Raw genomic sequence first — 46079 nt, 5'->3', positions numbered from 1 at the left:
GATGTTGTTGTAGGTGCCGGGCTTGAACATCAGCGCGTAGCGGTCGCTGCCGAACTGCGCGGACTCCTGCTTCTTGAAGATCTCGTCGACCTTGGCCTGGATGTCCGGGGTCGAGGGGTCGAAGACCAGGACGTTCGGTCCGAGGTCACCGCCGCCCGGCAGTTCCTCGACCCCTTCGCCGAACGCCGACTGGGCCGTGGGGAAGGCCATCAACAGCGAGACGGCGAGCGCGGCGAAACCGAGCGCCTTGGACCGGCGGTGCCTGCGGGGTGTGGTGGGGGGTGGGGCGGCGATCGTGGGGAGTGCGGAGTTCGTGGGGGGAACTTGCATGAATGACGTCTCCTGAGTCGTGGTGCGGGTGCACGACGGAACCCTCCGAGAGGCGAGAGAGCGCTCTCTCGTGTCGCCGATGTAACCGTTGTTGCCCTGTGCACGTCAAGGGGTGGGTGGGGTGTTCCGAGTTCCGGGCAAGTCGAGGGCGGGAGGAGGTGGTTGTAGTTCGTGGAGCGAACCAATATGGTTCGTGGAGCGAACTAATAAATCCGCACAGGGGAGCTGGGGCATATGAGCCGTACCGTGGTGGTCATCGGTGGAGGTTATGGGGGAGCCGCAGTGGCAAAGGCGCTCGACGAGGAGACCGATGTCGTCCTCGTGGAGCCCAAGGACGCGTTCGTCCATGCGGCAGGGTCCCTGCGTGCCCTGGTGAAGCCGGACTGGGCGGGCAACATCTTCTTCCCGTACGACAAACTGCTCAGGCGCGGCAGGGTCGTGAAGGACCGGGCCGCCTCGGTGGACCCGCGCGGGGTCACCCTGGAGTCGGGTGAGCGGATCGCGGCCGACTATCTCGTCCTCGCGACCGGCTCCGGATATCCCTACCCGGCCAAGATGGACACCGACGTCTCGGCCGACGCGTTGGAGCGGCTGCGCGCCACGCACGCCGAACTGTCGCGCGGGGAGCGGGTGCTGATCGTCGGGGCGGGGCCTGTCGGCCTGGAGCTGTCCGGTGAGATCAAGGCCGTGTGGCCCGACAAGCGGGTGACGCTCATCGACCCGGCGGAAGAGCTGCTCCCGGGCTTCGACGCGGCCCTGCGCGAGGACCTGGAGGGCCAGCTCGCCGGCCTCGGCGTCGAGGTGCTGCTCGGCACCTCGCTGGACGGGGAGCCGCCGACCGCGCCGGGCGAGACGAAGGCGTTCACCGTCCCCACCACCGCGGGTGACGTGCTGGCCGCCGACATCTGGTTCCGCTGCCACGGGGTCAGCGTCACCGGTGGTTACCTCGCCGGGGAGCTCGCCGCGCTGAGCGACGAGCGGGGGCGGGTCCGGGTCACGGAGACGCTCGCTCTTCCCGGCCACGACCATGTCTACGCCCTCGGCGACCTCACCGATCTCGACGAGGCCAAGATGGCGGGCTACGCCATGAAGCATGCCGGGGTCGTGGCCGAGAACATCCTCGCCCAGGTCCGGGGCGGGCAGCCGGAGGCCGTGTACCGCCCGTCGCCCGTCCCCTCCGTGCTCCTGCCGCTCGGGCCGCACGGCGGTGTGGGGCAGATGCCCTCACCCGAGGAGGGCGTGAGCCTCCTGCCGGCGGAGACGGTGGCCGCGTACAAGGGCGCGGACCTGTTCACGGGGCGCTTCGTCGAGCTGTTCGGTACGGCCTGATCCGAACGAACGGCCCATCGCCGACCGTGGACCGGATCGGCCGGCACCGGCGGCCCGATCCGGTCCCGCACCGCATCAAGGGCTGACGGGACAGCCCTCAGTCCTGCTCCATGAAGACCACCGGCACCTTGTTGTCCAGCACCACCCGGGCGAGCATCTCCGCGAGCGCTTCCTGCTCGGGGGCGCTCAGGGAGGCGGGCAGCGCCTCCACCCGGCGGCAGGTCGCGGCGTAGAACTCCTCCACCAGCTCGCCGCCCTTCTCCGTGAGCGCGATCCTGACGGCGCGCCCGTCCAGAGGGTCCGGCTCCCTGCGGACCAGGCCGTGCTGGGCGGTGCGGTCCACGAGTCCCGTGAGGCTCGACTTGGCGAGCCCCAGCACCGAACCGAGCTCACCCATTCCGTACGGCTGGGCCATCAGGACACAGAGCAGCTGGCCCTGCTGAGGGGTCAGTCCGAATGCCCGGCTCGATTCCGCGTAGGCGGCATTCACCAGGAATGACGCGCGCACCAACGCGGTCGCGATGCTCATGCGCGCTTCCTGATTCCCCATGCCGACAGAATACGGCAGATGGTCCCGGGTGCCTGATTCGCACAGCGAATTACCCTGCGGCTCAGTTCAGCAGGGCCCGGGCCGCCTGGGCACGGTGGCGGATCGCCTCCGCCGCCGTCGGTTCGATGCCCTCGACGATGTCGGCGTACTCGTCCATCTCCGCCGCCCCGCGCAGGAACTCCCCGCGCTGCACGAGGAGCTGGGCCCGCTCGTAGCGGAGCCTGGCCGGGTGAGAGGGCAGCAGCAGGGAGAGTTCGAGCGCCCACAGCGCCACATCCGTGCGCTCGGGGCGCGCGGCAGCCCAGGCGCGGATGTTGTTCAGGATCCGCAGCACCGTCTCCAGCGGCCTGGCGGGCACCAGCATCGACGGCTCCAGCGGCCCCCCGGTGGCGCCCGCCACCATCAGCTCCGCATCCTCACCGCTCAGCGGGGCCCCGCCGGCGAAGGGATCGGCGAGGACCCGCTCGGCGGGGTCGCCGAAACCGACCACGTAGTGCCCGGGGAGCGCCACCCCGTAGACGGGTGCGCCGGCCCGTCGCGCGACCTCGGTCCAGACCACGGACAAGAGGATGGGCAACCCCCTGCGGCGCCGCAGCACCTGCTGGAGCACCGAGGAGTCCAGCCGCTGGTAGTCCTGGGACGACCCCGCGAAACCGCAGCGCTCCCCGAGCAGTTCGGCGAGAGCGGACGCCCAGACGCGGGGGCCGCGCACACCGTACGGGAGGAGTCCGGCGAGCCGGTCGAGCTCGATCTGCGCGGCGTCGATGCCGTACGGATCGGGGTCCCCGGCCGTCGCGGGCAGCGCCTCCGCGCCCAGCAGCAGACAGAGCAGCGCGACGTCCGGCCGTTCGGCGCGCGCCTCTTCGGCGAACCGCCGCCGGAGTTCTGCCGTGCCGGATTCCTCGGTGCTCATGTGTGACGCGTACCCCTGCCGCTGTGTCCGCCCGTGTGGAACGGGACTGCTGTGTACGCCACAGGGGACGGAAGCGCTGTCCGCCGGTGTGGAACGGAACCGCCGACCGCCCGTGTGGCGCGGAACTGCCGTGTCCCGCCTACGCGGAACGGAAGTGGTGGTAGCTGTGGTGGACGGCGAAGCCCATGCGGTCGTACAGCGCGCGGGCACCTTCGTTGTCCGTCTCGACCTGGAGCCACGCGGCCGACGCGCCCTCGTCCAGCGCCCTGCGGGCCAGCGCCGCCATGACGGTCGTCGCGAGGCCGCGGCGGCGGTACTCGGGGCCCACCTCGACGGCCATGAACCCGGCCCAGCGACCGTCCACCACACAGCGTCCGATCGCGGCAGGCGCTCCCGCCGGGTCCTCGCCGGGCACGGAGGCGAACCACACCGAAGGGCCGCTCCCGAGCACCTTCAGGACATGGGGCCCCGGGGTCTCGAAGCGCTGGTAGCGGGAGAGCCACGCGGTGTCCACGTCCCGGGACAGGGACACCGCGGAGACGTCCGCGTCCAGGTCACCGACGGGCGCCAGCGCCGCGATCCGCACCTCGGCCGTCACCTCGCGCCGCCACCCGTGCTCCTCCAGCGCCGCGCAGAGCAGCTCCTGGGTGCCCTCGGCACCCGTGGCGGCCTGGATGTAGGCGGGCAGGCCCCGTTCGCCGTACCACTGCCCGACGCGCGCGAACGCCTCGCCGAGCGGAAGTCCCGGATCGCCGAGCGGCAGCGCCGAGTTGGCGCGCCGGGTGAATCCGCCGGCCGCGCGCAGCGTCCAGTCGCCCAGCGGTTCGCTCTCGACGGGCTGCCAGGCGCGGGCGACGACCGGGGCGATCTCCCCGAAGGTGGCGGCGGGTCCGCGGCGGCGCGCCGGGGCCGGAGGCACGACCTTGCCCGCCACCAGCGAGGTTTCCGCGATGCGGACGCTCTCGCCGCTCTTCGTGGTGATGGACAGCACTCCGCCGTCCCACGATGTGAGAACCCCGACGGTGTCGGTGAACTTCGCGCCCGTGCCGGAGGCGTCGACGGCGCGCCGCACGGAGACGCGTTTGCCCACGTCAGCAGCTGTCATGCGAACCTCGAGCTGTCCGCCGATGGTGAATTCCACAGCTCTGTACGCCCCTCCTGTTCGGATCGTGCCCCGGAACGGAGATACTAGGTGGCGGGCATCGACGACGCCGCGCTCCCGCGCGAGAGCCAACGCCCTACCGAGGAGGAACGACAGCGTGACCTACGTCATCGCGCAGCCTTGTGTCGACGTGAAGGACAAGGCCTGCATCGAAGAGTGCCCCGTCGACTGCATCTACGAGGGCTCACGGTCCTTGTACATCCATCCGGACGAATGCGTCGACTGCGGAGCCTGTGAGCCGGTCTGCCCGGTCGAGGCCATCTTCTACGAGGACGACACCCCGGAGGAGTGGAAGGACTACTACAAGGCGAACGTCGAGTTCTTCGACGACCTCGGCTCGCCGGGTGGCGCGTCCAAGCTGGGTCTCATCGAGCGCGACCACGCGTTCATCGCCGCGCTGCCGCCGCAGAACCAGTAACAGCGGCCGCACGAGCGCCGCCCGGTCCCGTACGACTCGTCACCGTGCGGGACCGAGGTGTTTTCCGGCAGCCACGCCCCCGTACGAGAAAGCAGAGTCCCGTGTCCGCAGCAGTTCCCGTCTCCTCCCGTCTCCCGGTCTTCCCCTGGGACAAGCTCGCGCCCTACAGGTCGACGGCCGTCGCCCACCCGGACGGTCTCGTCGACCTGTCCGTCGGCACGCCCGTGGACCCGGTGCCCGCGCTGATCCAGCGGGCGCTGGTCGACGCCGCGGACAGCCCCGGCTATCCGACGGTGTGGGGCACCGAGGCGCTGCGTGACGCCCTCACCGGCTGGGTGGAGCGCAGGCTCGGCGCGGTGGGCGTGCGGCACGAGAACGTGCTGCCGGTCGTCGGCTCCAAGGAGCTCGTCGCCTGGCTGCCGACCCAGCTCGGTCTCGGCGCCGGCGACAAGGTGGCCTACCCCCGGCTCGCCTACCCGACGTACGAGGTCGGCGCGCGGCTCTGCGGCGCCGAGCCCGTCGTCTACGACGACCCGACGGAGCTGGACCCCGAGGGCCTGAAGCTGCTCTGGCTCAACTCGCCCTCCAACCCGACGGGCCGGGTGCTGCCGAAGGACGAGCTGACCCGGATCGTCGCCTGGGCGCGCGAGCACGGGGTGCTGGTCTTCAGCGACGAGTGCTACCTGGAGCTCGGCTGGGAGGCCGAGCCCGTCTCCGTGCTCCAGGAGGACGTCTGCGGCGGCTCGTACGAGGGCATCGTGGCCGTCCACTCGCTCTCCAAGCGGTCCAACCTGGCCGGTTACCGCGCGGCCTTCGTCGCCGGCGACGCGGCTGTCCTCGGCGAGCTGCTCCAGATCCGCAAGCACGGCGGGATGATGACCCCCGCCCCGGTCCAGGCGGCCACGGTCGCGGCGCTGGGCGACGACACGCATGTGGCCGAGCAGCGTGAGCGCTACGCACGGCGGCGCACGGTGCTCCGGGCGGCACTGGAGGCCCACGGCTTCCGGATCGAGCACAGCGAGGCGAGCCTCTACCTCTGGGCCACGCGGGACGAGCCGTGCTGGGAGACCGTGGCGCATCTCGCGGAGCTCGGCATCCTGGTGGCGCCCGGCGACTTCTACGGGCCCGCGGGGGACCGCTTCGTGCGGGTGGCGCTGACGGCCACGGACGAGCGCGTGGACGCGGCGGTCAAGCGGCTCTCGTAGCGGGCGTACGCCCAGGGACGCACCGAGGGGCCTCGGGAGTGCGCACTCCCGAGGCCCCTTCGCGTCCGTACGGCGTGTGTGCCGTGTGCGTGCCGGCGGATCAGCCGATCGGCAGGCCCTTGGTGGGCAGGGTGTCGGACGTCAGCTCGCCCTCGGCCACGCCGCCGGCCGTCTGCAGGGTCTTGCCGGCGGCGGGCAGGGTCGTGCCGACCACCTTGCCGCCGGTCTCGTTCGCTACCTCGGAGCCCTGCTTCGCGGTGGAGTCCACCGTGCTGCTGAGGCCGGCGCCGTCGAGCGAGGTGAGGCCGCCGAGCGCGGGGGTCTGCGGGAGCCCCGCGGCACCCGCGGCACCGGCCGCGCCGACCACGGGGGCCGCACCCGCGGCGATCAGCAGCGCTGCACGGGCGATCCGACGGGTCAGGGGGAGGGACATGATGCTCCTTCGGCGGGACGTCAACAGTTGCGAGGCGATGTGGAATCCGCCTGTCCGGTGATCGGACGCACTGAACAACCGCTTCGGGGGCGGGGAAGGTTGCGGGGCAGCGAGGTAAAGAGTGAGTAATGCGTCAGATAATCCGCAATGGAGGAACCCGGTCGAACGGTGCATTCCGCATGTGGCTGATGTACCGTCACTTCCCTGTGCGGGTACGGGAATTGGTCCTGCCGGCGGGGGTGCCGCAGCAAGGGTGCCGACCCGACGGCGGTGGAGGCCGAACACCCCGCACGGGGGACAGGCCGTACTACTGAGCGAGCCGCATTCGGACGGCGTCGGCGGCCGATTTCCCGCGTTCCGTCCGCCAGCCCGTGTCGCTGGTCCAGATCCGGCCGTCGTACGAGACCTCCTCGATCCGCAGCGTGCCGGCGCGGGCGACGGCCCAGTGGGCGAACTCCCAGCCGCGCCCAGACGTCGCCTCGTCCTCGCTGCGCACGGGCACCGAGACCGTGCTCGCGGAGGCGGCGCCCGCCGACTTCGCCGAGGGCAGGACGCCCTTGCCGAAGGCGCGCACCAGATCGGCCCGCACCTCGGCGGCGTCGCCCGGGGCCGCCGCCTCCGCGCCCTTCCCCGTCGACAGCGAGCAGGTCAGCGAGGCGGGCGCGCGCCCGGTCAGAGCGGCGGAGAGCAGCGTGGCGTCCGGCTCGTGCTTGGCGTACGCCTGCGGGAAACCGCTCTTCTGCACCCGCTGGGCCGCGACGGTCAGCGGCAGCCGGGAGTAGCCCGGTACCTCGGCGAGATGTTCGTAGAACTCCCCGGACGAATAGACGGGGTCCATGATCTGCTCGGTCGTTCCCCAGCCCTGCGAGGGGCGCTGCTGGAAGAGTCCGAGCGAGTCCCGGTCGCCGTGGTCGATGTTCCGCAGGGCGGATTCCTGCATGGCGGTCGCCAGGGCGATCGTCACCGCCCGCTCCGGAAGCCCGCGCGTCATGCCCACGGCGGAGATCGTCGCGGCGTTGGCCGCCTGCTCGGGACTCAGCTCGTACGTACGCCCCTCGCCCCCGTCGGAGGAGCCCACGGTGCAGCGGGGAGCCCCCTTGTAGCCGGAGAGGTACTGCACGGCCAGATAGCCGGCGAGGGCCACGAGCACGGCGAAGGCGGCCACGACACGGAGGAAGCGGCTGCGGCGGGTGGTGGAGGCGGTCCGGGGCACGGGGCCCACCGTACTGGAGGGTAGGACGGGGCCCGCGACCGAAGTCCCTTAGGCTCGTGACCATGGATGGACACTCGCTCGACCTCGCCCTGGACGGCCCGGCGCTCACCGCCCGGCTGGTCGACTTCCCGTCGGTCAGCGGGCAGGAGAAGGACCTCGCCGACGCCATCGAGGCGGCCTTGCGCCCGCTCCCGCACCTGACCGTCGACCGCCACGGGAACAACGTCGTGGCGAGGACACGGCTGGGCCGGGCCGAGCGGATCGTGCTGGCCGGGCACATCGACACCGTGCCGATCGCGGACAACGTGCCGTCCAGGCTCGACGAGAACGGCGTGCTGTGGGGGTGCGGGACCTCCGACATGAAGTCGGGCGTCGCCGTCCAGCTGCGGATCGCGGCGACGGTCCCCGAGCCCAACAGGGACCTCACCTTCATCTTCTACGACAACGAAGAGGTCGCCGCGCACCTCAACGGCCTCGGGCACGTGGCCGACGCCCACCCCGAGTGGCTCGAAGGGGACTTCGCCGTCCTCCTGGAGCCCTCCGACGCACAGGTCGAGGGCGGCTGCCAGGGCACGATCCGGGTGCACCTGCGGCTGGAGGGGGAGCGGGCGCACTCCGCGCGCAGCTGGATGGGCTCCAACGCGATCCACGCCGCCGCGCCCGTGCTGGCCAGGCTCGCCGCGTACGAACCGCGCCGCCCGGTGATCGACGGCCTGGAGTACCGCGAGGGGCTCAACGCCGTTGGCATCGAGGGCGGCGTCGCCACCAACGTCATCCCGGACTCCTGCACCGTGGTCGTCAACTACCGGTACGCCCCGGACCTCAGCGCCGAGGCGGCCGAGGCCCACGTCCGGGAGGTCTTCGCGGACTGCGGAGTCGTCGAGTTCACCATCGACGACCACTCCGGCGCCGCGATGCCCGGACTCTCGCACCCCGCGGCCAAGGCGTTCATGGACGCGGTCGGCGGGACGGCCCAGCCGAAGTTCGGCTGGACCGACGTGTCCCGGTTCGGCGCACTGGGGGTGCCCGCGGTGAACTACGGCCCCGGGGACGCGCTGTTCGCGCACAAGCGGGACGAGCACGTGGCCGTCGACCGGATCACCCACTGCGAGGAGCGCCTCCGCTCCTGGCTCACGAGCTGACTCACGGCATTCCCCTGCGCGTAACCTCCACCGATCTAGGCTGAAGCGACACACGCACATCGCAGGTCGGCGGAGGGAGCAGGTCATGGGCAACCCGGAGGACGCACGGATCCCCGAGGGCGCGCAGATTCCCGAGGGTGCGGTGATGCCGGAGGAACAGCGACTGGGTCCGGTACTGCGCCGCAGGGACCAGGTCCAGCCCGGCACGACCGATCAGAGGCTGCTGGACTCCGAGGGCGACTCCGAGTGGGTCCACACCGACCCCTGGCGGGTCATGCGGATCCAGTCGGAGTTCGTCGAGGGCTTCGGCGCGCTGGCCGAACTGCCCAGCGCCATCAGCGTCTTCGGCTCCGCCCGCACCCCGGCGGGCGGACCGGACTACGAGGCGGGCGTGCAGATCGGCAAGGCGCTCGTCGAGGCGGGATTCGCCGTCATCACGGGCGGCGGCCCAGGGGCCATGGAGGCGGCGAACAAAGGGGCACGGGAGGCCAAGGGTGTCTCCGTGGGGCTCGGCATCGAGCTGCCCTTCGAGTCCGGCCTGAATCCACATGTCGACATCGGCGTCAACTTCCGCTACTTCTTCGTCCGCAAGACGATGTTCGTGAAGTACGCGCAGGGGTTCGTCGTCCTGCCGGGCGGCCTGGGCACCCTGGACGAGCTCTTCGAGGCGCTGACCCTGGTGCAGACGGGAAAGGTGACGCGCTTCCCCATCGTCCTGTTCGGCACGGCGTACTGGGGCGGGCTCGTCGACTGGCTGCGGGACACCGTGGTCGCGGGGGGCAAGGCGTCCGAGCGCGACCTGATGCTGTTCCACGTCACGGACGACGTGGACGAGGCGGTCCGGCTGGTGACCAAGGAGGTCGGCCGCTAGGGCCTCCTCCCGTCCGGTTCGAGGCCGCGGGCGGGTCCCTGCCGGGCTACGCCCGTCCCCGGGCGCCGGGGAGGACCAGGCCGGGCCCGTCCGTCCCGGGACCGGGGACGGGCTGGCGGCCGCGCCCGTCCTCGGGCAGGGACGCCTCAGGCCAGCCCTCGCCGGGCGACCGCCGGGGCCCGGTGGCCCGCGATGGAGGCCACCATGTCCAGGACCTGACGCGTCTCGGCGACCTCGTGCACCCGGTACACCCGGGCCCCCAGCCACGCCGACACGGCCGTCGTCGCGAGCGTGCCGAGCACGCGTTCCTTGACCGGCTTGTCGAGCGTCTCGCCGACGAAGTCCTTGTTCGAGAGGGAGACCAGCACCGGCCAGCCCGTCGCCGCCATCTCGTCCAGGCGACGCGTCGCCTCCAGCGAGTGGCGGGTGTTCTTCCCGAAGTCGTGACCCGGATCGATCATGATCCCGTCCGGCCTGACCCCCAGCTCCACGGCCCGCTCCGCGAGTCCCAGGGTGACCCGCAGGATGTCCGCCATCACATCGTCGTACGCGATCCGGTGCGGCCGGGTCCGGGGCTCGGCGCCGCCCGCGTGGGTGCAGACGAGCCCCGCTCCGTGGCGCGCTGCCACCTCGGCGAGCTTCGGGTCGACACCGCCCCAGGCGTCGTTCAGCACGTCCGCGCCGGCCTCGCAGACCGCGTCGCCCACATCGTGCCGCCAGGTGTCCACGCTGATCACCACGTCCGGGTGGCGGCGGCGTACCTCGGCGACGAAACCGACCGTGCGGCGCGCCTCCTCCTCGGCGGTGACCTCCTCGCCGGGGCCGGCCTTCACCCCGCCGATGTCGATGATCGCGGCGCCGTCGGCGACGGCCTGCTCGACCCGGGAGAGCGCCGGCTCGTCGCGGAACGTCGCGCCCTGGTCGTAGAAGGAGTCGGGAGTCCGGTTCACGATCGCCATGATCACCGGTTCGTCCGGCCCGAATTCCCGCCGCCCCAGCCTGAGCGCCCCGCTTCGCATCCCTGGTTCCTCCTGTAGATCGCCTGCGCCTGCGACCCTAACTGTCGGTGCCGCATGGCACGATCTGACCCGGACAGGTATTCCGCTTCCGGGGAGATGGACGTGTTCTGGTTCTTGCTGCTCACGATGGCCGTGGTGGTGGCCGCGGTCACGCTGGCGGTGGTCGGTGGGGGCGGAAGCGCGGTGTTGCAGGACGTCGAGCCCGAGCGGCTCACCGACCCGCTGCCCGCGAACCGCCCGCTCGGCCGCGCCGACATCGAAGCGATGAGGCTGCCCATGGCCGTGCGCGGATACCGCATGGCGGATGTGGACGAGGCCCTCGACCGGCTGGCCGCCGAGCTCGCCGAGCGGGACGCCCACATCGCCGAGCTGGAGTCGGCGCTCGCCGGTGCCCAGGCGACGGCGGTGACGGGGCCCGACCTCTTCAAGCGCCCCGGCGAGCCGCTCACCGGTGAGAACGGGCCGCAGGACGAGGAGGGCCAGAGGTGAGCGGGGCCGAGCCGGCGGCGGACGGCCGTCTGCGCTGCCCCTGGGGCCTGTCCACCGAGGACTATCTCGCCTATCACGACACCGAGTGGGGCCGGCCCGTCCACGGCGACGACCACCTCTTCGAACGGCTCTGCCTGGAGGCGTTCCAGTCCGGGCTGTCGTGGCTGACGATCCTGCGCCGCCGCGAGGGCTTCCGCAGCGCGTTCGCCGGCTTCAAGATCTCCGCGGTGGCGGAGTTCACCGACGCCGACAAGGAGCGGCTCCTCGCCGACGCCGGGATCATCCGCAACCGCGCGAAGATCGACGCCACGCTCGCCAACGCCAAGGTCCTGGCCGGCTGGGGAGAGGGCGAGCTGGACGCGCTGATCTGGTCGTACGCCCCGGACCCGGCGACCCGGCCCGCCCCCCGCACGCTGGGTGACGTCCCGGCCGTCACCCCGGAGTCCACCGCGCTGGCCAAGGAGCTGAAGAAGCGGTCCATCCGCTTCGTCGGCCCCACCACCGCCTACGCCCTGATGCAGGCCTGCGGCCTGGTCGACGATCACCTGGCCGACTGCGTGGCCCGGGGCGGCGGCAGCTGAGGGCGGTCGCGTAGGGCGGTCCCACAGGGCCACGCGGGGTGCCTGCTCGCCGTGGCCCGGGGGTGGCGGCGGCCAGGGGCCGGGCCGGTGGCCCTACTTGCCGAGATACTTCGGCGGCTGCTTGGCGAGGAAGGCCTCGACCGCGATCGTGTGGTCCTGCGACGCGCCCGCCCTGGTCTGGAGTTCGTCCTCCTTCTCCAGCGCCTCGGCGAGGCTGTGCGACGCGCCGTACGCCACGGACGCCTTCAGCGCCGCGTAGGCCACCGTGGGGCCGTCCGCCAGCGCCCGGGCCACCGCCAGGGCCTCCTTCGCCAGGTCCGCCGCGGGCACCACCTTGTTCGCGATGCCCAGCTCGTACGCCTCCTGGGCGGAGATCGAGCGGGGGAAGAGCAGCAGGTCCGTGGCGCGGCTCGTGCCGATCAGCCGGGGCAGGGTCCAGGAGACGCCGGAGTCGGCGGTCAGCGCCACACCGGCGAACGAGGTGTTGAAGGCGGCGGTGTCGGCGACCACGCGGTAGTCCGCGGCGAGCGCGAAACCGAAGCCGGCTCCGGCCGCGACCCCGTTGACGCCCGCGACCACCGGCTTCTCCATCCCGGTGAGCGCGCGGACGATGGGGTTGTAGTGCTCCCGCACCGTGCTCAGCGCGTTGCCGCCGCCCGGCCCGCTCGCCTCGGCGAGCTTGGAGACGTGCTCCTTGAGGTCCTGGCCGACGCAGAAGGCGCGCCCGGTGGCGGTGAGCAGAACCGCCCGCACCGCGGGATCGTCCGCGACCGCCAGGAGCGCGTCGCGGAGCGCGACCTTGGCGGCGGTGTTCATGGCGTTCATCGCGTCGGGGCGATTGATCGTGATCGTCGCGAGCCCGTCGCTCACTTCGGTGAGCACGGTGTCGGCCGGGTCGGCCATCGCTGGGTCTCCTTTGGGCTCCGGCATTGTGCCTGTCCAGGCCAGCATGGCGGACTTCCGGCGGGCCGGACATGTGACCTGCGTCTAACGATTGGCTCTCGGCTGGGGGCCGGGGGCGGCGCAGTATCGCAGCCGGATCGCCGAATTGGGTGGTTTTGAGAAAGCGCGTTGCGCAAGCGATGCCGACCGATGTTGGTCATCGGGGTCTCCGATGCGGGATAATGCGTAGGAAGCATTGTGTTCGACGCCGGTGAGGCAGCGCCTGTCATGGAGCCGCCGGCTGCGATGAGCTGGTTTCAGGAAGGGGAACGAGCATGGCGGCCATGAAGCCGCGGACGGGCGACGGCCCGCTCGAGGTGACAAAGGAGGGGCGGGGCATCGTCATGCGCGTTCCGCTCGAAGGCGGCGGTCGGCTTGTCGTCGAGCTGACTCCGGACGAGGCCGACGCACTCGGCGACGCACTCAAGCAGGTCGTCGGCTGAGGCGCGGGCGCCCACACTTCACCACTGCCCCGGCACGGAACCCGTGCCGGGGCAGTGGTGCGTCGGAGGCCGGGGACGGCCGCACCGCGCCCAGGACGGCCGGGCCGGACCGCGGGGGACGCGGTCAGCCGCGCCGCACCGCGCACAGCAGTCCGTCGCCCACCGGCAGCAGGGTCGCCATGAGCTCCTGGCTCTCGCGCACCGCCCGCAGCAGCTCGCGCAGGCGCAGCACCTCGGCCGGCTGCGCGGCGGAGTCGATCGTGCGGCCGTCGGCGAAGACGCCCTCGAAGCAGACCAGGCCGCCGGGTCGTAGCAGGCGCAACGATTCAGCGAGGCAGTCCAGGCTCTCCAGTCGGTCGCCGTCGCAGAAGACGAGGTCGTAACCGCCGTCCGCGAGCCGGGGCAGCACGTCGAGGGCGCGCCCCGGGATGAAGCGGGCCCGGTTCGTGGCGAAGCCCGCCGCGCGGAATGCCTCACGGGCGAACTGCTGGCGCTCGGGTTCCGGGTCGACGGTGGTCAGTACGCCGTCCGGGCGCATGCCCTGGAGCAGATAGATGCCGGACACGCCGGTTCCGGTGCCGATCTCGGCCACCGCCTTGGCGTCCGCCGTGGCGGCGAGCAGGCGCAGAGCCGCGCCGGTGCCCGAGGACACCGGGCGGAGCCCTGACTCCTCGGCCCGGTCCCGCGCCCAGAGCAGAGCTTCTTCCTCGGCGACAAAGGCGTCGGCGAATGCCCAGCTCGTCTGCCGGTTGGCGGTAATGACCCTCTCCTGTCCCCGTAGTTCGCGCAACGGTGACTGTATCCGCTGGACCCGGGAACCCGCAGATGGGACCGGGCGTTAGGAGAGGGCAGAGGGGAACACCTGGACCGGGCCGTGGGGCCGGGCCCGGAATGTGCCTCTTGCCCCCGGCGGGACCGGGGCACCAGCAGGGAAAAGGCTTATCCGGAGCTAACGGGCGAGGTGGCTATGGTAGGGGCTCCACTGGACACCACCAGAGCCGATAGGGGAGGTGCGGCTGCGCCTGTGGATCGGGGAGGAGCGCTGCGGCGCTTTCTCAGGTCGGCGGGTGAGCCGAAATCCGTGACCAACATTGCTGACCGTTCTTCCAACGTTTCCGCACCGACCGCGACCTTCGCCTCAGATGCGGATTCTCAGGCGTGGACCCCGCCCTCATGGGAAGAGATCGTCAGCACGCACAGCGCCCGGGTGTACCGCCTGGCCTACCGGCTGACGGGTAACCAGCACGACGCCGAGGACCTCACCCAGGAAGTCTTCGTCCGCGTCTTCCGGTCGCTGTCGACCTACACGCCCGGCACCTTCGAGGGCTGGCTGCACAGGATCACGACGAATCTCTTCCTGGACATGGTCCGCCGCAAGCAGCGGATCCGTTTCGACTCGCTCGGCGACGACGCGGCCGAGCGACTGCCGAGCCGTGAGCCGTCTCCGCAGCAGGTCTTCAACGACACGCACTTCGACGCGGACGTCCAGCAGGCGCTGGACACCCTCGCACCCGAATTCCGTGCCGCCGTCGTGCTCTGCGACATCGAGGGCCTCTCCTACGAGGAGATCGCCGCGACGCTCGGCGTCAAGCTGGGCACGGTGCGCAGCCGCATCCACCGCGGTCGCTCGCACCTGCGCAAGGCACTCCAGCACCGTTCGCCCGAGGCCCGCGCCGAGCAGCGTTCCCTGGCGGACGCGGTCCTGGCAGGGGAGGGCGGAACGGCGTGAGTGTCACAGGTCCGACCCCCGCGGAGCAGCACCTCGGGGACCGGCTTGCCGCGCTTGTAGACGGCGAGCTCAAACACGACGCCCGTGAGCGGGTCCTCGCGCATCTGGCGACCTGTTCCCGGTGCAAGGCCGAGGCAGACGCCCAGCGGCGGCTGAAGAGCGCCTTCGCGACGTCCGCGGCCCCGTCCCCCTCCGAGGGGTTCCTCGCCCGTCTCCAGGGACTTCCCGGTGGCTCCGGTGGCGACGACGGCGGCTCGGACGGCCCCTTCGGCGGCGGCCGGCGCTTCGGCGACGGCCTCTTCCCCGTCATGCAGCCGGGCGGCGGCCCCGACTCCGGACGCTCGCCGCTGGACGGCTTCGGATATCTCCCCACGGCCCACGGCTCGACCGCCGTGCTCCCGGGCGGATCGTCCGGCCGCGGCTTCCGTATCCACGACGTGGGCCGCGAGGCCGACCGCTCCCCCTGGCGCGCCCGGCGCTTCGCGTTCGCCGCGGCCAGTGCCGTCTCGCTCGCGGCCATCGCGCTCGGAGGCGCCCTCCCTCTCGACTACAGCCCGGAGGCGCCGCTCAGCGCCGAGGGCGCGAGCAGCGGCGCGACCCCGCTCGACGCCCAGGAGCGGACCGGCAGCGCCAGTGCCGCCGCCAGCCGCAGCGGCGGCGGGGCCCTCGCGGTGGGAGAGAGCCGCACCGGTCCCGGCACACCCGCACCGGCCTCGTCAGCACAGCCCGCGATGACCCCGGCGCCCTCGCTGCTCAGCACCTCGGCCTTCACCGGAGGGACCTACACCTTCCCCGTGCTGAACGTGTCCGTGCCGCCGCTCATACGCCCGACCGGCGCCGGCCCGCTCTACTCCGCGTCGCCCGCCGGGGGAGCGGACCCGCAGTCGGCCCCGCCTTCCGCGACGGCCTCCGCACCGCCGGTGTACGACCGCGCGATGCCGCTTTCCCCGCTGCGCTGACCGGGAGCCTGCGCACCGATTCGCAAACCTGGTTGAATTCCGGGAGGGACGCCTCTGTGGGGGCGTGCAAGGGCCAGTTGCGGGGAGAGCATGGACGACGGTAAGCCCAGCGGGCCGAAGACGAAGTGGTGGAGCCGTCCCTCGACGGGACGGTCCGGCCAGGCCGGTCCGGAGGGCGCCGCGACAGCCGCCGAACCGGGGCAGGAAGCGTCCAGCCGTACGGGGACGGACGCGGCCACCGCGGCCGGGGCCACCGTCGAGGACTACACGCCCGCCCCGCCCGGCGCCGGGCCCGAGGACTACACGCCGGCGCCCCCGGCCGACGCCGGGCCGGCCACCGAGCCCGAGGATTACACGCCCGCCCCGCCTGCCGCCGGTCCGGCCGCCACCGAGTCTCCGGCCGCCGCTGATCAGGCCGCCGCCGCGTCTCCCGCCACCGGGTCTCCGGCCGCCGGGCCCGAGGACTACACGCCCGCGCCCCCGGCCGCCGCCGAGCAGGCCGCGGCCCCCGTGCCCCGTGCGCAGCCGCTGCACGCGCCGGACGCCTACAGCACCCCGCCCTACGGCGGCCCGGGGCCCTGGGCGCCCGCACCGCCCGTACAGCGCCCTGTGGCGACCCCGGCGCAGGGTACGCCCGTACCTCCGCCGTACGCGGGGACGAACGGCCACGGCACCCCTGCGCCTCCGCCGTACGCGGGGACGAACGGCCACGGCACCCCTGCGGCTCCGCCGTACGCGGGGACGAACGGCCACGGCACCCCTGCGGCTCCGCCGTACGCGGGGACGAACGGCCACGGCACCCCTGCGGCTCCGCCGTACGCGGGGACGAACGGCCACGGCACCCCCGTACCTCCGCCGTACGCCGAAACGAACCACCACGGCACCCCCGTACCCCCGCCGTTGCCGCATCAGCATCAGCATCAGCACGCCGTGCCCGGGCCCGCGCAGTCCCCGGAGTACGCCCAGCAGCCCCAGCCGGGCCAGGAGTCACAGCAGCCCTCCCAGTGGCTGCGCTACGACCCCTGGGGCGCGCCCCAGCAGGGACCGCAGGCCCAGCAGCCCCTGAGCCACCCAGGACCCGTCCAGGGGGCCGAGAACAGACCGCGCCGCCGGGGATCCGTCCTCGTCGGTGCCGCGCTGCTGGCCCTCGTCGCGGGAGGGATAGGCGGCGGGATCGGCGCCTATGTCGAGCGCAACGGCGGCCTCACCTCGGTCGAGCTCCCCCAGGCGGGCCCCGACAACGGCGGCCGTGCCCCCGACAGCGTCGCGGGCATCGCCTCCAGCGCGCTGCCCAGCGTCGTCACCCTGCACGTCAGCGGCTCCACCGAGTCGGGCACCGGCACCGGCTTCGTCCTCGACGACAAGGGCCACATCCTCACCAACAACCACGTGGTCGCCCCCGCGGGCTCCAGCGGCGACATCACCGTCACCTTCAGCGGCGGCGAGAGCGCCTCCGCCGAGATCGTGGGCAAGGACAGCGGATACGACCTGGCCGTGGTGAAGGTGACCGGTGTGTCCGGGCTCAAGCCGCTGCCGCTCGGCAACTCCGACAACGTGCAGGTCGGCGATCCGGTGGTGGCCATCGGCGCCCCCTTCGACCTGTCCAACACGGTCACGTCCGGGATCATCAGCGCCAAGCAGCGGCCCATCACCGCGGGCGGCGAGAAGGGCGACGGCACCGACGTCAGTTACGTCGACGCCCTGCAGACCGACGCCCCGATCAACCCGGGCAACTCCGGCGGGCCGCTGGTCGACTCCAAGGCCCGCGTCATCGGCATCAACAGCGCCATCCGCGCCGCCGACAGCGCGTCAGGTCTCGACGGCGGCCAGTCGGGCTCCATCGGCCTGGGCTTCGCGATACCGATCAACCAGGGCAAGCGGGTCGCCGAGGAACTGATCAACACCGGCAAGGCCACCCATCCAGTGATCGGCGTCACGCTGGACATGGAGTTCACGGGAGACGGGGCCAAGGTGGGAGGCAAGGCCGCCGACGGCGGCTCGGCCGTCACCGAGGGGGGCCCGGCGGCGAAGGCGGGCATCCGGTCGGGCGACGTCATCACCGCGGTGGAGGGCCAGCGCGTGCACAGCGGAGAGGAGCTGATCGTCAAGATCCGGGCCCACCGGCCGGGCGACCAGCTGGATCTGCGGCTGACCCGCGGTGGTGAAGACCTGTCCATGACTTTGACGCTGGGTTCGTCGAGCGGCACCTGACGGCCACCGGCAGGTACCGCCCGGACAGCTTCGCCGGGTACCGTGGAGCGGCCCGGGCCCTGACGACCTGGCGGCGGAGACCACGCGGAGAACACGCAGAGAACACGAGGAGCAGCAAGGTGTTCAATGACATAGGCGCACTCGAGCTGCTGACGCTCGTGGTTCTCGCCGTGCTCGTATTCGGCCCGGAGAAGCTCCCGAAGGTCATCCAGGACGTCACGCGCACGATCCGCAAGATCCGTGAGTTCTCGGACAGCGCCAAGGAAGACATCCGCTCGGAGCTCGGCCCGCAGTTCAAGGACTTCGAGTTCGAGGACCTCAACCCCAAGACGTACATCCGCAAGCAGCTCGCGAGCGGGGACGACGAACTGGGGCTCAAGGAGATCCGCGAGAGCTTCGACCTGCGCAAGGAGATGGCCGAGGTCACCGACGCGGTGAACGGCCGCGAGAGCGCGCCCTCCGCCTCCGCCGGCACCGCGGCGGCCGCCGCGTCCGGTGCCGCCGCCGGTGCCCCCGACCTGCTCAAGAAGCCCGCGCAGCCTGCCAAAAACGAGCGCCCGCCCTTCGACGCAGACGCCACCTGAGACCCGTCAATCCCGACTCGTCCGGACGGTATGGCTATTCTCCATCTGTCCGGTTGCGAGGTTGCCCACGCCCACGGGGGGAGGGCCGCTCCGGACCAGTGCAAGATCGAGGAGGCGGCCGGGCAGATGGAGACGACGAGTCGGGCAGGGGCGGACGGTGCGCCCAGCGCAGTCACCGCAGAGGGGGTGCCGGCGACCCGGCGTACTGTCGACGGCTATCTGAAGGCGCCGTTCCCCTGGTACGGGCTGGACGGGGCCTTCACGGGCCCGCGCTGGCTGATGCAGGTCACCGCCGCGGCGGACGACACGGTGCAGCACGGCTCCACGGGACACGGTGAGGAGCCGGTCGTACGGGCCGACGCGGGTGCGGAGAAGGCGCGTTTCGCGGTGGTCGTGACGGTGGGCAGCAGCCCCGTGCGGGACAGCGACGACGGCACGGGTGTGCTGGACGCGACGACGGTCTCGTCGGCGGCCTGGCTGGCGGGCTCCGGCCTGCTGGACTGCACCTGGCCCCCGCAGATGGACCACACGCTGCGTGGCGAATGGCTGAACCAGCAGACGGAGACCGCGTTCGAGCTCGCCGACGACCTGGGCCGGGCGCCCTGGTCGACGCTCTCGCTCCCGGTGGACGGCGTGCCGGTGGAGTTCCACTACCGCGAGTCGGAGTTCGGCTGGGTCCTCGCGGGCTCCGCCCCCGACGGGGTGCACATCGGGGCGTACGGGCGCGGCATGAGCGCGTACGGCCTGGGCTTCGCGGTGATCGGCGACATCGCGTCGTACGAGAACTGAGCGACACGCACGAGCGGGCGGGGGCGGCCTCCTGGAGAGGCCGCCCCCGCCCGCTCGGACGCTCAGAACTTGTTGCGCGGGGTGAGTCCCAGCGACATGCCGGACAGGCCGCGCTGACGGCCGCTCAGCTTCTCCGCGATGGACCGCAGGGCCGAGCCCGCGGGGGAGTCGGGGTCGGACAGGACGACGGGCTTGCCCTCGTCGCCGCCCTCCCGCAGCCGTACGTCGATCGGGATGGACCCGAGGACCGGCACCTCGGCGCCGACCGTCCGCGTCAGCCCTTCGGCGACCCGCTGCCCGCCGCCCGAACCGAACACGTCGACCATCTCGTCGCAGTGCGGGCACGGCATGCCCGACATGTTCTCGACGACGCCGACGATCTTCTGGTGGGTCTGCACCGCGATGGAGCCTGCCCGCTCGGCGACCTCGGCCGCGGCCTGCTGCGGGGTCGTGACGACCAGGATCTCGGCGTTGGGCACGAGCTGCGCCACGGAGATCGCGATGTCACCGGTGCCCGGCGGCAGGTCGAGCAGCAGGACGTCCAGGTCGCCCCAGTACACATCGGCGAGGAACTGCTGGAGAGCGCGGTGCAGCATGGGGCCGCGCCACACCACCGGGGCGTTGCCCGGGGTGAACATCCCGATGGAGATGACCTTCACGCCGTGCGAGGACGGCGGCATGATCATGTTCTCGACCTGGGTGGGCTTGCCGTCGGCGCCGAGCATCCGGGGCACGCTGTGCCCGTAGATGTCCGCGTCGACCACGCCGACCTTGAGTCCGTCCGCCGCCATGGCCGCCGCGAGGTTCACCGTCACCGAGGACTTGCCGACGCCGCCCTTGCCGGACGCGACCGCGTAGACCCGGGTCAGGGAGCCGGGCTTGGCGAACGGCACCTCGCGCTCCGCCGTGCCGCCGCGCAACGCGGACGCGAGCTCCTTGCGCTGCTCGTCACTCATCACGTCGAGCGTGACCTCGACCCGCGACACGCCCTCGACACGGGCCACCGCGTCGGTCACGTTCTTGGTGATCGTCTCGCGCATCGGGCAGCCGGAGACCGTGAGATACACGGTGACAGCGACTACACCGTCAGGATCGATCTCGACCGACTTCACCATGCCCAGCTCGGTGATCGGTCGGTGGATCTCCGGGTCGTTCACTGTCGCCAGTGCTTCGCGCACCGCGTCTTCCGTAGCCATACCCTCGATAGTACGGGTGCGCGCAGCGCTCCTCGGAAGGGTGGTGGTGGGCGACGGGTGGGAGGTACGGCGCCGGTCGCTACGGGCGGGTAGCCCCTCCGCGGTCGCCTTCGTCACTCTCGACCGGCAGGAACACCCGGCGCTCCTCCATGTCCTTCACCATGGCCTCCAGCTCCGAGCGGATCCAGTCGCGCGTCGCCACCTCGCCGAGGCCCATGCGGAGCGCGGCGATCTCCCTGCTGAGGAACTCGGTGTCGGCGATGGAGCGCTCGTTCTGCTTGCGGTCCTGCTCGTGGGTGACCCGGTCGCGGTCGTCCTGGCGGTTCTGCGCGAGCAGGATCAGGGGGGCCGCGTAGGAGGCCTGGAGGGACAGCATCAGCGTCAGGAAGATGAACGGGTACTCGTCGAAGCGCAGGTCCGGCGGCGCGAAGATGTTCCACACCACCCACAGGATGATGATCAGCGTCATCCAGACGATGAACCGTCCGGTGCCCAGGAAGCGGGCGATGCGCTCGGAGAACCGGCCGAACGCCTCGGGGTCGTACTCGGGCAGCAGCCGGCGCCTGGGCGCCTTCGGCTGGTCGAGCCGGGGCCGAGGGGGGCGCACGATGCCCGAGGCACCCGTCGGCACGGCCCTCGCGCGGTCCTCAGCGGCCACCGGCGATCCCCTCCTCGCCCTGGAAGTCGGTCTCGCGCCAGTCCTCGGGGAGCAGGTGGTCCAGCACGTCGTCGACGGTCACCGCGCCCAGCAGTGAGCCGCTCTCGTCCACCACCGGCACCGAGACCATGTTGTACGCCGCCAGATAGCTGGTCACGGCGGGCAGCGGGGTGTCCGGCGTCAGGGGCACGAGATCGCTGTCGACGATCGAACTGACCAGGGTGTACGGGGGATCGCGCAGGAGCCGCTGGAAGTGCACGGTGCCCAGATACTTCCCGGTGGGCGTCTCGTCCGGCGACCGGCAGACGTACACCTGGGCGGCCAGCGCGGGGGAGAGGTCCTGCTGACGGACCCGGGCCAGGGCGTCCGCGACCGTCGCGTCGGGCCGCAGGATGATCGGCTCCGTCGTCATCAGCCCGCCCGCCGTCCGCTCCTCGTACGACAGCAGGCGCCGCACATCGGCCGCGTCGTCCGGGCGCATCAGCGCGAGCAGCCGCTCCTTGTCGGCCTCGGGGAGCTCCGAGAGGAGGTCCGCGGCGTCGTCCGGGTCCATCGCCTCCAGGACGTCCGCCGCGCGGTCCTCCTCCAGCTTGCCGAGGATCTCCACCTGGTCGTCCCCGGGAAGCTCCTCCAGGACGTCCGCCAGCCGGTCGTCGTCCAGGGCCGCGGCGACCTCGGCCCGGCGCTTGGGCGTCAGATGGTGCATGGCGTTGGCCACATCCGTGGGGCGCAGCCGATCGAAGGTCGCCACCAGGCTCTCGGCGCCCTGCCCGTGCTCCTCCAGCGAGAAGCCGCTGATCGCCGACCACTCCACCGTCAGCGTCTCGCCCTTGCGGCGCAGCGCGCCGCCGCGCCCCTTGCGCACGAAGAACTTGTCGATCTCCCAGTCGCGGCGGGCCGGGAGCTGCTGGATGGCGACGTCGAGGACGGTCACCTCCTCGTCCGTCTCCGTGAGACGCACCCGCCGGTCGAGGAACTCGCCGAGGACGAGTCGCTCGGTCGGGCGCTGCTCGAAGCGCCGCATGTTGACGACACCGGTGGTGATGACCTGGCCCGACTCCACCCCCGTCACCCGGGTCATCGGCACGAAGATACGCCGCCGGCTCACGACCTCCACGACCATGCCGAGCAGCCGCGGCGGCCTGCCGCCCACCCGGAGCATCGCGACCAGGTCGCGGACCCGGCCGACCTGGTCGCCATTGGGGTCGAACACCGGCACGCCGGAGAGGTGCGAGACGAAAACCCTGGGAGCGCCTGCCGCCATCCTGTGCGCCTCCCTCGTCCCCGCGTCCTCCTTTGCCGTGATCAGGCTAGCCCGTACCGGTCCGGGGCGCCTTGGCGGACCGTCCGTGAGGAGCTCTGCCGAACGGCGTACGCGGCACGGGTACGCTGCCGTCTGCCACCCCCAGACACACAGATGAGAGGCAGTGCGCCGTGACCTCTTCCGCCCCGGCCGTCCGGGCCCGTCGCCGGACCGTTTTCGCCGTGGTGCTCTGCGCGGGGCTCACCACCGCGCTCACGGCCTGCGCGGGCGAGGACCCGGACAAGGGGACCAACGGCGTCGGCAAGCTGACCGCCGCACAGATCGACAAGAAGGCGCGGGCCGCCGCGGATGCCGCCGATGCCGTCCGGCTGACGGGCAAGCTGGTCAGCAAGGGCGGCACGTACACCCTGAACATGCAGCTCAGCAGCAAGGGCGGCATGGGTTCGGTCACCTCGAAGCAGAACACCTTCGCGCTGCTGCGGATCGGTGACGAGCTCTACCTCAAGGCCGACGCGGGCTTCTGGAAGGACGAGAAGGCCGGCGACGAGAAGGCCGATGACCCGAGCGACCAGGCCGCCGACAAGCTCCAGGGCAAGTACGTCAAGGTCCCGGAGGACGATCCCACCTACGAGCAACTGCGCGGCTTCACGGAGAAGAAGACGTTGCTCGACGGGATGCTCGCCCTGCACGGCAAGGTCAACAAGGGCGACCGGGACACGGTCGGCGGGGTGCGCACCGTGCAGATCATGGGCGGGAAGGGTGAGGGAGGCGCGCTGGACGTCTCCCTGGAGGGCACCCCGTACCCCCTGCGCGTGGCACGCGGCGGGGGCGGCGGCACCATCAGGCTCGCCGACTGGGGCCGGACGTTCGCGCTGGAGGCCCCGGCCGAGGACGACACCGTGGACTACGGCGGCGAGCTGCCCAGGTCCTCCGGCTGACCGGGGGCCTCAGCGCCTCCCGCGGCGCTTGAGCAGCAGCCGGGGGAGCGCGGCGGGCGCCGTCCGCCGTGTCGTCGCCCCGGTGGGCAGCGGCGGCGCGGCCAGCGAGGTGTCCGGCAGGTCGGTGCTGGAGGCGCCGGGCGTCAGCCGTACGACCCGGCATTCACGCGCCCAGCGCTCGGTGAGCTGTTCGGCGTCCGGGGCGTTCAGCCGCTTGCCCTTGAGCTCGGCGACCGCCGCCTCCCACTCCTCGGAGTGCGGCTCCAGGACGGCGACCCCGGCGGTCCAGGCCACGAGCCTGCCGCCCTTGTCCTTGCTGCGTACGGTCACCTCGGCGGTGGCGCCGGCGTCCAGCCCCCCGGGAAGCGGCTGCTCCCCGGGGCCGTCCCCGACGAGCACGGCCGCACCCTCGTGCCACACGTGCCACAGCGCCCGGGAGGGGCCGGAGCCCCGCACCCAGACGAGGCCGGACTTCTTGGTGGCCTCCTCGACGAGAGCCCGGGACAGCAACGCGTCAGCAGTCATGCCCGAACTGTATTAGAGCCAGCCGTTGCGCTTGAGCGTGCGGTGGATGGAGAAACACACGACGCCGATGAGCGCCAGCACCATCGGATAGCCGTACGTCCACCGCAGTTCGGGCATGTGCTCGAAGTTCATGCCGTAGACCCCGCAGATCATCGTCGGTACGGCGATGATGGCCGCCCAGGAGGTGATCTTGCGCATGTCCTCGTTCTGCGTGACGGTCGCCTGCGCGAGGTTGGCCTGGAGGATCGAGTTCAGCAGCTCGTCGAAGCCGATGACCTCCTCGTGCACCCTGGCCAGGTGGTCGGCCACGTCGCGGAAGTACTTCTGGATGTCGGGGTCGATCAGCCGCATCGGACGCTCGCTCAGCAGCTGCATCGGCCGCAGCAGCGGTGACACCGCCCGCTTGAACTCCAGCACCTCGCGCTTGAGCTGATAGATCCGGCCGGCGTCCGAGCCGCGTGCGCCGCCCTTCGCCGGGGTGGAGAACACGTCGATCTCCACCTCGTCGATGTCGTCCTGCACCGACCCCGCCACCGCGATGTAGCCGTCGACGACATGGTCGGCGATGGAGTGCAGCACGGCGGAGGGGCCCTTGGCGAGCAGCTCGGGGTCCTCCTGGAGGCGGTGGCGCAGCGCGCGCAGCGAGCCCTGCCCGCCGTGCCGGACGGTGATGACGAAGTCCCGGCCGGTGAAGCACATCACCTCGCCGGTCTCGACGACCTCGCTGGTCGCGGTCAGCTCGGCGTGCTCGACGTAGTGGATCGTCTTGAAGACCGTGAAGAGCGTGTCGTCGTAGCGCTCCAGCTTGGGCCGCTGGTGGGCGTGGACGGCGTCCTCCACGGCGAGCGGGTGCAGCCCGAACTCCCGGGCGATACCGGCGAATTCCTCCTCCGTCGGCTCGTGCAGGCCGATCCAGGCGAAGCCGCCGTCCTCCCGTACCCGCAGCATCGCCTCACGCGGGGTCTGGCAGGCCTCCTCGGTGACCCGGCGTCCGTCGCGGTAGACCGCGCAGTCGACGACGGCGCTGGAGGCGGAGGGGTCACGGGTGGCGTCGTACGTGCTGTACGGGGTGTTGCTCTTGCGCAGGGACGGGCGCACGGCGGCGCGCAGGTCACGGATCATCGACATGGCTGGCTCCTCTTCACGGAGGGCCGTCGGCGGGGGCGTGGAACAGCCCGGAATGGGGACGTGCGCTCACGTCCGCAAAGCGGGCGGCACCGCGCGGGCACGATGACGGCGTTCGCTACAGACAGGCAAAAACGAGGGGCTCTTCCGGTGCGCGAACTGCCGTGGTGACGTCGGGGAGGAGCGTCAGATCACAGAAGGAAGGCGTCGTGCGGAAGAGCGGTTGGTACTGCACGGTCGACTTGGATCCACCGCAGCCCCACCTCCTCCGGCCGGTCCCCCGTGGGGGATCACGTGTTGTCAGGACTGAGAGCGACGCTTCTGCGTGCTGTCCCGACCGACGGCCCAGGCTATCAGCCGTACTCGGGGCCAATCCCTTCCTTTGCCCGTTCGCAACGCGTTCTATGCTCGCGGCATGGGAGAAATTCTTGATCTGGTCGAGGCCCGGCTCCGTACGGCGCTCGGGGAGCCGGACGCGCGCGCCGATGTGACGTTCCTCGGCACGGACCGCATCGAGGTGCTCCGCTTCATCGACGGTGATGTGGTGCGCTACGCCACACTCGGCATGTCGGCCCAGCCGATGGCCGACCCCACCTCTCCGCTCGCCGACCCGGTGAAGGGCCCGCGCGCCGAGCTGGTCCTGTCCGTACGGGTGGGGATCGCCGCGACCGACGAGGTGCTGCGGCCCCTCGCGGTGCTCGCGGCGTCCCCGCAGGTCGAGGGTCTGATCGTGGCCCCGGGGGCGTCCCTGGACCTCGGGCAGCCGCTGTGGACCGGCGCGCCCTTCAGTTCCGTCCTGGTCGCCGAGCCGGGCGGCCTGGTCGAGGACCTGGAGCTGGACGCCCCGATGGAGCCGGTGCGCTTCCTGCCGCTGCTGCCGATGACGCACAACGAGGCCGCCTGGAAGCGGGTCAGGGGAGCGCAGGAGCTCCAGGAGCGCTGGCTGTCGCAGGGCACGGACCTGCGGGACCCGCTGCGCACGTCCGTGGCGCTGGACTGAGGCACCGGCCGCGCGAGGGGAAGGCCCCGCCGCGCGGCCAGGAGGGGGAACCGCGGGCGGGGCGTGCGGGGGTGACCCGCGGTCAGTCGGCGAAGAGGGTGACGCCGTCCTCGGTGGCGTGCCGGGGTTCCAGTTCCCGCGCCTCGTGGGTCAGGGCCGAGCGCCGGATCCAGACGACCGCCGCGCCGGACAGGGCGGCGACCGCGGCGACCACGAACGGGATGTGGATGTCGGTCCACTCCTCGATCTTCGGGGCGAGGTAGGGCGCCGCGGCGGCGGCGAACCAGCGGACGAAGTTGTAGCCAGCGCTCGCGACGGGGCGCGGGGCGTCCGAGACGCCGAGGGCCAGTTCGGTGTAGACGGTGTTGTTCATGCCGATGAAGGCGCCGGAGACGATGGTGCAGACGATGGCCGTGGTGTGGCTGCCGTATCCGAGGATCACCAGGTCGGCCGCGAGCAGCACCAGCGAACCGCCGACCACCTTCAGCGAGCCGAAGCGCCGCTGGAGGCGAGGGGCCACCAGCACCGAGAAGACGGCGAGCAGCAGGCCCCAGGCGAAGAACACCGCGCCCGACCTGTACGGCGACATGTCGAGCACGAACGGCGTGAAGGCCAGGATCGTGAAGAACGCGTAGTTGTAGAAGAACGCCGAGGTGGCGACCGAGGCCAGCCCGCCGTGGCCCAGCGCCCTGACCGGGTCCAGCAGCGAGGTCTTCCGGGCCGGCCTGGGCTGTTCCTTCAGGAACGCCGTGATGCAGAGGAAGCCGATCGCCATCAGCACGGCGGTACCGAAGAACGGGTAGCGCCAGCTGGCGTCACCGAGCAGGGCGCCGAGCAGTGGCCCGCACGCCATGCCGAGGCCGAGCGCCGACTCGTACAGCAGGATCGCCGCCGCGCTGCCTCCGGCCGCGGCGCCGACGATCACCGCGAGGGCGGTGGAGACGAAGAGGGCGTTGCCCAGACCCCAGCCCGCCCGGAAGCCGACCAGCTCGCCCACGGACGAGGAGGTGCCGGAGAGCGCGGCGAAGACGACGACCAGCGCGAGACCGGTCAGCAGGGTCTTGCGGCCGCCGACCCGGCTGGAGACGAAGCCGGTCACGAGCATCGCGACGGCGGTGATCAGGAAGTACGAGGTGAACAGGAGGGAGACCTGGCTGGGTGTGGCCTCCAGTCCCTTCGCGATGGACGGCAGGATCGGGTCCACCAGCCCGATCCCCATGAACGCCACCACCGAGGCGCCCGCCGTGGCCCAGACGGCCTTCGGCTGACGCAGGATGCTGGTCGCCCCTTCGTCGAACGGATCCTCTCCCCGCACGGTTTCTCTCGCTCTCCACTAGGTCGTTGCGTTATGCACAGAATAAGTTAGACGCTCTAATAAGTGCAAGCTGCATCTATCTCTCCAGGTCGGAGCCGCGCTGCGGACGGGTGATCGTCCTTGACGCGACGACGACCGGAGAGGACCGTGGGGCGGTATGAGGGGCGAACCCAGTTGCCCGAAGTGCGGTGGCCGGGTCAGGGCGCCCGGACTCTTCGCCGATGCCTGGCAGTGCGCCGAGCACGGCCAGGTGCACCCGATGCAGCCGGTGGTCCCGCCCAGCGTCGAGGCGCTGGGCGTGGTGGTGCACCGGGCGCAGGTGCCGGTGTGGATGCCCTGGCCGCTCCCCGTGGGCTGGCTCTTCACGGGCGCGGCGTACGCGGGCGACGACCGCAGCGGCGGCCGGGCCACCGCGGTCGCGTGTTCCGGCCCGGGCCCGCTCGGCGGGATGGGGGAGCTGCTGCTCGTCGCCGAGGAGCTCGGCGTCGGCCTCGGCGCGCGCTATGCGGGCATCGACGGCCTCGACCCCGGCCTGAACGTCGACGCGGCGCCCGACGCCAAGGTGCTCGCGGCGGGACGCCCCGCACCTCTCTGGCACGTCAAGGACGCCCCTGGCGACCGGGCGGTCTTCGCCGGCGAGGCCCGGGGCCTGTGGCTCTGGGCGATCGTCTGGCCCGAGCAGTCCGGGCTCCTGATGTACGACGAACTCGTCCTGACCGACCTGCGCGACGCGGGCGGAGAGGTGGACCTCCTGCCGTGCGGAGCGCTCACCCCCCGGCTGCTCACCCAGCCCTGACCGGCGCGGGGCGCGGGGCGGGCCGCCCGGGGCGAGGGCCGAAGGGGTGACGTCCGGCGGTTATCCTGGATCGTCCCCTGCCCGCCCACCAGCACCGGAGTACGCGTCGTGCGCATCGATCTGCACACCCACTCCACCGCTTCGGACGGCACGGACACCCCCGCCGAGCTGGTGGCCAACGCCGCCGCGGCGGGTCTCGACGTCGTCGCCCTGACCGACCACGACACGGTGGGCGGCCACGCGGAAGCGGTCGCCGCCCTTCCCGAGGGCCTCACCCTCGTCACCGGCGCCGAGCTCTCCTGCCGCGTCGACGGCATCGGCCTGCACATGCTGGCCTACCTCTTCGATCCGGCGGAACCCGAACTCGCCCGTGAGCGCGAGCTGGTCCGGGACGACCGGGTGCCGCGCGCGCGGACCATGGTGCGCAAGCTCCAGGAGCTGGGCGTCCCCGTCACCTGGGAACAGGTCGCGCGGATCGCGGGGGACGGCTCGGTCGGCCGCCCGCACGTCGCGACCGCCCTCCTGGAGCTCGGCGTCGTCGGCTCGGTCTCCGACGCCTTCACCCCGGAATGGCTCGCCGACGGCGGGCGCGCGTACGCCGGCAAGCACGAGCTCGACCCGTTCGACGCGATCCGCCTGGTCAAGGCCGCGGGCGGCGTCACCGTCTTCGCCCACCCGCTCGCCGTCAAGCGCGGCTCCGTGGTCCCGGAGTCCGTGATCGCGCGGCTGGCCGCCGCCGGGCTCGACGGCATCGAGGTGGACCACATGGACCACGATGAGCCCACCAGGGCCCGGCTGCGGGGCCTCGCCGCCGAACTGGGGCTGCTGCCCACCGGTTCCAGCGACTACCACGGCACCCGTAAGACCGTCCGGCTCGGGGAGTACACCACCGACCCCGAGATCTACGGCGAGATCACCCGGCGCGCCACGGGAGCCTTCCCCGTCCCGGGCGCCGGCGGACCGCTCCCCGCGTGACGGGGCACCTTCCCCTCCGCTTTCCTCCGCACGCCCGGCCGTCATGACGCGCGGGCGCGCGCACCTCCCTGTTCGGCCCGCTCTTCTCTCGCAAGGCTCACCGTGTTCGACATCGCTGTCTTCGGATCCCTTTTTCTCACCCTTTTTGTGATTATGGATCCCCCCGGAATCACCCCGATCTTCCTGGCCCTCACCGCGGGCCGCCCCGCCAAGGTCCAGCGCAGGATGGCCCTCCAGGCGGTCGCCGTCGCCTTCGGCGTGATCGCCGTCTTCGGACTGCTCGGCCAGCAGATCCTGGCCTATCTGCATGTCTCCGTGCCCGCGCTGATGATCGCGGGCGGGCTGCTCCTGCTGCTGATCGCGCTCGACCTGCTCACCGGCAAGACGGACGAGCCCACCCAGACCAAGGACGTCAACGTGGCGCTCGTGCCGCTGGGCATGCCGCTGCTCGCCGGACCCGGCGCGATCGTATCGGTGATCCTCGCGGTGCAGCACGCCGACGGGGTGGGCGGGCAGATCTCCGCCTGGTCGGCGATCGTCGCGATGCACCTCGTGCTCTGGGTCGTCATGCGCTACTCGCTGCTGATCATCCGTGTGATCAAGGACGGCGGGGTGGTGCTGGTGACCCGGCTCGCCGGAATGATGCTCTCGGCCATCGCCGTACAGCAGATCATCAACGGCGTCACCCAGGTCATCCAGAGCTCCTAGGGCAGCCCCCGGGCGAGGCCCCGGACACCACAGCGCCCCCGCACGGGCCTTCCGTGCGGGGGCGCTTCTCGTCTCTTCAGTTCGTCATGCGCTTGTCGTCAGCGACGCGAAACAGAACAAGGTGTTACGAGGCCGAGGTGTCGGCCGGCCGGATGTAGATGCGCTGGCCCATTGCCGCGGCCTGCTGCACGATCCGGTTGACGGAGGCGGCGTCCACGACGGTGCTGTCCACGGCGGTACCGTCGACATCGTCGAGTCGCATGATCTCGAAGCGCATATGGCTTCCCTTCGTCTGATCCTCCTGCTGGAGAACTACTGGGAGGACGGGCTTGCCGTCCGCAAGGATGTGGAGCGCAAGGCGGCGCCTCGTGCTCCACAGGGGGTACAACGGCTTGCCTACAGCAAACATTCCCTACGCTAAGGAAATTTTTTGGATGTCTAAGTACCCGTTGGTCATCACCTGTGCGCGGACGATGAGGTCCGCATGAACCACGCGGACACGCGGACGGACGAAGGACAGGACATCCGCGAACAGCTGGACCGCACGAACGCACTTCTCCAGCGCGTACTCGCCGAGGTGTCGAAGACCCCCTCCACCCACGCGATCTTCGTGGACGCGGGCTATGTCTACGCGGCGGCCGGACTGCTCGTCACCGGCACCGAGGACCGCCGCTCCTTCGACCTGGACGCGGAGGGGCTCATCGAGGCCTTCATCGACAAGGCCCGCACGATCTTCGCGGACAGCAGGCTGCTCCGCGTGTACTGGTACGACGGTGCCAGGCGCCGCATCCACACCGTCGAGCAGCAGTCCATCGCCGAACTCCCCGACGTCAAGGTCAGGCTCGGCAACCTCAACGCCAACAACCAGCAGAAGGGCGTCGACTCACTCATCCGCACCGACCTGGAGTCGCTCGCCCGGCACCGCGCCATCAGCGACGCGGCGCTCGTCGGCGGCGACGAGGACCTGGTCTCCGCCGTCGAGGCGGCGCAGGGCTACGGCGCCCGCGTCCACCTCTGGGGCATCGAGGCGGGCGAGGGCCGCAACCAGGCCGAGCCGCTGCTCTGGGAGGTCGACAGCCAGCGCACCTTCGACCTCGACTTCTGCCGTCCGTACGTGAACCGGCGCTCCGTCACGATGTACGACGACGACAGCCCCGCCCCCGCGCGCGACGACGTCCGCTTCGTCGGCGCGCAGATCGCCGCCGGCTGGCTCTCCACGCGCGGCCGCGAGGCCCTCGCCGACCTGCTGCCGGGCCACCCCTATCTGCCGGGCTCCGTCGACCAGGACCTGCTGGTCGAAGCCGAACGGCTCCTCCAGCACTCGCTGCGCGGCCACGCCCCTCTGCGCAGAGCGCTGCGCGACGGCTTCTGGCAGCACCTCCAGTCGCAGTTCTGACGGACCGGAGGGTCAGCTTCGGACAAGCTCACACCGGCAGGGGTCCGCAGGGGGTTCCGGAACCTGTGCGCGAAGACCGGCTCGCCGGCCGGTGCACCAGGACTTTCACGCCCGCCACGACGTCAGGAGGGTGCTCAGCGCCGACGAGGCATACGCCCGGCCGGCTCACCGCAGAAAGGGCACCAGGCCCCGCCGCACAGGGCGAGTGTGGCACCCTGAACCGGACGACGTACGACCAGCTCGTCCAGGGTGTCGACCCCTCCGAACTCACCAAGGCCGAGGTCTACCCCCAGATTTGGGACTCGCCTGCCTCACTGGAGTGGGCCGGCGACCTCTTCACTCCCCTGACCGGGTTCTTCCGGGACGCCGCATCCGCCGGTCACGCGATGCTGATCTGGATCGACTGATCCACCGAGGGCTGCCTGAGGGGTGAACGGCGAGGTCAGAGGCTGTTCCAGAACGAGACCAGTGACGCCGCCGTCTCCCGCGGCCGGGCCGTGTTCGGGGAGTGCTCGGCGCCCTCGATCACGGTCCGGCGGGCGCCGAGCCGCCGCGCCATCGTGTCGATCAGCGGCACCGGCCAGACGTCGTCGCGCTCGCCCGAGATCACATGCACCGGGAGGGGCAGCGCGGCGAGCTCGGCCACCCGGTCCGGCTCGCGGGAGAGCTGGGCGCCCGTGGCGATCAGCTGCGCCGGGTCGTGGCGCATCCAGCGGCGGCGCAGATCCTCGCCGTCCCCGGTGTCCGCGTCCTCCGGCGGGTCCATCGCGCGCATCATCTGCCAGACCTCGGCCATGCCCCACCGGCCGAGGGCGTCGCCGAGGAGCTGCGCCTTCTTCTGCTGGGCCGGATCGATCTCGGCGGGCCCCGAGGACATCAGGGTCAGCGAGCGGAAGGGTGTGGCGTCCAGCAGGACGGCCGCGCGGGCGATCTGGCCGCCCAGGGAGTGGCCCAGCAGATGGATCCCGCCGGGCACCGGGACGCCGTCCGCGGCGGCCTGCGCCAGCACGTCCCGGGCCAACTCGCCCTGTGCGTAGGACTCCTGACGACCTGTCCCCTCGGATTCGTACTGCCCCCTGCCGTCGACGGACAGCACCCGGAAACCGGCGTCGGCGAGGGGTTCGAGCAGTGCGATGAAGTCCTCCTTGCTGCCCGTGTACCCGGGCAGCAGGAGTGCGGTGGAGTGCGCGGCACCGGACGGCACGGCGTCCAGTACGGCGAAGTCCCCGCGGGCGGTACGCAGCACGCGGGAACGGGCGCAGGAGGGCGGGGTGAAGGTGGGCGGCCGGCTCATGGGCCGAGCGTATCGCCGGGGGCAGGACCGTGCCCGGGCAGACGTACGGCCCCGGCCCCCGCAGTGCGGGAACCGGGGCCGTACGAGGGCGACAGCCGCTGAGGATCAGCCCTCGGCGGACTCGGCGGCGGCCGTCGTCGCGCGGGCACGGCGGCGGCGCGGCTTGGCGGGTGCGGCCTCGCCGTCCGCCACGGCCTCGGTCACCGGGGCGGTCTCCGCCTTCTCCGCGGCGCGGGGACGGCGGCGGCGCGGCTTGGTCTCCGTGGTCTCCTCGGCGGTGGCCGTCTTCTCGACGACGACCTCTGCCTTCGGCTTGGCGGCGGCACGGGTGCGCCGGCGCGGCTTGGTCTCGCTCACGGGCTCGGAGACCGGGGCGATCTGGAAGTCGACCTCGTCGGCCGGCTTCACGACCCGGGTACGTCGGCGCGGCTTGGTGACCGCGGGCTCGGCCACCGGAGCGGCCATGGCCACGGTCTGGAAGTCGACCACGGGCGCGGCGGCCGGGGCCGCCTCGACGGCCGGCTTCGCGGCAGCGGTGCGCGTACGGCGACGACGGGGCTTCGCCTCCGCCGCGGGCTCCGCCTCGGCCACGGGAGCGGCCTCGACGGCCGGAGCCTCGGTCACGGCCACCGCCGCCTCCGGCACGCCCTCGGGCACGGCGACGCGCGTACGGCGCCTGCGGCGCGGGGTGCGCGGCTCGGGAGCGTCCTCGCCCGCCGCCTCGGCGGACGGCGCGGGCACGGTGACGGCACCCTCCTCGACGCTGCTGCCACCACGGGTGCGACGGCGCTGGCGCGGGGTGCGCGGAGCGCGCTCCTCACGGGGGGCCGGGGCGGACGCCGGGGACTTGCGGCCACGGCCGCCCGTCTCGCCGAGGTCCTCGATCTCCTCGGCGCGCAGACCCGCACGGGTCCGCTCGGCGCGCGGCAGGACACCCTTGGTGCCCGCCGGGATGCCGAGGTCCTCGTACAGGTGGGGAGAGGTGGAGTACGTCTCGGCCGGGTCCGGGAACTTCAGGTCCAGGGCCTTGTTGATCAGCTGCCAGCGCGGGATGTCGTCCCAGTCGACCAGCGTGATCGCGATGCCCTTGGCGCCCGCGCGGCCGGTGCGGCCGATGCGGTGGAGGTACGTCTTCTCGTCCTCCGGCGACTGGTAGTTGATGACATGGGTCACACCCTCGACGTCGATGCCGCGAGCGGCGACATCGGTGCAGACGAGGACGTCCACCTTGCCGTTGCGGAAGGCGCGCAGCGCCTGCTCACGGGCACCCTGGCCGAGGTCGCCGTGGACGGCGCCGGACGCGAAGCCGCGCTTCTCCAGCTGCTCCGCGATGTCGGCGGCGGTCCGCTTGGTGCGGCAGAAGATCATCGCCAGCCCGCGGCCCTCGGCCTGCAGGATGCGCGAGACCATCTCGGGCTTGTCCATCGAGTGGGCGCGGTAGACGAACTGCGCCGTGTTCTTGACGGTCGTGCCCTCGTCGTCGGGCGACGTGGCGTTGATGTGCGTGGGCTGCGACATGTAGCGGCGGGCGAGGCTGATGACGGCACCGGGCATGGTGGCCGAGAACAGCATCGTCTGGCGCTTCGGCGGCAGCATGGTGATGATGCGCTCGACGTCGGGCAGGAAGCCCAGGTCGAGCATCTCGTCGGCCTCGTCCAGGACGAGGACGCGGATGTGCGAGAGGTCGAGCTTGCGCTGGCCCGCCAGGTCGAGCAGCCGGCCCGGGGTGCCGACGACCACGTCGACGCCCTTCTTGAGGGCCTCGACCTGGGGCTCGTACGCCCGGCCGCCGTAGATCGCGAGAACGCGGACGTTGCGGACCTTGCCGGCGGTCAGCAGGTCGTTGGTGACCTGCTGGCACAGCTCACGGGTCGGAACGACGATCAGTGCCTGGGGCGCGTCCGTCAGCTTCTCGGGCGCGGCACGGCCGGCCTCGACGTCGGCGGGGACGGTCACGCGCTCCAGGAGCGGCAGGCCGAAGCCGAGCGTCTTGCCGGTGCCGGTCTTGGCCTGGCCGATGACGTCGGAGCCGGAGAGCGCGACGGGCAGCGTCATCTCCTGGATGGGGAAGGGGGACGTGATGCCGACAGCCTCAAGGGCTTCGGCCGTCTCGGTAAGAATTCCGAGGTCGCGGAACGTAGTCAGGGTGCTGCCTCTTCTGTGAGACGCGGCCCGAGGCGAACGCTGGGGGTCGTACCGTGCCGGGGTTGGTCATCCGGCCGTGGATGGGCCGGGTGGCGCGGGACCACTGCCGTCGCTCGAGCGCTCGTGCCGCTGAGGGGGCCCCTCATCTGCGGTCGTACGTGGTGTACGCCTCGCGTGGAGGGCTGTCGGGTCGGAGCCGATCGGGCCACCGACCGGGCATCCTCATTCAAGGTCGCGCTCCTGGCACAAGAAAATGCTCAGTAAGCGCAATACCACTGTACCCCGGATTCGCGCATGTGTGTTGGACGAATTCATCGGAACGGTGTGATGTCTCCCGCTGACCAGGCCCTTCCGTCCCTGGCGCGGCGGGCTATTCTGCGCTCCATGGAGACGCCTGACAACGCCACTGAAGCATCCGACGAAGCGCCCGCACCGACCGGAATCGCCGCCCAGGACTGGGCCACCGCCTCAGCCGACCCGCAGTACCGCGCCGCGGTCGTGGATCTGCTCGGCGCGCTGGCCTACGGGGAGCTCGCGGCTTTCGAGCGGCTCGCGGAGGATGCCAAACTCGCGCCGACACTCGGTGACAAGGCGGCGCTGGCGAAGATGGCCTCCGCCGAATTCCACCATTTCGAGCAGCTGACCGACCGGCTCACCGCGATCGAGGCGGAGCCGACCGAGGCCATGGAGCCCTTCGCCAAGGCGCTCGACGACTTCCACCGCCAGACCGCCCCCTCCGACTGGCTGGAGGGCCTGGTCAAGGCATACGTCGGCGACTCGATCGCCAGCGACTTCTACCGGGAGATCGCCGCCCGGCTCGACTCCGACACCCGCTCCCTGGTCCTCGGTGTGCTGGACGACACGGGACACGGGAACTTCGCGGTGGAGAAGGTGCGCGCCGCGATCGAGGCCGAGCCCCGGGTCGGCGGACGGCTCGCCCTGTGGGCGCGCAGGCTCATGGGTGAGGCGCTCTCGCAGGCGCAGCGGGTCGTCGCGGACCGCGACGCGCTGTCCACCATGCTCGTGGGCGGTGTCGCGGACGGCTTCGACCTGGCTGAGGTCGGCAGGATGTTCTCCCGGATCACCGAGGCCCACACCAAGCGGATGGCCGCGCTCGGCCTCGCCGCCTGAGCGGCCGGGGGCCGGGCCGCGGCCCGGGGAACGGCCGGGGCGGGGGTGCCGGGCCTACTGCGCCGTCACCGACCGCACCGGCCGGCGGCGTCGCGGGCGGATCAGCAGGGACAGGGTGACCGCCCCCACCAGGACCGCACCGGCCGGCGTCGCCAGAAGATGACCGGAGCCGAGCGTCGCCTGCGTCAGATACGCGCCGAACAGGGCGCCGAGCGCACCGGTGACGAACACGACACGGGAGGACGGGAGCCGGCCGGGCAGTGAGCGCAGCGCGACCCACGAGAGGGCGAGTCCGAGCACGACGGAGCTGATGGATTCCCAGAGCACAGAGGGGTCACCTCGCTTGATGGTGCGGCGGGCAATCGGTCGTAGGCGGTCCTACCCGTGGCCCCCGGAACGCAACCCTCCTGTGCCCCCGTGAACCCCACCGAGGGAACGTCCGGGGGAGATCCGGCGCGCAACGGTGGAGGCCCGGCGGACATGTCCGCCGGGCCTCCACCGTTTTCCGCGTCGTGCGTGCTACAGCGCGCCGAACCCCACCCGCCGGGTGCTGGGCTCGCCGATCTCCACGTACGCGATCCGGTCGGCCGGCACCAGGACCTTGCGGCCCTTGTCGTCCGTGAGGCTGAGCAGCTGCGCCTTGCCGTTGAGCGCCTCGGCGACCGCGCTCTCGACCTCTTCGGCGGAAAGTCCGCTCTCCAGAACGATCTCGCGGGGCGTGTGCTGCACCCCGATCTTGACCTCCACGGCTATGTCCCTCCGACGGTCCGTCTCTGCGCGGTGAACCGCGCCGTACGCAGCACACATTAGCCCGGTGAAGGGACCGACCACGGGTCGACCGGCAACGCCCGCAGCGAACACCGGCCGCGGCCCCCGCCGGGGCTCAGTGCTGATCGACGCCGTGCAGCGGGAATCCCGCGATGCCCCGCCAGGCCAGGGAGGTCAGCAGCTGTACGGCGGAGTCGCGCGGAATGCCGGAAGGGCTGGAGAGCCAGTAGCGCGCCACGACCTGGGAGACGCCGCCGAGGCCGACCGCCAGCAGCATCGATTCGTCCTTGGACAGGCCCGTGTCACCCGCGATGACGTCGGAGATGGCCTCCGCGCACTGGAGCGAGACCCGGTCGACCCGCTCGCGGACGGCCGGCTCGTTGGTGAGGTCGGACTCGAAGACCAGACGGAAGGCGCCGCCCTCGTCCTCCACGTACGCGAAGTAGGCGTCCATCGTCGCCTCGACGCGCAGCTTGTTGTCCGTCGTCGACGCGAGCGCCGTGCGGACCGCCTGCAGCAGCGACTCGCAGTGCTGGTCGAGCAGGGCGAGGTAGAGCTCCAGCTTTCCGGGGAAGTGCTGATAGAGCACCGGCTTGCTGACGCCCGCCCGCTCGGCGATGTCGTCCATCGCGGCGGCGTGGTAGCCCTGCGCGACGAAGACCTCCTGCGCGGCGCCCAGCAGCTGATTGCGTCGGGCACGGCGGGGCAGCCGGGTGCCCCGCGGGCGCGCCGCCTCTGTCTGCTCGATGGCTGTCACGCCGCCTCCCAAAATTTCGTGATCGAACACAGTCGTACCGTGCACGCTGCGCCGTGGTGCCATCGTACTTTTGAGTAACCCGGGTGCGCGCGGCGCGGACGCAGAATTTCACGGACCGGACGGCTGCGGTAGCCGCAGATACGTCGGCCGATACCGCAAAGCGGTGCGATTTACCGGTAATCGTCCTCATCTTCCGCGACAACGCGGGCCTGCTCGGCCACATCGGCCTCGTTCGCCGCGCCCCTGTCGATGCCGGTGAGGGGCTCGTCGCGCTCGGAACGCACGGGTGCCTGCTGTTCGGCGGCGTCCGCTTCGGGGGCCTCGGGGTCCGGATCGTCCGGCTGGGGGTCCTCGAATGTCTCGGGGTCGCTCGGGTCGACCGTCATGATGGCTCCCTTCCCTCCCTTGCAGCCTAGGAGCAACCCCCCGGGGGCGCTATGCGGCCTGTGACCGCGAACACATGAACCACCGCGTGATCGTCTCGTAACATTGCCGCATGTCTTCGACCGAGCTGCCCGGTATCCAGGCCGCCGCCGCCGCGGTGGCACCCAAGACCGGCGCCGTCAGGGTCGCGGAGGGGGAGGAGCTGCGCTCCGTCGCGCTCCCCGGGCTCACCCTGACCGTCCGCGCACGCCCGGCGGGGACGGCGGGGCTCGCGCCCGCCCTCTTCGTGCACGGCCTGGGCGGCTCCTCCCAGAACTGGTCGGCCCTGATGCCCCTGCTGGGGGACCTGCTCGACTGCGAGGCGGTCGACCTGCCCGGCTTCGGGGACTCCCCGCCGCCGGACGACGGCAACTACTCGGTCACCGGACACGCCCGGGCCGTGATCCGGCTGCTGGACACGGGGCGGCGCGGTCCCGTTCACCTTTTCGGGAACTCCCTGGGCGGCGCCGTTGCCACCCGGGTCGCCGCCGCGCGGCCCGATCTGGTGCGCACCCTCACCCTGATCTCCCCTGCTCTGCCCGAGATCCGGGTCCAGCGGCCGGCCGTGCCGACGGCGCTGCTCGCACTCCCGGGCGTCGCCTCCCTGTTCGCCAGGCTCACCCGGGAGTGGACGGCGGAACAGCGCACCCGCGCAGCCATGGCACTCTGTTACGGCGATCCGGCGCGTATCTCCGACGAAGCCTTCCGCCACGCGGTGGCCGAGATGGAGCGCAGGCTGGAACTGCCGTACTTCTGGGACGCCATGACGCGCTCGGCCCGGGGCATCGTCGATGCCTACACACTGGGCGGACAGCACGGACTGTGGCGCCAGGCCGAGAGGGTGCTCGCACCGACCCTGCTGGTGTACGGCGGACGGGACCAGCTCGTCTCGTACCGGATGGCACGCAGGGCGTCCGCGGCCTTCCGCGATTCGCGCCTGCTGACACTGCCCGAGGCCGGGCACGTGGCGATGATGGAGTACCCGGAGGCGGTCGCCCAGGCGTTCCGGGAACTGCTCGACGAACGCGGCGGGAGCTGATCCGGGGCGTGGGACGACACAGCCGAAAGGGCCCCGAGGCCACAGGCCGGGAGACCGGAGCCATCGGGGGCACACCCGCCGCCGGGCGGGGCACCGGCCGACGCGGGCGGAACCCCGCCCCGCCCGCCGCCGCAGGCACCGCCGGACCGTTCCACGACGCTCCCCAGGTGCGCGGCGGACATCCCGAACAGCGTGAGCCCGGCGGCGGCTGGGGGGCCGGGCCCGCCCCGGCCTTCGACCCCCGCCCGCGCCCGGCGGGGCCGGGCGGCCAGGAGGCCCACCGCGCCCGGCAGGCGGCGATCGCGCGGCAGCAGGCCGCGCAGCGGCTGGCGGAGGGGCGGCGCACGTCCGGCCCGCAGACCGGCACCACCCCTCTGATACCCGGCCCGCGCAGGGAGTTCGTGGAGGCGTTCGACACCACGCCCTCGCGTCCCGAGCCGCCGTTCGCGCCCGAGGACGCGTCCGGGACCCCCGCCGGACCAGGCGGACCGGACGGGCCCCTCGGACCCGACGACCCGGACGGCCGGGAGGCGAAGGGCGGCAAGGGCCGCACCTTCACCGGGATCGCGGCCGCCGCGGTGACCACGGTCCTCGCGGTCGTGGTGGCCGGGCAGGTGGCACAGGACTCCGGGAGCACGCCGGGCACCCCGAAGAGCACCGGCGTCGACCGGCAGGACTCGGAGGACGCCTCCCGTTCGGTGGACCGGCCGGCCCCCGAGGTGAAGCAGCAGCAGGTCAAGCCCCTGTCGTACGCCCAGAAGATGGCCACGGCCTTCCCGCTGGCGGCGGACCTCAAGGGGTCCGGGGCGTTCGAGGCGGTGCCGGGGTTCGCCAAGGCTCCGGGCAAGGGCCAGTTGCACCGGTACAGGATCGATGTGGAGAAGGGCCTCGGCCTCGATGCCGGGCTCTTCGCCGAGGCCGTGCAGAAGACGCTGAACGACGACCGCAGCTGGGCGCACAACGGCGCCATGACCTTCCAGCGGGTCTCCTCCGGCAAGGCCGATTTCGTGATCACGCTCGCCAGCCCCGGCACCACGGCGGTCTGGTGCGAGAAGTCGGGCCTGGACACCACCGAGGACAACGTCTCCTGCGATTCCGCCGCCACCGACCGCGTGATGATCAACGCCTACCGCTGGGCGCAGGGCGCCGCGACCTTCGGCCCCGACAAGCTCCTGCCGTACCGTCAGATGCTCATCAACCACGAGGTCGGCCACCGGCTGGGACACAACCATGTGAGCTGCCGCACGCCCGGCGCCCTCGCGCCCGTGATGCAGCAGCAGACCAAGACCCTGGATCTGGACGGCATCAAGTGCAGGCCCAACCCATGGGTGTATCCAGGCAGTTGAGCCCTGCATCGAGGGAAATTCCCGCATTCCGAGACGCGCGTCTCATTCCGCGTTGACATCCGGGGAGCGGGTCCTTCATATTTCTCCGCATGTCACGCAGCCCCGCATCCACCGAGCGCGCCGCCATCGAGCTGGCGCTCTTCGGCGTGGCCGGGCACTGCGTAGCCGACGTTCTCTGTCGCTGACGCCTGCTCGAGCGCGCGTCGACGTCCGGCGAGCCGTTTTCCGGCTCCCCGGCCCCTCCTGACCTCCGCGCCCGGGCGTACTCCGCCCGCAGGCGCGGCATTTCGTGTATCCGGCTCCCTTCCCGTCACCGGGACGAGACCTCGTCGCGCCGCCGCGGGCATGCCCCCACCTTCCGCAGCACACCGAGAGGTCGTCCTCCGATGAGTCAGCCGTCCGTCATATCGCGCCGCGTGGCAACCGCCGCCGCCGTCGTCCTCGCCCTGGCCGCCGGGCTCACGGCCTGCGCCGGACCTCAGGACAACGGGGGGAACGACGGCGGATCCGGAGCCTCCGCCAAGCCGGCCAAGGGCGGCACCCTCACGGTCCTCAACAGCAACCCGCAGGAGGACTTCGACCCGGCGCGGCTCTACACCTCCGGCGGCGGCAACGTCCCCTCGCTCGTCTTCCGCACGCTCACCACCCGCAACCGGGAGAACGGCGCCGCCGGCGCCCAGGTCGTCCCGGACCTGGCCACCGACCTGGGCACGCCCAGCAAGAACGCCACCGTCTGGACGTACACGCTCAAGGACGGGCTGAAGTACGAGGACGGCACCGCGATCACCAGCGCCGACATCAAGTACGGCATCGAGCGGTCCTTCGCCGCCGAACTCTCCGGCGGTGCCCCCTATCTGCGTGACTGGCTGATCGGCGGAGCCGACTACCAGGGCCCGTACAAGGACAAGAAGGGCCTCGACTCGATCGAGGTGCCGGACGAGAAGACCATCGTCTTCCACCTCAACAAGCCCGAGGGCGAGTTCCCGTACCTCGCGACGCAGACCCAGACCACCCCGGTGCCCCGGGCCAAGGACACCGGCACCAAGTACGAGGAGCACCCCGTCTCCTCGGGGCCGTACAAGGTCGTCTCCAACGAGAACGACGGCGAGCGGCTCGTCCTGGAGCGCAACCCGCACTGGTCGGCCGGGACCGACGACGAGCGCAAGGCCTACCCGGACAAGATCGACGTACGCTCCGGACTCGACTCCGCCGTCATCAACCAGCGGCTCTCCGCCTCGCAGGGCGCCGACGCGGCGGCCGTCACCACCGACACCAACCTCGGCCCGGCCGAGCTCGCCAAGGTCTCCGGCGACAAGGAGCTCGCCGCCCGCGTCGGTACCGGCCACTTCGGCTACACGAACTACATCGCCTTCAACCCGAAGGTGAAGCCCTTCGACAACCCGAAGGTGCGCCAGGCCATCGCCTACGCCGTCGACCGCTCCTCGGTCATCAACGCGGCCGGCGGCTCCTCGCTCGCCGAGCCCGCCACCACCTATCTGCCGAACCAGAAGTCCTTCGGCTACACGCCCTACGACCACTTCCCGGCGGGCGAGACCGGCAACGCGGCCAAGGCCCAGGAGCTGCTGAAGGAGGCGGGCTACACCAAGGGCCTGACCGTCACCCTCACCCACTCCAACGACAAGGACTTCGAGACCAGCCCGGAGATCGCCACGGCGCTCCAGGCCGCGCTCAAGAAGGCCGGCATCACCGTCGAGCTCAAGGGCCTGGAGAGCAACGACTACTCCGACACCATCCACAGCGCGTCCAAGGAGCCCGGCTTCTTCCTCGCCCACTGGGGTGCCGACTGGCCCTCCGGAGGCCCGTTCCTCGCGCCGATCTTCGACGGCCGGCAGATCGTGAAGGACGGTGCCAACTTCAACACGGGCTTCCTGAACGACCCGTCGGTCAACAAGGAGATCGACGAGATCAACAAGCTCACCGACCTGGACGCCGCCGCCACGCGCTGGGGCGCCCTCGACAAGAAGATCGGTGAGCAGGCCCTGACGGTGCCGCTCTTCCACCCGGTCTACAAGAGGCTGTTCGGCCAGGACGTCAAGAACGTCGTCATCAGCGACTGGACCGGCGTGCTCGACATCTCCCAGGTCGCGGTCAAGTAATCATGTCGGAAGCACTTCTGGTCCAGGAGGCGGGAGCGGCGCCGGTCGCCGCCCCCGCCTCGGGGGCCCGGCAGTTCTGGCGGCGGCTGCGCGCACAGCGCGCGGCCACCGCTGCGGCGGCCGTGGTCCTCCTGCTCTTCCTGGCCGCGATCGCCGCGCCGCTGCTCGCCGCGCTCGCGGGCCAGGACCCCGACACCTTCCATCCCGACCTCGTCGACTCCGCGGCCGGCGGGGTCCCCATCGGCTCCTTCGGAGGCATCGGCGCGGACCACTGGCTCGGCGTCGAACCGCAGACCGGACGCGACCTCTTCGCCCGCATCGTGTACGGAGCCCGCGTCTCGCTCGGCGTGGCCGTCGTGGCCACCGTCCTCCAGGTCACCATCGGTGTGATCGTGGGGCTCGCCGCGGCCCTCGGCAGCCGCTGGGTCGACCAGGCCCTCAGCAGGATCACCGACATCAACGTCGCCCTCCCGCTCATGGTCATCGCCCTGGGACTGCTCGCCGTCGTCCCGGCGTCCTTCCCCCGCCCCGTCCTGATCGCGCTGGTCATCGGCGGCATCAACTGGGCGGGTACGTCGAAGATCGTGCGGGCCCAGGCGCTCGCCCTGAAGTCCCTCGACTTCGTCTCCGCCGCCCGGCTCAGCGGGCGCGGGCGGTGGAGCATCGCCCGGCGGGAGCTGCTGCCCTCGCTCGCCGCGCCCGTCATCACGTACGCCGCGCTGCTCTTCCCCGTCAACATCACCGTCGAGGCGGCGCTGTCCTTCCTCGGCGTGGGCATCAAACCACCCACACCGTCCTGGGGGCAGATGCTCACCGAGGCCGACACCTGGTACCAGTCGGCCCCCACCTATCTTCTGCTGCCCGCCGGGCTGCTCTTCGTCACCGTGCTCGCGCTGACCGTCCTCGGCGAGGGCGTCCGCACGGCGCTCGACCCGCGTGCCGAGTCCCGGCTGAGGATCGGCACCGGACGCGAGAAGCGCGCGGAACGCGGGAAGGGGAAGGCCTCGTGACCGGATTCCTGCTGCGGCGGGCGGGCGGAGCCGTCTTCGTGCTCCTCGCCCTGACCGTCGTCCTCTACGCCGTCTTCTACGTGGCCCCGGGCGACGTCGCCCAGATCGCCTGCGGTCCGCGCTGCTCGCCCGCCCAGGTCGCCCAGGTCACCGAGCAGCTCAGGCTCGACGACCCGGTGTACACGCAGTACGGGCACTTCCTCCAGGGCATCGTCGCCGGACGCGACTTCTCCACCGGCACGGGCGTCGACCACTGCGCCGCGCCCTGCCTCGGGGTCTCGTACCAGAGCGACCAGCAGGTCATGCGGCTGATCCTGGCCAAGCTCCCGGTCACCGGCTCGCTCGTCATCGGCGCCTTCGCCCTCTGGATCCTGCTCGGCGTCGGTACGGGTGTGCTGTCCGCCTGGCGGCGGGGCGGGATCACCGAGCGGGTCCTGACCTGGCTGACCCTGGCCGGGACGGCCACACCCGTGTTCGTCATCGGGCTGCTGCTGATCATCATCTTCTGCTCCACGCTCCAGTGGCTGCCGTCGCCGACCTATGTGCCCTTCGGCGAGGATCCCGAGCAGTGGGCCTGGGGGCTGCTGCTGCCCTGGGTCTCCCTGGCGCTCATCGAGTCCGCCAAGTACGCGAGGCTGACCAGGAGTTCCATGCTGGAGACACTGGCCGAGGATCATGTGCGCACCTTTCGCGCGTACGGGGTCGGCGAACGCGCCATCATGAGGCGGCACGCGCTGCGCGGCGCCCTCGCACCCGTGATCGCGCTCAGCGCCCTCGACTTCGGCAGCATGTTCGGCGGCGCGGTCCTGACCGAGTCCCTCTTCGGGATACCGGGCATCGGGCGCGAACTGGTCCACGCCGTCAAGGTCGTCGACCTGCCCGTGGTCGTCGGCATGGTGCTGGTGACCGGCTTCTTCGTGGTGCTCGCCAATGCCGTCGCGGACGTCCTGTACGCGCTGGCCGACCGACGGGTGGTCCTGTCATGACATCACCGCTGGTGCGGGTCGAGAACCTCACCGTCGACTTCGGGAGCGTCCGCGCCGTGGACGGGCTCTCCTTCACCCTGGAGGCCGGCGCGGCCCTCGGGGTCGTGGGCGAGTCCGGCTCGGGCAAGAGCGCGTCCGCGTCCGCCCTGCTCGGGCTGCACCGGGGCACGGGGGCACGGGTCGGCGGGACCGTCCGCGTCGCCGGCACGGACGTGAACGCGGCGGACGAGGCCGGGCTGCGGGCGCTGCGCGGTGCCAAGGCCGCGATGATCTTCCAGGACCCGCTCTCCTCGCTCGACCCCTACTACACGGTCGGCGACCAGATCGCCGAGGTGTACAGGGTGCACAACCCGGTCTCCCGGCGGGCGGCGCGGGCCCGCGCCGTCGAGGTCCTGGACCGGGTCGGCATCCCGGACGCGGCCCGCCGCGCGCGCTCCAGGCCGCACGAGTTCTCCGGAGGGATGCGGCAGCGGGCGCTCATCGCGATGGCCCTGGCCTGCGAACCGAGGCTGATCGTGGCGGACGAGCCGACCACGGCCCTGGACGTCACCGTGCAGGCCCAGGTCCTGGACCTGCTGCACGAGCTGCGCCGCGAGACGGGCACGGGCCTGCTGCTGGTCACCCATGACGTGGGCGTCGCCGCGGAGAGCGTGGACGACATCCTGGTGATGCGGCACGGGCGCGCGGTCGAGCGCGGCCCGGTCGCGGAGGTGCTGGGGGCGCCCCGGCAGGCGTACACCCGTGAACTCCTGGCGTCGGTGCCCCGGGTGGACCAGAAGCGGGTGGCCCCTGCCCGGGCCACGGCTTCTGCCCGGGCCACGGCGCCGGTCCCTGCCCCGGCCACGGCTTCTGCCCAGGCCACGGCGCCGGTCCCGGAGCCGCGTGCGGCCGGGGAGCGGGGCGGGCCCCTGCTCGAAGCCGTCGGCCTGCGGCGTGAGTTCGGCCGGGGCCGCAACCGGGTCACCGCCGTGGACGGCGTCTCCCTCACCCTCCACGCGGGCGAGACCCTCGGCATCGTGGGGGAGAGCGGCAGCGGCAAGACGACCCTCGGGCGGATGCTCGTGCGGCTGCTCGACCCGACGGAGGGAAGCCTCCGTTACTCAGGCGCGGAGATCGGCTCGCTCCCGGAGAAGGGCCTGCGCCCCTTCCGCCGCGAGCTCCAGATGGTCTTCCAGGACCCGGTCTCCTCGCTCAACCCGCGCCGCCCGGTCGGGGAGTCCGTGGCCGACCCGATCCGCGCCGCGGGGGAGACCGACGAGACACGGGTCCGGGACCGGGTGCGCGAGCTGCTGGAACGGGTCGGCCTCGACGCCGGGCGGTACGAGCGCTATCCGCACGAGTTCAGCGGGGGGCAGCGCCAGCGGATCGGCATCGCGCGTGCGCTCGCCGCCGAGCCGAAGCTGATCGTCTGCGACGAGCCGGTCTCCGCGCTCGACGTCACGACCCAGGCCCAGGTCGTCGCGCTCCTCGGCGAGCTCCAGCGCGAGCTGGGCATCGGACTCGTCTTCATCGCCCACGACCTGGCGGTCGTACGGCAGGTCAGCGACCGGGTCGCCGTGATGCGGCAGGGCCGGATCGTCGAACAGGGCGAGGCCGACGAGGTGTACGGATCGCCGCAGGACCCGTACACCCGGCAGCTCCTGGCTGCGGTGCCCGCGCTCGATCCCGCGCTCGCCGCGGCACGTCGCGCGGTCCGCAGGGAGCTGGCCGCAGCCTGACGCTGCGTCACCAACCGCCTCATTGTCGCAACAGAACGCGACCGGGGCGGGAAAGTTACGCCGGTTCACCCCTTTCGGTGGTGGGGGGGGCGACCCGACGGGGGCCCAACACCCGCGAAACCTAAAGGGGTGCCGCC

Annotated in this window: 49 protein-coding genes and 1 pseudogene; 28 read left to right on the top strand and 22 right to left on the bottom strand. The window is 71.8% G+C overall.

The genetic code is table 11. The annotated features are described in order from the left end of the window. Window positions 1-330, bottom strand: a pseudogene (locus ACWCQM_RS03160) (coagulation factor 5/8 type domain-containing protein); the annotation flags it as partial. Window positions 331-564: 234 nt separating this feature from the next. Here ACWCQM_RS03160 and ACWCQM_RS03155 point away from each other — a divergent pair. Then, window positions 565-1659 (top strand): NAD(P)/FAD-dependent oxidoreductase, encoded by a 1095-nt coding sequence (locus ACWCQM_RS03155; RefSeq protein WP_450913619.1) that lies wholly within the window; start codon window positions 565-567, stop codon window positions 1657-1659. Between the two features lie 97 nt (window positions 1660-1756). On the opposite strand, the gene ACWCQM_RS03150 is transcribed toward ACWCQM_RS03155, so the two are convergent. The 3 genes from ACWCQM_RS03150 to ACWCQM_RS03140 all read right to left on the bottom strand — a co-directional run bounded on the left by ACWCQM_RS03150 (window position 1757) and on the right by ACWCQM_RS03140 (window position 4263). Next, window positions 1757-2188: a MarR family winged helix-turn-helix transcriptional regulator gene (locus ACWCQM_RS03150; protein WP_450913618.1), complete on the bottom strand. Its 432-nt coding sequence runs from the start codon at window positions 2186-2188 to the stop codon at window positions 1757-1759. 82 nt (window positions 2189-2270) lie between these two features. Beyond that, complete coding sequence (locus tag ACWCQM_RS03145) at window positions 2271-3122, bottom strand: transglutaminase-like domain-containing protein (RefSeq protein WP_450913617.1); 852 nt, start codon at window positions 3120-3122, stop codon at window positions 2271-2273. 139 nt (window positions 3123-3261) lie between these two features. After that, the gene (locus ACWCQM_RS03140; protein WP_450913616.1) at window positions 3262-4263 is read right to left on the bottom strand and encodes a GNAT family N-acetyltransferase; all 1002 of its coding nucleotides are present in this window, start codon (window positions 4261-4263) and stop codon (window positions 3262-3264) included. 118 nt (window positions 4264-4381) lie between these two features. On the opposite strand from ACWCQM_RS03140, the gene fdxA reads away from it, so the two are divergent. Then, complete coding sequence (fdxA, locus tag ACWCQM_RS03135) at window positions 4382-4702, top strand: ferredoxin (protein ID WP_014154250.1); 321 nt, start codon at window positions 4382-4384, stop codon at window positions 4700-4702. A 101-nt stretch (window positions 4703-4803) separates the two neighbouring features. Further along, a complete protein-coding gene (dapC, locus tag ACWCQM_RS03130) occupies window positions 4804-5907 on the top strand; it encodes a succinyldiaminopimelate transaminase (protein ID WP_450913615.1) in 1104 nt (367 codons plus the stop codon). Between the two features lie 100 nt (window positions 5908-6007). Here dapC and ACWCQM_RS03125 read toward each other — a convergent pair whose 3' ends face one another. Together ACWCQM_RS03125 and ACWCQM_RS03120 are read right to left on the bottom strand one after the other, a co-directional pair. Continuing rightward, window positions 6008-6340, bottom strand: a complete 333-nt coding sequence (locus tag ACWCQM_RS03125) for an ATP-binding protein (protein WP_450913614.1) — start codon at window positions 6338-6340, stop codon at window positions 6008-6010. Window positions 6341-6647: 307 nt separating this feature from the next. Further along, window positions 6648-7553, bottom strand: a complete 906-nt coding sequence (locus tag ACWCQM_RS03120; protein ID WP_450913613.1) for a hypothetical protein — start codon at window positions 7551-7553, stop codon at window positions 6648-6650. Between the two features lie 62 nt (window positions 7554-7615). On the opposite strand from ACWCQM_RS03120, the gene dapE reads away from it, so the two are divergent. Further along, window positions 7616-8695 carry a succinyl-diaminopimelate desuccinylase gene (gene dapE, locus ACWCQM_RS03115; protein WP_450913612.1) on the top strand — a complete coding sequence of 360 codons (1080 nt, stop codon included), beginning with the start codon at window positions 7616-7618 and terminating at the stop codon, window positions 8693-8695. 85 nt (window positions 8696-8780) lie between these two features. Then, window positions 8781-9566, top strand: coding sequence for an LOG family protein (locus ACWCQM_RS03110; protein ID WP_073744900.1), 786 nt, complete (start codon window positions 8781-8783; stop codon window positions 9564-9566). Between the two features lie 146 nt (window positions 9567-9712). Here ACWCQM_RS03110 and folP read toward each other — a convergent pair whose 3' ends face one another. Continuing rightward, window positions 9713-10585, bottom strand: a complete 873-nt coding sequence (folP, locus tag ACWCQM_RS03105) for a dihydropteroate synthase (protein ID WP_450913611.1) — start codon at window positions 10583-10585, stop codon at window positions 9713-9715. 96 nt (window positions 10586-10681) lie between these two features. Here folP and ACWCQM_RS03100 point away from each other — a divergent pair, with 96 nt between their 5' ends. Both ACWCQM_RS03100 and ACWCQM_RS03095 read left to right on the top strand, forming a co-directional pair. Next, entirely contained in the window at window positions 10682-11074 is a 393-nt protein-coding gene (locus tag ACWCQM_RS03100) for a DivIVA domain-containing protein (protein ID WP_450913640.1), read from the top strand. Then, window positions 11071-11655 (top strand): DNA-3-methyladenine glycosylase I, encoded by a 585-nt coding sequence (locus ACWCQM_RS03095; protein WP_073744904.1) that lies wholly within the window; start codon window positions 11071-11073, stop codon window positions 11653-11655. Before ACWCQM_RS03100 ends, ACWCQM_RS03095 begins: the two co-directional genes overlap by 4 nt. Before the next feature lie 93 nt (window positions 11656-11748). On the opposite strand, the gene chcB is transcribed toward ACWCQM_RS03095, so the two are convergent. Next, window positions 11749-12558, bottom strand: coding sequence for a 2-cyclohexenylcarbonyl CoA isomerase (gene chcB / locus ACWCQM_RS03090; RefSeq protein ID WP_450913610.1), 810 nt, complete (start codon window positions 12556-12558; stop codon window positions 11749-11751). Window positions 12559-12872: 314 nt separating this feature from the next. On the opposite strand from chcB, the gene ACWCQM_RS03085 reads away from it, so the two are divergent. After that, the gene (locus ACWCQM_RS03085; protein ID WP_018105485.1) at window positions 12873-13040 is read left to right on the top strand and encodes a DUF3117 domain-containing protein; all 168 of its coding nucleotides are present in this window, start codon (window positions 12873-12875) and stop codon (window positions 13038-13040) included. A gap of 124 nt (window positions 13041-13164) precedes the next feature. On the opposite strand, the gene ACWCQM_RS03080 is transcribed toward ACWCQM_RS03085, so the two are convergent. Further along, window positions 13165-13830: an O-methyltransferase gene (locus tag ACWCQM_RS03080; protein ID WP_073744908.1), complete on the bottom strand. Its 666-nt coding sequence runs from the start codon at window positions 13828-13830 to the stop codon at window positions 13165-13167. A 177-nt stretch (window positions 13831-14007) separates the two neighbouring features. Here ACWCQM_RS03080 and sigE point away from each other — a divergent pair, with 177 nt between their 5' ends. From sigE to ACWCQM_RS03055, 5 genes are all read left to right on the top strand, one after another. Continuing rightward, window positions 14008-14769 (top strand): RNA polymerase sigma factor SigE, encoded by a 762-nt coding sequence (gene sigE, locus ACWCQM_RS03075; protein ID WP_450913609.1) that lies wholly within the window; start codon window positions 14008-14010, stop codon window positions 14767-14769. Continuing rightward, entirely contained in the window at window positions 14766-15728 is a 963-nt protein-coding gene (locus ACWCQM_RS03070; RefSeq protein WP_450913608.1) for an anti-sigma factor family protein, read from the top strand. The genes sigE and ACWCQM_RS03070 overlap by 4 nt, the downstream gene beginning before the upstream one ends. 90 nt (window positions 15729-15818) lie before the next feature. Beyond that, window positions 15819-17939 carry a trypsin-like peptidase domain-containing protein gene (locus tag ACWCQM_RS03065; protein WP_450913607.1) on the top strand — a complete coding sequence of 707 codons (2121 nt, stop codon included), beginning with the start codon at window positions 15819-15821 and terminating at the stop codon, window positions 17937-17939. 119 nt (window positions 17940-18058) lie between these two features. After that, the gene (locus tag ACWCQM_RS03060) at window positions 18059-18523 is read left to right on the top strand and encodes a sec-independent translocase (RefSeq protein WP_450913606.1); all 465 of its coding nucleotides are present in this window, start codon (window positions 18059-18061) and stop codon (window positions 18521-18523) included. Between the two features lie 126 nt (window positions 18524-18649). Continuing rightward, the gene (locus ACWCQM_RS03055) at window positions 18650-19312 is read left to right on the top strand and encodes a hypothetical protein (RefSeq protein WP_450913605.1); all 663 of its coding nucleotides are present in this window, start codon (window positions 18650-18652) and stop codon (window positions 19310-19312) included. Window positions 19313-19374: 62 nt separating this feature from the next. Here the strand turns inward: ACWCQM_RS03055 and ACWCQM_RS03050 are convergent, their stop codons facing one another. The 3 genes from ACWCQM_RS03050 to ACWCQM_RS03040 all read right to left on the bottom strand — a co-directional run bounded on the left by ACWCQM_RS03050 (window position 19375) and on the right by ACWCQM_RS03040 (window position 22430). Continuing rightward, window positions 19375-20508 carry an Mrp/NBP35 family ATP-binding protein gene (locus ACWCQM_RS03050; protein ID WP_450913604.1) on the bottom strand — a complete coding sequence of 378 codons (1134 nt, stop codon included), beginning with the start codon at window positions 20506-20508 and terminating at the stop codon, window positions 19375-19377. A 79-nt stretch (window positions 20509-20587) separates the two neighbouring features. Then, the gene (locus tag ACWCQM_RS03045; RefSeq protein ID WP_267079559.1) at window positions 20588-21166 is read right to left on the bottom strand and encodes a DUF1003 domain-containing protein; all 579 of its coding nucleotides are present in this window, start codon (window positions 21164-21166) and stop codon (window positions 20588-20590) included. Next, window positions 21156-22430: a magnesium transporter MgtE N-terminal domain-containing protein gene (locus ACWCQM_RS03040; RefSeq protein WP_450913603.1), complete on the bottom strand. Its 1275-nt coding sequence runs from the start codon at window positions 22428-22430 to the stop codon at window positions 21156-21158. The genes ACWCQM_RS03045 and ACWCQM_RS03040 overlap by 11 nt, the downstream gene beginning before the upstream one ends. Window positions 22431-22600: 170 nt before the next feature. Between ACWCQM_RS03040 and ACWCQM_RS03035 the strand changes: the two genes are divergently transcribed. Beyond that, window positions 22601-23368: a hypothetical protein gene (locus ACWCQM_RS03035; RefSeq protein ID WP_450913602.1), complete on the top strand. Its 768-nt coding sequence runs from the start codon at window positions 22601-22603 to the stop codon at window positions 23366-23368. A gap of 9 nt (window positions 23369-23377) precedes the next feature. On the opposite strand, the gene ACWCQM_RS03030 is transcribed toward ACWCQM_RS03035, so the two are convergent. Both ACWCQM_RS03030 and ACWCQM_RS03025 read right to left on the bottom strand, forming a co-directional pair. Next, the gene (locus ACWCQM_RS03030) at window positions 23378-23893 is read right to left on the bottom strand and encodes a hypothetical protein (RefSeq protein WP_450913601.1); all 516 of its coding nucleotides are present in this window, start codon (window positions 23891-23893) and stop codon (window positions 23378-23380) included. A gap of 12 nt (window positions 23894-23905) precedes the next feature. Continuing rightward, entirely contained in the window at window positions 23906-25021 is a 1116-nt protein-coding gene (locus ACWCQM_RS03025) for a magnesium and cobalt transport protein CorA (RefSeq protein WP_450913600.1), read from the bottom strand. Window positions 25022-25433: 412 nt separating this feature from the next. Between ACWCQM_RS03025 and ACWCQM_RS03020 the strand changes: the two genes are divergently transcribed. Then, entirely contained in the window at window positions 25434-26018 is a 585-nt protein-coding gene (locus ACWCQM_RS03020) for a suppressor of fused domain protein (RefSeq protein ID WP_267079565.1), read from the top strand. An 82-nt stretch (window positions 26019-26100) separates the two neighbouring features. On the opposite strand, the gene ACWCQM_RS03015 is transcribed toward ACWCQM_RS03020, so the two are convergent. Continuing rightward, window positions 26101-27333, bottom strand: coding sequence for an MFS transporter (locus ACWCQM_RS03015; RefSeq protein ID WP_450913599.1), 1233 nt, complete (start codon window positions 27331-27333; stop codon window positions 26101-26103). Between the two features lie 157 nt (window positions 27334-27490). On the opposite strand from ACWCQM_RS03015, the gene ACWCQM_RS03010 reads away from it, so the two are divergent. The 3 genes from ACWCQM_RS03010 to ACWCQM_RS03000 all read left to right on the top strand — a co-directional run bounded on the left by ACWCQM_RS03010 (window position 27491) and on the right by ACWCQM_RS03000 (window position 29812). Further along, window positions 27491-28129 (top strand): DUF6758 family protein, encoded by a 639-nt coding sequence (locus tag ACWCQM_RS03010; RefSeq protein ID WP_267079567.1) that lies wholly within the window; start codon window positions 27491-27493, stop codon window positions 28127-28129. Window positions 28130-28237: 108 nt separating this feature from the next. Then, window positions 28238-29104: a PHP domain-containing protein gene (locus tag ACWCQM_RS03005; RefSeq protein WP_450913598.1), complete on the top strand. Its 867-nt coding sequence runs from the start codon at window positions 28238-28240 to the stop codon at window positions 29102-29104. Window positions 29105-29206: 102 nt separating this feature from the next. Further along, a complete protein-coding gene (locus ACWCQM_RS03000) occupies window positions 29207-29812 on the top strand; it encodes a MarC family protein (RefSeq protein WP_450913597.1) in 606 nt (201 codons plus the stop codon). A 124-nt stretch (window positions 29813-29936) separates the two neighbouring features. On the opposite strand, the gene ACWCQM_RS02995 is transcribed toward ACWCQM_RS03000, so the two are convergent. Further along, the gene (locus tag ACWCQM_RS02995; RefSeq protein WP_014154223.1) at window positions 29937-30089 is read right to left on the bottom strand and encodes a hypothetical protein; all 153 of its coding nucleotides are present in this window, start codon (window positions 30087-30089) and stop codon (window positions 29937-29939) included. 207 nt (window positions 30090-30296) lie between these two features. On the opposite strand from ACWCQM_RS02995, the gene ACWCQM_RS02990 reads away from it, so the two are divergent. Together ACWCQM_RS02990 and ACWCQM_RS02985 are read left to right on the top strand one after the other, a co-directional pair. Then, window positions 30297-31208 (top strand): NYN domain-containing protein, encoded by a 912-nt coding sequence (locus ACWCQM_RS02990; RefSeq protein ID WP_450913596.1) that lies wholly within the window; start codon window positions 30297-30299, stop codon window positions 31206-31208. A gap of 65 nt (window positions 31209-31273) precedes the next feature. Then, window positions 31274-31615 carry a DUF1877 family protein gene (locus ACWCQM_RS02985; RefSeq protein WP_450913595.1) on the top strand — a complete coding sequence of 114 codons (342 nt, stop codon included), beginning with the start codon at window positions 31274-31276 and terminating at the stop codon, window positions 31613-31615. Window positions 31616-31650: 35 nt separating this feature from the next. Here ACWCQM_RS02985 and ACWCQM_RS02980 read toward each other — a convergent pair whose 3' ends face one another. Beyond that, the gene (locus ACWCQM_RS02980) at window positions 31651-32502 is read right to left on the bottom strand and encodes an alpha/beta fold hydrolase (protein WP_450913594.1); all 852 of its coding nucleotides are present in this window, start codon (window positions 32500-32502) and stop codon (window positions 31651-31653) included. A 105-nt stretch (window positions 32503-32607) separates the two neighbouring features. Further along, window positions 32608-34557 carry a DEAD/DEAH box helicase gene (locus ACWCQM_RS02975; RefSeq protein ID WP_450913593.1) on the bottom strand — a complete coding sequence of 650 codons (1950 nt, stop codon included), beginning with the start codon at window positions 34555-34557 and terminating at the stop codon, window positions 32608-32610. Between the two features lie 474 nt (window positions 34558-35031). Here ACWCQM_RS02975 and ACWCQM_RS02970 point away from each other — a divergent pair, with 474 nt between their 5' ends. Continuing rightward, window positions 35032-35778: a ferritin-like fold-containing protein gene (locus ACWCQM_RS02970; protein WP_073744951.1), complete on the top strand. Its 747-nt coding sequence runs from the start codon at window positions 35032-35034 to the stop codon at window positions 35776-35778. A 54-nt stretch (window positions 35779-35832) separates the two neighbouring features. On the opposite strand, the gene ACWCQM_RS02965 is transcribed toward ACWCQM_RS02970, so the two are convergent. From ACWCQM_RS02965 to ACWCQM_RS02950, 4 genes are all read right to left on the bottom strand, one after another. Further along, entirely contained in the window at window positions 35833-36105 is a 273-nt protein-coding gene (locus ACWCQM_RS02965) for a hypothetical protein (protein WP_073744953.1), read from the bottom strand. 192 nt (window positions 36106-36297) lie between these two features. After that, window positions 36298-36525: a DUF3107 domain-containing protein gene (locus ACWCQM_RS02960; protein ID WP_073744955.1), complete on the bottom strand. Its 228-nt coding sequence runs from the start codon at window positions 36523-36525 to the stop codon at window positions 36298-36300. Window positions 36526-36661: 136 nt separating this feature from the next. Next, window positions 36662-37303: a TetR/AcrR family transcriptional regulator gene (locus ACWCQM_RS02955; RefSeq protein ID WP_450913592.1), complete on the bottom strand. Its 642-nt coding sequence runs from the start codon at window positions 37301-37303 to the stop codon at window positions 36662-36664. Window positions 37304-37473: 170 nt separating this feature from the next. Then, entirely contained in the window at window positions 37474-37689 is a 216-nt protein-coding gene (locus tag ACWCQM_RS02950; RefSeq protein WP_450913591.1) for a hypothetical protein, read from the bottom strand. Window positions 37690-37799: 110 nt separating this feature from the next. On the opposite strand from ACWCQM_RS02950, the gene ACWCQM_RS02945 reads away from it, so the two are divergent. The 7 genes from ACWCQM_RS02945 (at window position 37800) to ACWCQM_RS02915 (ending at window position 45942) form a co-directional block, all read left to right on the top strand. Further along, on the top strand, window positions 37800-38765 hold the full coding sequence (locus ACWCQM_RS02945; RefSeq protein ID WP_450913590.1) for an alpha/beta fold hydrolase: 966 nt from the start codon (window positions 37800-37802) through the stop codon (window positions 38763-38765). A gap of 8 nt (window positions 38766-38773) precedes the next feature. Continuing rightward, window positions 38774-40111, top strand: coding sequence for a DUF3152 domain-containing protein (locus ACWCQM_RS02940; RefSeq protein WP_450913589.1), 1338 nt, complete (start codon window positions 38774-38776; stop codon window positions 40109-40111). A gap of 89 nt (window positions 40112-40200) precedes the next feature. Next, complete coding sequence (locus tag ACWCQM_RS02935; RefSeq protein ID WP_323179282.1) at window positions 40201-40296, top strand: Ms4533A family Cys-rich leader peptide; 96 nt, start codon at window positions 40201-40203, stop codon at window positions 40294-40296. A 201-nt stretch (window positions 40297-40497) separates the two neighbouring features. Beyond that, a complete protein-coding gene (locus tag ACWCQM_RS02930; RefSeq protein ID WP_450913588.1) occupies window positions 40498-42228 on the top strand; it encodes an ABC transporter substrate-binding protein in 1731 nt (576 codons plus the stop codon). A gap of 2 nt (window positions 42229-42230) precedes the next feature. Beyond that, on the top strand, window positions 42231-43238 hold the full coding sequence (locus ACWCQM_RS02925) for an ABC transporter permease (protein ID WP_450913587.1): 1008 nt from the start codon (window positions 42231-42233) through the stop codon (window positions 43236-43238). Next, window positions 43235-44224, top strand: a complete 990-nt coding sequence (locus ACWCQM_RS02920; RefSeq protein WP_450913586.1) for an ABC transporter permease — start codon at window positions 43235-43237, stop codon at window positions 44222-44224. Before ACWCQM_RS02925 ends, ACWCQM_RS02920 begins: the two co-directional genes overlap by 4 nt. Next, window positions 44221-45942, top strand: a complete 1722-nt coding sequence (locus ACWCQM_RS02915; RefSeq protein ID WP_450913585.1) for a dipeptide ABC transporter ATP-binding protein — start codon at window positions 44221-44223, stop codon at window positions 45940-45942. Before ACWCQM_RS02920 ends, ACWCQM_RS02915 begins: the two co-directional genes overlap by 4 nt. The last annotated feature ends 137 nt before the right edge of the window (window positions 45943-46079 follow it).

It is taken from the genome of Streptomyces sp. NPDC002125 (assembly GCF_053593715.1).
The sequence above is the reverse complement of the archived record's forward strand: the minus strand, read 5'-3'. Positions and strand labels throughout refer to the sequence as shown.

What these genes read in the sequence shown, in the direction of transcription:
- ACWCQM_RS03085 (WP_018105485.1), top strand. Translation starts at nt 12,873, where the DNA reads ATGGCGGCCATGAAGCCGCGGACGGGCGACGGCCCGCTCGAGGTGACA.
- ACWCQM_RS02915 (WP_450913585.1), top strand. Translation starts at nt 44,221, where the DNA reads ATGACATCACCGCTGGTGCGGGTCGAGAACCTCACCGTCGACTTCGGG.
- ACWCQM_RS02945 (WP_450913590.1), top strand. Translation starts at nt 37,800, where the DNA reads ATGTCTTCGACCGAGCTGCCCGGTATCCAGGCCGCCGCCGCCGCGGTG.
- ACWCQM_RS02930 (WP_450913588.1), top strand. Translation starts at nt 40,498, where the DNA reads ATGAGTCAGCCGTCCGTCATATCGCGCCGCGTGGCAACCGCCGCCGCC.
- ACWCQM_RS03145 (WP_450913617.1), bottom strand. Translation starts at nt 3,122, where the DNA reads ATGAGCACCGAGGAATCCGGCACGGCAGAACTCCGGCGGCGGTTCGCC.
- ACWCQM_RS03125 (WP_450913614.1), bottom strand. Translation starts at nt 6,340, where the DNA reads ATGTCCCTCCCCCTGACCCGTCGGATCGCCCGTGCAGCGCTGCTGATC.
- ACWCQM_RS02970 (WP_073744951.1), top strand. Translation starts at nt 35,032, where the DNA reads ATGGAGACGCCTGACAACGCCACTGAAGCATCCGACGAAGCGCCCGCA.
- ACWCQM_RS02925 (WP_450913587.1), top strand. Translation starts at nt 42,231, where the DNA reads ATGTCGGAAGCACTTCTGGTCCAGGAGGCGGGAGCGGCGCCGGTCGCC.
- ACWCQM_RS03155 (WP_450913619.1), top strand. Translation starts at nt 565, where the DNA reads ATGAGCCGTACCGTGGTGGTCATCGGTGGAGGTTATGGGGGAGCCGCA.
- ACWCQM_RS03150 (WP_450913618.1), bottom strand. Translation starts at nt 2,188, where the DNA reads ATGAGCATCGCGACCGCGTTGGTGCGCGCGTCATTCCTGGTGAATGCC.
- ACWCQM_RS03065 (WP_450913607.1), top strand. Translation starts at nt 15,819, where the DNA reads ATGGACGACGGTAAGCCCAGCGGGCCGAAGACGAAGTGGTGGAGCCGT.
- ACWCQM_RS03010 (WP_267079567.1), top strand. Translation starts at nt 27,491, where the DNA reads ATGAGGGGCGAACCCAGTTGCCCGAAGTGCGGTGGCCGGGTCAGGGCG.
- ACWCQM_RS03040 (WP_450913603.1), bottom strand. Translation starts at nt 22,430, where the DNA reads ATGGCGGCAGGCGCTCCCAGGGTTTTCGTCTCGCACCTCTCCGGCGTG.
- folP (WP_450913611.1), bottom strand. Translation starts at nt 10,585, where the DNA reads ATGCGAAGCGGGGCGCTCAGGCTGGGGCGGCGGGAATTCGGGCCGGAC.
- ACWCQM_RS02990 (WP_450913596.1), top strand. Translation starts at nt 30,297, where the DNA reads ATGAACCACGCGGACACGCGGACGGACGAAGGACAGGACATCCGCGAA.
- ACWCQM_RS02950 (WP_450913591.1), bottom strand. Translation starts at nt 37,689, where the DNA reads ATGACGGTCGACCCGAGCGACCCCGAGACATTCGAGGACCCCCAGCCG.
- dapE (WP_450913612.1), top strand. Translation starts at nt 7,616, where the DNA reads ATGGATGGACACTCGCTCGACCTCGCCCTGGACGGCCCGGCGCTCACC.
- ACWCQM_RS03110 (WP_073744900.1), top strand. Translation starts at nt 8,781, where the DNA reads ATGGGCAACCCGGAGGACGCACGGATCCCCGAGGGCGCGCAGATTCCC.
- ACWCQM_RS03100 (WP_450913640.1), top strand. Translation starts at nt 10,682, where the DNA reads ATGGACGTGTTCTGGTTCTTGCTGCTCACGATGGCCGTGGTGGTGGCC.
- ACWCQM_RS02935 (WP_323179282.1), top strand. Translation starts at nt 40,201, where the DNA reads ATGTCACGCAGCCCCGCATCCACCGAGCGCGCCGCCATCGAGCTGGCG.
- ACWCQM_RS02995 (WP_014154223.1), bottom strand. Translation starts at nt 30,089, where the DNA reads ATGCGCTTCGAGATCATGCGACTCGACGATGTCGACGGTACCGCCGTG.
- sigE (WP_450913609.1), top strand. Translation starts at nt 14,008, where the DNA reads ATGGTAGGGGCTCCACTGGACACCACCAGAGCCGATAGGGGAGGTGCG.
- chcB (WP_450913610.1), bottom strand. Translation starts at nt 12,558, where the DNA reads ATGGCCGACCCGGCCGACACCGTGCTCACCGAAGTGAGCGACGGGCTC.
- ACWCQM_RS02975 (WP_450913593.1), bottom strand. Translation starts at nt 34,557, where the DNA reads ATGACGCTGCCCGTCGCGCTCTCCGGCTCCGACGTCATCGGCCAGGCC.
- ACWCQM_RS03030 (WP_450913601.1), bottom strand. Translation starts at nt 23,893, where the DNA reads ATGACTGCTGACGCGTTGCTGTCCCGGGCTCTCGTCGAGGAGGCCACC.
- ACWCQM_RS03050 (WP_450913604.1), bottom strand. Translation starts at nt 20,508, where the DNA reads ATGGCTACGGAAGACGCGGTGCGCGAAGCACTGGCGACAGTGAACGAC.
- ACWCQM_RS03055 (WP_450913605.1), top strand. Translation starts at nt 18,650, where the DNA reads ATGGAGACGACGAGTCGGGCAGGGGCGGACGGTGCGCCCAGCGCAGTC.
- ACWCQM_RS02980 (WP_450913594.1), bottom strand. Translation starts at nt 32,502, where the DNA reads ATGAGCCGGCCGCCCACCTTCACCCCGCCCTCCTGCGCCCGTTCCCGC.
- ACWCQM_RS03025 (WP_450913600.1), bottom strand. Translation starts at nt 25,021, where the DNA reads ATGTCGATGATCCGTGACCTGCGCGCCGCCGTGCGCCCGTCCCTGCGC.
- ACWCQM_RS03020 (WP_267079565.1), top strand. Translation starts at nt 25,434, where the DNA reads ATGGGAGAAATTCTTGATCTGGTCGAGGCCCGGCTCCGTACGGCGCTC.